The sequence below is a fragment of the Ezakiella coagulans genome, from assembly GCF_003096635.1.
Taxonomy (GTDB): Bacteria; Bacillota; Clostridia; order Tissierellales; family Peptoniphilaceae; genus Ezakiella; species Ezakiella coagulans.
The window spans coordinates 1-57671 of the sequence record NZ_QEKV01000001.1 but is presented as its reverse complement, the minus strand read 5'-3'; the positions used below and the strand labels follow the sequence as shown (position 1 = coordinate 57671).

Sequence of the window (57671 nt, the reverse complement as noted above, 5' to 3'; positions counted from 1 at the left end):
AGTAACAGAAGCAAGAAGCAAAGTTTTGGACGCAAAGACACCGGAACAAGCTGCTGAAGCAAACGCTGAACTCACAAAGGCAATCGGCGACATCAACGTTGTTGTTGAAAACTATCCGGAACTTAAAGCAAACGAAAACTTTATGGCACTTCAAGCTGAGCTTTCAAGCATTGAAAATGAGCTTTCAACAGAAAGAATGCGTTACAATGACAAGGTTAAAGTTTACAACCAAGATGTAAAGAGATTCCCGAAAAAAATTATCGCAGGAATGTTCGGTTTCTCACCTAAGGAATACTTCCAAATCAGCGAAGCTGACAAGGAAACACCGAAGGTTGATTTTAACAAATAACTAATCAAGAGCACTCGAGAAAGGAGTCATTTAGAATGAAAAAGATAATAACTATATTGACTTCGCTTTTACTTTTATTCAGTTTTACCGTCAGTGCTGACAAACTCAGCGATTTTGACTACAGCACACTTCCGGATGCGGATTATTATTTTTACGCATACGATGAAACAAACACACTGAGAGAGAGCAGCAAAAAGTTTATTATTGACCATTCAAATGAACTTTATGAAAAGACGGGCGTTCAAATTGTGGTCGCTGTTGTGAACGATTTAAACGGTATGACTATTGAAAATTATTCGACTCGTCTGTTTGAAAAATGGGAAATCGGCGACAAGAACGACCAGGGGCTTTTGATTGTTGTAAAACCGAAAACGGCGACTGAGAAAGGTCAGGTTCGAATCGAAGTGGGATATGGTTTGATGAAAGTCATTCCTGCACAAAGAGCTGACCAAATTATTAGAAATGTTATGATTCCAAGATTTAAAGAGGAAAATATGGAAGCCGGCATTATGGACGGTTACGAAATTACTCTTGGTCTTGTTGCAGATTATCTCGGAGTTGAAATTGAAGGCATCGATGCTTTCGATAATTTCGGCGACGAAAGAGAAGGAAGAATCAGTCCGCTTATGGGTCTCATAATATTTATAATATTTATGATGCTTATAAGAGGCGGCGGTCGCGGCGGATTGAACACACTGTTCTGGCTAAGCAATATGTCGGGCAGCGGCAGAAGCGGCGGATTCGGCGGAGGTTTCTCCGGCGGTGGCGGTTTCGGCGGCGGTGGCGGTCGCTCCGGTGGCGGCGGCTCAAGTGGAAGTTGGTAAGGAGGAAATATGCAAAATTTAACACTATATATAATGAACACATGTCCATTTTGTAAAAAGGTTTTGAGATTCATCGAGAAAAATTCAATTGAAGGAATCGAAGTGAAAGATATTATAGGAAACAAGGAAAATGAAAATGAGCTCATCGAAAAGGGTGGCAAAAAGCAAGTTCCTATGCTTATGATCGGCGATAAACCTATGTACGAATCTGACGACATCATTGAGTATTTAAAAGAAAATATGTAAGCAATAAAAAACCGGAGAGCGAATCTCCGGTTTTTATTTTTTTATTTTCCGAGCGGTTTGATTCCGTAAATTCCTGACCACCAAGTTGTGATTGCCTTATCCATTTCGGTTGCTGCATACAAACGGTCTTTACCCATCGGTTCTCCGTTATCGTATTTCATATCCCAGTTGTTCGGGTCATATACTTCGTAGTAGAGTTTGCCGTCAACAATTTTGTAGCCCTTGATCAAAAGGAAGTGTCCGCCGTCAAAGCCGTAAAATCTTCCAATGTTTGAAGAATTTGGTTGTTTGTTCGGTGAAATTTCACCCATTTTCAAGCATACAAGCACGATGTCCCCGTTGTTAATCATGTCTGTGATTGTTTCTGGGCTCTTGTAGAGCGTGTCATCGATGCTCATTTTATTTGATTCGAAATAGCTTTCGAAAATATTTGTGGTCCACCAATCGCCGTTGTTCGGTATTTCATCTCTCAATGATTCACCTGTTGCAGCACTGTTCGGGTCGAGCCATTTTAAAATCATTGCAAGGGATGTCGGTCCACAGTTGCCGTCGCTGTATTTTCCGGTGTGACCTTGGTCCATGTACCATTCATAGTCTCTGTTTTGTGAAACTTCCGGCTTCAAATTGTCTGCGTCTTCAAAAATCATTTCGCCGTCTTTGTATGAAAATTTCAAAAGATGTGCCATGCTCATTAAGTCGACAAGTGCATTTTTGTTGTCCTTTAAAATTACATCAGCGTCTTCAACTTTTTCATTTTTTACTTTGAGTGTGTACTTTTCAGGTTGAAGTCCTGCTCTATCGACAGGATCGCTCCATTTGTCTTTTGAAACGATTTCAAGTTTGAATCTGATTGCTTTCTTTTCTGTGTCGATTTTATATGTGTATCTGTTTTTTGAAAGTTCCATATATTTTCCGAACTCTGCCAAATCTACATATTTTTTTCCATCAACATCGACAGTTTCATATGCAACGTCGCTCATAGGAAGTTTTACACTTGTGACTCCGTTGAAGTCGATGTCTGATGTTTCTTCAGTTTTCTTTTCTTCAGTTTCTTTTTTGTCGTCTGTTTTTACTTCTTCATTTGAAACGTTTTTTGTTTCATCTGTCGGTGCGTCAGCTTTTTTGCATCCGAACATAAAGAAGCCGGCAAACACAATTGCTAAAATTACCAATAACTTTTTCATAAAAAATACCTCTTATAAATAAATTTCTCTCGCAGCCTTGTAGAATGCGTTAGATGCCTCTGAAAATTCATAAACAATATGAAATTCGTTGGTTTCTGTATGTGCTCTTATTATTTCCCCGAAATGTTGACAGATATGATTCGAAATTTTTCTCACTTCTTCTTTATATTCTTCTGCGGTCGAAATTTCCATGAGTCTGTAGCTGTAGTCCGCAAGGCTTTCACAAGTGTTTAAATCAAAACTGATGTTAACACCGCGTTCCATACAAATGATGTAAATAAGATTTTCCGTTTCATTAATCCTGTCAATAAGATTCGTGATGTTTTTGTCCTTGACCATCTTTGCAATAGAATATAAATTCATTTTACTCTTCAGCAAACACGAAAAGAACAATTGCATTTTTTCATCATAATTTACCATAATATTCTCCTTTGAATGTACTTACTTAATTATACCACAAATTTTTTTGAAGCACTAGATAATATTAATCATTTTTAAAAAAATCGTTGACATACAAATGTTTTTATGTTATACTTTTAAATGTACTAAATATGGACTGTTAGCTCAGTTGGTTAGAGCGCTACGTTGACATCGTAGAGGTCACAAGTTCGAATCTTGTACAGTCCACCAAAAAAAGCGTTCCGATGAGAACGCTTATTTTTTTATTTATTCATATCTTCAACAACTTTTATCATGTCGTCCATCGGTCTGTAGCCGACAACTCCGCCCTTTAAAATGCCGTCTTTGTCGATAAACACAGAAGTTGGAAAACCGCTGATAAAATATTTTTGTGCAATCTCGCCCGTTTCATCCACAACAACCGGAAGTGCAATTTTTTTCTTTTTCATAAATTCTTTCACAGTTTCAACCGATTCACCGACGTCGACAAGCACTACTCGAACGTCGTCACGCTTGTCTAGTTCGACAAGATCCGGCATTGCTTGAATGCAGTATCTGCATGTCGTTTGGAAAAAGTCGAGTTGTGTCAGCTCATCTTCGCTCAAAATATCGTTCAGTGTCGCTTCCTTGCCGTTTAAATCCACAACTTTTATATCGACCGCCGGCGAACCTTTTTTTAGTTCTTCGCCGAAAGTTCTTTCCTTGTGCTTTTCTGCAAGAATTGCGTCAGTCAATTTTATGTGCTCATCAAATTCCTGTGACTCAGTTTCGGTCGCGACTTCATTTTTATTGTCCTCAATTTTTTTAACGTCATTTTTGCATCCGATCATAAATGCAGCAATGAGTGCAATTAATATTAATCTCTTTTTCATATTTTCTCCTTATCTTAAATATCTAAACAAATCAAAATACATAAGTATTCCGAAAATTATCATCACAAATCCCGTGATTTTATTTATCAACTCCATCTTCAGCGTGTGTCTGTTGAAATAGTTTCTGATTGCACCGGCGAAAAATCCCGAAATGATAAACGGGATGCCGAGTCCAAGCGAATAAGAGAACAATAGCACCGCCCCTTTTAGGAGCGTGTCCTTTTGTGCCGCAATCGAAAGTATCATTCCGACAACCGGTCCGAAGCATGGGCTCCATCCGATTGAAAACGCCATTCCCATAAGGACTGAGCCGAAAAATCCGTCTTGCAGTTTCATGTAGTTTCTCTTTTTTAATTTTTTAAATTTTATAATTTTGGTCATTATAAGTCCGAAGACTATGACCATGACCGCCCCGATTTTACGCAGAGTTGCTTTATTTGTTATCAAAAATTTTCCAAGTGCCGTCGCCGAAAGTCCCAAAAGTACAAACACAATCGTAAATCCCAATACAAACGAAAGGCTTCTTGAAAAAGTTTTCCATCTCTCATCTTTGAGGCTGTCCATTTTAAACGAGCCGGTAAGATACATAAGATAGACCGGCACCATCGGCAGCACGCACGGCGTCAAAAAGGACAACAGTCCCGCCGTAAAACCGGTGAGTAAATTTACATCTTCCATATTACACCTCGTGAAGCTCTTCCCACTCTTCCATCAAGCGGTCGATCTTTTCTTTCAGCTCCGCCCTCTTTTGCCCGAGCGAGATTGCTTTGTCCGGCTCGTCGTAAATCTTAGGATCTGAAAGAAGATTGTCAATTTCTTCTATTTCAAGTTCGAGCTTATCAATATTGTCTTCTATATTTTTTATGTCACGTTTAAGTTTTTGGCTTTCGCGAATCTTTTCTCTTTCCTTCTTTTGCTCTTTTTTCTCACGCGTCTTGTTCACTTCTTCGGTCTTTTTGTCGCCGATATCTGTGACACGCGAAATATAATAATCATAGTCGCCGTCGAAAAACTTTTGCTTTCCATGCGTCAAATCGAGCACTTTCGTTGCAAGTTTTCTGATGAAAAATCTATCGTGCGAGATGAAAATTATTGTGCCCTTAAAATTGTCGAGTGCCGACTCCAACACTTCCTTTGAATCGATGTCCAAATGGTTTGTCGGTTCGTCAAGAAAAAGTACATTTGCTCCGCTTAGAATCAGCTTCAAAAGCGAAACTCTCGCTCTTTCACCGCCGGAGAGGTCGCCCATTTCCTTAAACACATCGTCGCCTCTAAACAAAAACGCACCGAGCTTTGTTCGTATTTCCGTAATCGTCATCTTCGGATAATCTTCGGAAATTTCATCGACAAGAGTATTTTCCTCGTCATTTACGATGAGCTCTTGATTAAAATAACCGATTTTTACACCCGTTCCGAAAAGAAACTCGCCTTCGCCCTCCTCTTTTCCCATAAGCATTTTAAAAAGAGTCGTCTTTCCGCTTCCGTTCGGACCCATAATCGCAAGGCGGTCGCCAAGCTTCACCTCAAAATTCAAATTTGAAAAAAGTGTTCTGTCGTCGAATCTTTTTCCGAGATCAAGCACCGTCAAAACATCGTTTCCGGTCCTTAGCGGCTCTTTAAAATTGAACGAAAACTTTTCCTCCGTTATAGGGGCCTTCTCTTCCTTTAGTCGCTTCAGCATCTTCTCTCTCGAGTCTGCAAGTCGGTGATATTTTTCTGTCGCATAACTCCTGAAACGCCTGATAATTTCCTTTTGACGTTCCTCCTCTTTTTTGTAATTCAAAAAATGCCTCATAGCTTCTTCGCGCTCGTTTTTTCGAATGCGTCTGTAGTCGTCATAAAGCATATTGTAAATGCGAAGTTCGCCGTTTTCAATTTCAAAAATCCTGTTCGCAACATTTTCCAAGAGAAGTCTGTCGTGCGAAATGAAAATGATTGAACCTCTAAAATCCTTCATAAACTTTTCGAGATACTCAATCATGAGCGTGTCCATGTGGTTTGTCGGTTCGTCGAGAATGAGGAGGTCCGCCTTTTCCATGAACGTGAGTGCAAGCTCGAGCCTTGCCTTCTCGCCGCCGCTCATAGTCATTACATCGCGATCATAAAAAGCCTCGTCGATTCCAACCATCGAAAGATAACCCTTTATCTCCGACATAAATCCGTAGCCGTTTTTCTCGTCAAACTTTTCCTGAATCTCGCCGTATTCTTTATAAATTGCGGTAAGCTTTTCTTCGTCACCCGCAAACTTCGTCATATCGCTTTCAAGCTCACGCATTCTTTTTTCCATAAAAATAACGTCGGCATACTTTTCAAGGCAAATATCCATGACGGAAATGCTCCTGTCGATCGTTATCTGTTGCTTCAAGATTGAGATTTTAACCCCGTCTCTTTTTATAACTTTACCGTTCGGAACAAGCTCCCCCGTCAAACACTTAACGAGTGTGGACTTGCCTGAACCATTGTTACCGATAAGACCGATTTTGTCTCCTTCATTTACTATAAAATTTACATCTTTAAAGACTTCATCAACATTATATGAAAAGGATAAATTCTTTGTCTCTAAAATCATACTATCACCAACTATATTTTATACTTTCTTTATATTTTCGTCAAGCAATATTGATAAAACACTTGACAATTTGTGCTGTATGTAGTAAACTTTAATTAAGAGGTGATTATATGGAAAAGAAACGTAGAAGCCCTGCAATAATAAGGAGACTTCCAAAGTATTACAGAGCAATATGCGAACTCGCTGAAATTACGATTTCGCGTGTTTCAAGTCAAGAGCTAGGCAAACTTACCGGCTTTAATCCAAGTCAAATCAGACAAGATTTAAACAGCTTTGGTGGGTTCGGTCAACAAGGTTACGGGTATAATGTAAAAAATCTAAAGGAAAATTTGGAAAAAATTCTCGGTCTTACCGAAGAAAAAACTATGATAGTTATCGGAGCCGGCAATCTCGGAAAAGCAATCATGCGTTATTCCGACTTCAGTGAAAACGGATTTCACATAATCTCTGCATTTGACAGAGATGAATCAAAAATCGGACGCGAAATCGGCGGAATTGAAGTTCGTGATATTCAAGAGCTTGAAGAATTTTTATCCGAAAATCAAGTGGATATTGCAGTCTTGACCATTCACAAAGACGTAGCACAAAAATACACAAACATTTGCGTTGAGAAAGGTGTTCAAGGCTTCTGGAACTTTGCACCGAAAAAACTCAGAGTCCCGAAAAATGTTGTCGTTGAAAATATGTGGCTGAACGAAAGTCTTTACACACTCGGCTATTTCTTAAAAGATGTTAAATCCGGATTGGAATATAGCGAAGACGAAATGGAAGACGAAGAATAAATAGTATGCCTGAATTTAAAGTCGACCGCCCGGTGCACTTCAATTTGAGTGACATCTTGGACAGCGGTCAGGCTTTTATGTACAGCGAATATGAAGATGGTTTTTTAATCATCACAAAAGGAAAGAGAGCATTTGTAAAAGAACTTCCGAGCGAAAATAAAATTCTTTTTAGAGTCCCCGATGTGGAAAGTCTTGAAATTTTTAAAAATTACTTTGACTTCTCGCACGACTATGAAGAGGACTTCAAAAGACTTTATGAACTCGGATTTCCTGAAGATGTGCTCTCTTTTTCAAATGGTATAAGAATTTTGAATCAAGATGCGGAAGAAATCATATTCACTTTCATTATAAGCCAAAATAACAACATAAAACGAATAAAGAAAATTACAAGAGCACTGACCGAACGTGTCGGAAAAAAATGCGTCGATGAATACGGCGAATACTTTGCATTTCCCGATGCAAAAGCAATAAGCACGCTTTCGATCGAAGACTTCAAAGAAATGGGTGCGGGCTACAGAGACAGCTATCTCTATCACACGTCAAACTTCTTGAGCGAGAATCAGAACTTTCTCGGAGAAGTTGCAGAGCTTGAAACGCCACTCGCCCGAAAAAAACTCCTCACGCTTAAAGGCGTGGGTCCGAAAGTTGCGGACTGCATACTCTTGTTCGGTTTTAACAAGCGTGACGTCTTTCCACTCGACACATGGATGGAAAAAGTGTTTCATGAACGATTTGATAAAAATGAAAAAAATCGCGTGCGAATGGCAACGAAAGGCGCCGAAGAATTCGGAGAACTCGCCGGCCTTGCACAACAACTGTACTTCTACCATATAAGACGAAATGAAAAATAGCGCCACCCCGCAAGGGTGGTTTTTTTGATTATTTGCGGGTTTCTTTGCGGTCTATTTTGCGATAAACGGTTGATTCCGTGTTTTTGGAGTGAGGCTTTTTTGGCAATATGCCTCACTCCAAAAACACTACATACAACCGTTTCTCATCAAAATATCCTCGCAAATTGTGGCGGGGATTGAGGTGGAGATTTGGATTTGGGGTGTGGGCTCTATATTTTATATAATCAGCGTTGTTGGTGAGGTTGTAAATTTAATTGACGACATATATGGCGTGAGGACATCGTTGTTCCTTACGTCACAACGTATGCCGTCCCGCTACGGATGCGTACACACGCATATACAATTATGTAAATATATACACGCCGTCAGTAGCGTCGGGTACACAATTGACGTCAACGACTCATTTCTCCTGCCGTCGAAATATCGTCGGACGTCTTTGCATAAGGCCTACCATCGTGTTTTTGATTTTGTCAAATCAAAAAGCACGGGTTAGGTCTATAACATCACGACGCCTGGGATATAGATACATACACGATTGTGAGTGATGACATTTAGAAATAAATAAACATTGTATTATCGACCAGTTTTTTTATCCATCGAACAGAAATCTTTGATTTCGTTGTGAGATGAGATAAAAAGGTGTATCGCCGCCAAGAGAGAAAATGAGCGAAATAGTTTTAGAGAATGCACAATGATGGATGAATTTATATATTGTAAAATTTTAAGCCATAAAAATATTGCAAGGTGAATATGAACATATAAGTCTGTTATATTTATGTATGATATGACAAAATATGTAGCGGTGCGGTTACATCCCACCGCCTAAAGTATAGCAAAATACACGTGTATGAGCGATGCCGCAATATAAATTTTTTACGCCGTCCGTAACGGCGACCAGTTTTTTTATCCATCGAACAGAAATCTTTGATTTCGTCGTGAGATGAGATAAAAAGGTGTATCGCCGCCAATATGGAAGATGGGTAGAGATATTTTTAGAACACATGATGATGGATGAAATAATAAACGGTTTTTGGCTTTATATTTCATTTGCACAGCGTTGTTGGTGATAATACATATTATATGTACGCAAAAATGGGCGGCGCAATGTGATGCGCCGTTACATTTTGGGAAGCGCACATAGCGAAAATAAGTTTTTACAAAAAAAGAACCGGATATACCGATTCTTTAAAAAACACCGTTATTTGAGAGGATATTTTGATGAGAAACGGTTAGATTGAGTGTTTTTGGAGTGAGACTTTTTTGACGGGAGGACATCGTTGTTCCTTACGTCACAACGTATGCCATCCCGCTACGTCCTGCGTTTGCAACATCATACACTCTCAATAATTTTACCGCATAAAAATCCCACAAACAACGTTATTTGCGTGGATATTTTGATGAGATGCGCCGTAAACTCAATTTTTGATTGCGCAGGTGTGTTTGCAACACCATACAATTAATGAACAAAAAAAAGAACCGGTTATGCCGATTCTTTAACAAACACCGTTATTTGCGAGGAATTTTCGATGAGAAACGCTTAGATGAAATATTTTAGGAGTGAGGCTTTTTGGGCGGGAGGACATCGTTGTTCCTTTCGTCACAACGTATGCCATCCCGCTACGCCCTGCATTTACAATACCATACACTCTCAATAATTTTACCGCATAAAAATTCCACAAACAACGTTATTTGCGTGGATATTTTGATGAGATGCGCCGTAAACTCAATTTTTGATTGCGCAGGTGTGCTCATTTGCACTCCGAGCAATCAAATAATTGAAGTTTGCAAGCAGGTCGCAAAATAGCCCGCAAATAAACCCTACTTCCCGTAGTTTAAAAACTCTCCCATCCTATTAATCCCCATAACCTGAATCGGTTTCCCAGTATAGGATTTCATGCGGTTCACCATTTCAAGATTTAGGGCTGTTTTTTTGTCGAGTGTGACAAAAAGGAGCGGCCTTATCTGGCTGATTTCCGTGAGTTTCACAACGCCTTCCTTGTTTTTCGGGATTATGACCTCGATCATGTTTTGATTCATAAGGTCTTCAACCAAATTTAATGCATCGCCTGCATCCGGATTGCCCGAAAGTTCCTCTCTTTCAAGTTCCTTGTAGGTTTCGCGCGTTATATAATATTTTTGGTCGAGATCGACCATTTCTTCTCTCGTTTTATCGATAAATTCATCTATGCCCGGAGACGTGAGCACGCTCATGTCCAAAATTACAATTTTACCACCTAATACATCTTCTATATCCATACTAACCTCCCGGCAACTTTACAAGTATCTGTTCAAAAACAGCAAATTATAATACAAACTGTCAACTCTAAGCATTAATCTTCATCCTCTTCTTCCGTGTCAATAAAAGTAATAATAACTTCTTCGATTTCTTCATTTTCCGCCCATCTTATTTCATCATCATTCATAAATATATATCTTGGAAATCCGATGTGCGCATCCCTGTCGTTAAAAACAGGCATATAAACACTATAACCGTTCAGTTCTCCAAGATATTCCGCATAGTCATAGTGCGAAGGGTCGTCCTTCATAAATTCACAAACTTTAACAAGTTTCTCCATATTCACACTCCTCTCGCAAAATAAAAACCGTCAATCGACGGTTCTATGAAAGATGGACATAAACCTCTTTCGTATCGCTTTTCCACTCGATTACGAGCGGTTCTTCACTTGTTTCTTTTATGAAATCATTGATTTTTGTGATGGAAATGTACAGTCTCCCATCCTTGTTGTCAATGAAATCTTTAATATTTTCAGCGTCTTTTCCGTCAACTTTAACATCTCCGGTATCGATGTTTACGTCAATTTCGTATTCCTCAGGTTTCACAAACTTCGCAGTTCTTGTCGAATTGTCGAAAGTCACTTCCATATCAAGCAATTCAGCAACAGTTCTCAAAGACAGCATAGTCCTGCCATTTTTTATATATGGAACAGTGTCCGACTCATATTCTGATTCCATGCCGGCTCTAACCATTTTGTATCCCGGTTCACCAATTTTAAAAATCGCAAAAACGTGAATCAGTTGATGTTCTTTAAAATCCGCAAACGGATCTTTGCCTTCCTCAGGTTTCAAATCTTCTTCTACAACATGACCGGAATGATTTTCGACGTTATGATCGGAATGGCTATCTTCATTTTTAATAGGCTCATCTGTATCATGCGCAAATACCGTAATCGGAGCCATGACTATCAAAATGAGCGTTAATAATCTAAAAAATTTCATAAATATTCCCCCTATTTACGTATATTATATAAAACTTTGAAAAAACTGTCAACATCAGTCTTCCCTCTCCGGGAGAAACTCCCAATAGCGTTTCGGCATATTTGAAATCATAAGCTTTTCATTTCTTCGTTCATCTATTGCGACAGTTTTATAGAATTTTTTCCACGCCTCTTTAAAAAATTCCTCAGAATCCGAATCTTTCAAGGAAAGTGACTCGATCTCCATAAACTCCGCTTGCCCGTCCGAATAAAATACACATTTTTTTCGTGCAGTGTCCGCAATTACAAACTTTTCTTTTGGCAGACGTCTAATAAAATGCGGTGCAAGAAACATCAATATATCATTTTCGGGTTTAAACTCCGCAAACAAAATTCCACCCTCAAGCTCGCGAAATCGAAGAAGTCCCTTGTACGAATGATTTTCGCTGCCAACCCTTTTTGAAAGTCGCCTGAACTCCGTCGGCGTCTCGTTGTCGCTGAAAAGAAAACCCTTGCCGTAAAGAAACATGCCCTTCACAGTTTTCGCAATCACATCTTCCTTAGTCTCAAAAGGCGTTGAAAAAACATACATAACACGCCTTATAAAATCCACTCCGAAGTCTTTCTTTAGTCCCCTCAAAACTCTTTCCGCTTTTTCTTCATCGGTCTTTATAAAATTTTCTGGCAGCAAAAAATTTATCTGCTCTTTTTCACACACAATATGAATATGCTCTAGCTCGCCATACTTCTCAAAAATCGCAGTCATGAGCCCCTCGAAAGTGCCGTCATACTTAAAATAAACTGAGCTGTTCATACGCGTCTTCCTTTTTATCCTCGAGAAGAAATTTCAAATACTCCGTCGAGCCGATCTTTCCACCCTTGTAGACACCGTTTACAGTAATAAAATACTTCGCACGTTTTATTGAAATCTTCATGGTCTCCAAACTGTCGAAAGTGAGTCTCGAAAAACGCCTTGCGTTAATAATTCGCTTTGCATAAACGGGGCCGAAGCCCGGAACTCGCAAAAGCTCCTCATAACTCGCACGATTTATCTCGAGCGGAAAAAGTGAAATATTATTAATCGCCCAATTCGCCTTCGGATCAATCGTCAAACTCAAATTTGGATTCGTTTCAGATAAAATCTCGTCGTCGGTAAACTTGTAAAACCGCATCAAAAAATCCGCCTGATAAAGCCGGTGCTCCCTCAGAAGCGGCGGCTTCGTAATACCCTCCGTGAACTTGCTCTTTACAACCGGCACATATCCCGAATAATACACGCGTTTAAGCCCAAACGACTTGTAGAGCCCAGTCGCGCGTTTCATAATCGTCCTGTCCGACTCATTTAACGCCCCGATAATCATCTGGGTCGTCTGCCCCGCCGGTGCAAACATAGGTGCCTTTTTAAACTTCTTTCTGTCCTCACGATTTTCAAGAATCCCGGTCTTTATATCATTCATCGGAAGATAAATCGAATGATAAGTCTTTGACGGCGCCAAAACGCTGAGTCCCTTCTCCGTCGGAAGCTCAATATTCACGCTCACGCGGTCAATCAAAAGCCCTAGACGTCTCACAAGCTCGTCCGACGCCCCCGGAATCGCCTTCATATGAATATAGCCGTTAAACTTATAATCATTTCGCAAAATCTCCGCTGTTCGAATAAGCATCTCCATCGTGTGGTCGGGACTAATCGTGACCGCCGAAGAAAGAAAAAGCCCCTCTATATAATTTCGCCTGTAAAAATTTATCGTTAAATCCGCCACTTCCTGCGGTGTAAACTCCGCACGCGGAACATCGGAGGTGCGCCTGTTGATGCAATACTCGCAGTCATAAACGCACTTGTTCGACAGAAGAATCTTCAAAAGCGAAATACATCTCCCGTCCTCGCTCCAGCTGTGACAAACACCGGCAACGGAAGCATTGCCGATACCGTCTTTTGTATTTTTTCTCCTCGAATTCGAAGACGAACACGAAACATCATACTTCGCCGAATCCGTTAAAATCTTCAGCTTCTCTATCACATCCATACGACCACCTCCTGCCTTCATTATATATAATACGAAGTTAAAAGTCAATCTAAGTGCCATGATGTGAAAAGAAAGTATAAACTCGAGAGTGATTGCGAAAATTAAAAGAAAAAATTAAAACAAAAAAAGACACGGATACGTGCCTTAATTTGTTTTGTTATTTTTTAATCTCTTTAAATTCATAATATTACCCCCGCATATGCGGGAAGGACATAAGATTGAGTGGCGGTGGCGTGGTGACGGTAGGATCACCCCCGCATGTGCGGGAAGGACTTCAAAACACTGTCCGTCTTTTCAAGCAAAACAGGATCACCCCCGCGTGTGCGGGAAGGACCTGGCAATATCACCAATCTGTGTACTCTTTTTAGGATCACCCCCGCATATGTGGGAAGGACTCCTTCGGACTTCTTTGCTGCGACTTCAAGCTTGGGATCACCCAGCTCGCGCGGGAAGGACTCAAAATTTAATGGATAATATGGTTTATCTGTAGGATCACCCCCGCATGTGCGGGAAGGACTCGTTAATTTCAACTTTTTTCTGTCTGTAATCAGGATCACCCCAGCTCGCGCGGGAAGGACATGCTCCAATACTTCATACTGTCCACCTATCCGGGATCACCCCCGCGTGTGCGGGAAGGACTTAAAAGTGTCGCCCTCAATCCTTACGGTATAGGGATCACCCCCGCGTGTGCGGGAAGGACGCAGCATGGCTATCGGGTAACGGTTATTTGATAGGATCATCCCCGCGTGTGCGGGAAGGACTCATATTTTTCGTAGGTTGTCGGCGAAACATTGGGATCACCCCCGCTCGCGCGGGAAGGACGACACAATTGTCGGAAACTGTGACACGACACTGGGATCACCCCCGCGTGTGCGGGAAGGACTAAGAGGTCTATTTCAATTCTCTCAAGTCTTTGGGATCACCCCCGCATGTGCGGGAAGGACTATACGCTTTTTGAAGAAGAGTTTTTTAAGTCAGGATCACCCCCGCGTGTGCGGGAAGGACGCATGAAGTCCACCCCAACCGAACTCAACGACGGGATCACCCCCGCGTGTGCGGGAAGGACGCTCTCAGCGTTTGTGGACTCATTCCAAGAACAGGATCACCCCCGCGTGTGCGGGAAGGACTTCGCCTTCTGTTTCTATCTTCCTGTCGCCCAAGGATCACCCCCGCGTGTGCGGGAAGTACAGAGCTCTTTTCTTTGCCATCTTTAAGACCGTAGGATCACCCCCGCATGTGCGGGAAGGATACTATGCCATCAACTTTTACGTTCATATAGTCAGGATCACCCCCGCATGTGCGGGAAGGACACAAGCTTTTGCACATCTGAAACCTCATCCATGGGATCACCCCCGCTCGCGCGGGAAGGACGCAATTGCAGCTTTATCTCCGCCGTCGTCTTTAGGATCACCCCCGCTCGCGCGGGAAGGACAGCAGCAGGATCGGTGAAAATGTTATGGACTTAGGATCACCCCCGCGTGTGCGGGAAGAACACGAAAGTACCGTCAATTGTCTTTCCGTGCCTGGGATCACACCCGCTCGCGCGGGAAGGACGTCTTTTGGATATATGAATACCTTGCCGTCGTAGGATCACCCCCGCATGTGCGGGAAGGACATATCGCACCAATCATAAATCCATTTATCGTCAGGATCACCCCCGCGTGTGCGGGAAGGACAATAAGCTTATTAGCAGTAGCTGGAATGGCTTAGGATCACCCCCGCGTATGCGGGAAGGACCTTGCGGATTGCTTGCCTATAATCTCTTTCATAGGATCGCCCCCGCTCGCGCGGGAAGAACTTGTGCCGCTTCAGCTGGGAAGTTTTCTCCGTAGGATCACCCCCGCTCGCGCGAGAAGGACGTCTTTTCAACTGTTAAATCTTGAATTTGCTTAGGATCACCCCCGCTCGCGCGGGAAGGACTTGGTTATGAACGAAAGTTGTTGTTCGGAAATAGGATCACCCCCGCTCGCACGGGAAGGACGACACAATTGTCGGAAACTGTGACACGACACTTGGATCACCCCCGCGTGTGCGGGAAGGACACGATTTCGAGAATATCGCAGAACTTGACAGCGGGATCACCCCCGCTCGCGCGGGAAGGACATCTTAACTGCTGTAGAAACAGTTAAAAGATAGGGATCACCCCCGCTCGCGCGGGAAGGACTTTACAAATTTCGGATGTGAATTGGAAATTTTAGGATCACCCCCGCTCGCGCGGGAAGGACTCCACACATCTCATGGTCCTTTTTGCTTCGATAGGATCACCCCCGCTCGCGCGGGAAGGACTAGATCGTACAACTTATTGTAAGTGAAATTGAAGGATCACCCCCGCTCGCGCGGGAAGGACTAAAAATAAATTCATTGGTCTTTTCAAGTGCAAGGATCACCCCCGCTCGCGCGGGAAGGACTCAAAGTTTACTCCGACAAAGACCAAGTGATTAGGATCACCCCCGCTCGCGCGGGAAGGACGCAATCTATAAACATGTGACATCGAGTAGTTTGGGATCACCCCCGCTCGCGCGGGAAGGACTTTATAAGCATGAACAAGGAAGTTAAGGTGATAGGATCACCCCCGCTCGCGCGGGAAGGACAAATATAACAAAATTAAAAAAGAACAAGGGATAGGATCACCCCCGCTCGCGCGGGAAGGACTTTTGTCTGCACTATCAAGCATTGCCTTTACAAGGATCACCCCCGCTCGCGCGGGAAGGACATTACGTGATGTGTTGGTATGAGCGGAAATGTAGGATCACCCCCGCTCGCGCGGGAAGGACAGCTTGGGTTATCGATGAGTTTCTTCCTCGTCAGGATCACCCCCGCTCGCGCGGGAAGGACAGTAGAAAAATTGGGACTTAGAATCGGAGAGAGGGATCACCCCCGCTCGCGCGGGAAGGACTTTAGCAAGCCTTTTCAATGTCTCGATTGACTAGGATCACCCCCGCTCGCGCGGGAAGGACACATTCAATTAGCACTCGCAGGAACCATGAGCGGGATCACCCCCGCTCGCGCGGGAAGGACATTAAAAGATCCCGTATTTTGCAATGTTTTATTTTAACAGATCCCGTAATTTCTTTACTTTCTCCAAAAGTCTCAAACAAATTTCCGCATCGCCCAATGCTCTGTGCGGCACTTTTTCGTCAATTCCATACTCTTTTATAACGGTCTGAAGTTTATAATTTTCCAAAAACAGTTTTTCCTGTTTTACATATTTCATTAAGTCATATGTTTTATTTTTTATTGGCGCAAATCCATTTCGCTGAAGCGCCTGATTTAAAAATTTTATGTCGAAGTCAATATTGTAACCGATTATAGGATACGTTCCTATAAATTTTAAGAATTCTTCGATTGCAAATTTTTCTTCTTTTCCGTTTTTTAAATCGTCTTCATTTATCCCGGTCAAATTTTTTATTGTCTCATTTAAATTCCCGTCATATTTTATTACACAGCTGTACCTTTGGGTTCCATCCGTTTTTTTGACCGCCCCGATTTCTATAATTCTGTCGTTTAAGTAATCAAGTCCGGTCGTTTCGGTGTCGATTACAACGAAGTTTTGAATTGCATCTTTCTTTTTAGCACCGCCGAATATTTTTGCTTTTCGAATTTTAGCAGCTTTACTAAAGCCGTGTTTCTTTTCTGGATCCTCTTTCTCTTTTTTCGCCGGCATTAAAACAAGCGGTATTCCGTCATAGTCTGTTGAGGTTCTGTCTGAATTGTGAGTTTCAAAGTTGTATCCGATTTCATTTCTATATGCAAATGTCATCGTTGCCTCACCTGTGCCGATGCTGTCCACAACTCTTTTCCAAAGCTCTTCTCTAACTTTTGTGTTGAAGTTTCCAACATAGACTCCCGTTGAAATTTCCTGCATCCATTTTGTAAGGTCTCCTCTAAGCGATGGCGGCGAATTTTTCAATGTTATAACTGTAAGTGGCATTTTATACCTCTTGATAACTTATTCCATATCTGACAGTTTCATTTTTGTCATCCCATAAGTTTAAAACATCAATTTCAATTTGTTCATCGTCTTCAACTTTCATGAGAAATTGCAAGTCATCCACTATTCTTTTTAAAAGTTTTCCATCCACCATTTTGTCTCGCACGGCAAGCCGAGCAAGCGTTCCCACGTCGTCGTTTTCATTCGCTTCAGATGCTATTTTAAAAGCAATCGGAATTGTTATTTCCGCCTTATATAAATCCGCTATGTCATAAACAAAAGATTTGTCATGTCCGGTGTGTACAAACCCAAGCCCCGGCGACATTCCAAGTGCCGCTATCACGCTATGGCAAACCCCATAGAGCGAAACATTTGCCGCGGAAAGAGCTTTATTCACAGGTGTTCCGTCGTCGTAGTCATCAACTTTATACTCTCTTCCGCTCCATTCGACTTTATACTCTTTAGAAAGTTCGCGGTAAACTTTTCGAATTCTAGCTCCTTCTCTTCCTCGAAGCTGCTGCATTGTAAACTTCGAAACTTCTTCGCCTTTAAATCTCATTTCATACATTTTTCTTGCAACATCGAGCCGTGTGCGATTGTTTGAAACAAGTGCCGCCTGTTTTTCCAAAAATTTTGTCGAGTGTGCAAGAGGCGTTCCGCCCGCATAAAATCTCACGCCTCTTTCGCCTACCCATATCACTGTTGTGCCCGTGTCGCCGATGAGTTCAATCGCTCTATGGCTTATATCTGTTCCCGGTCCCAAAAGTAAAACTCCAATCATCGCTGCCGGCAGTCGCACAGTTCCGCGATAGTCCAAAATCGTGATTGCGCTGTCAACTCGGTTTATCTTTGCCCTTTCTACATATATAAAACTTACTCTGTCCGAAATTTTCGGAAGCTCCGTAAGTTCCGCTTTTTTCGCGCCGCTTATTTTATTCATTGCAAGGTATTATTGTAAGAAGTCCGAAGCCGTACGCTTTTTTTCTTCCGATTCCCATCACAAGTGTTTCTCTAAATTTTCCCTCGTCAGTCACAGTCAATATGCCCTCAAATGTTGCAGACACAAGATTTACTCTTGCACCTTTCTCTTCTTCTTTTTTCCTTAAAAAAAGTTTTTTCCCTATATTTGTGATTGCTAATTCGTTTTTATTCACTGAAAAACCATTTTTTTCGGTCCTGTCAAAAAAGAATTCGCCGAGTTTTTCATGAGGAACCGGAACAACACGTCCACGTTTTCCATTTTCTGCATTTTTTGCGGTTGAATAAACTGTATTTAATTCTATTTTAAATCTTGCTCGCATGCCCGGTTTGATCGAGTCCAAAAGTCTTTCATAACTTTTGGATTCCGCAGTGTTTTTCACGCCGTACCTTTCAAGTTTTTCAAAATCCGGCTTGTTTTCACTCAAAACAATCAGATAATATTCCCCGCTCAGTTCATCAACTCTCCAAAGCTTTCTCGTGCGCTCGTTCTTCGGTTTTTCCCGCTCTTCGGGAAATGAGTCTTCCACCCATGAGTGATATGCGCCGAGATGATTTAACTCTTTTATGCTTTTTAAATTGTAGTAATCTATTTTAACTCTTGATAAATACATTTAAATCACCTACTCTTCCAAAGCTCCGTAACAGTCAAATTGCTTCGGCTCTGATTTGTTCTCATTTTCTGTGCTCATTGTTTTCGCGGTTCTTGCTTCAAATCTCGGACCGAATTTCCTTTCTTTTTGCGAAAATGAAATAACCCTGTCGTTTCTCATTGTATAGCCGCTCTCAGGGAGCAAATCTTTGTCGGCATATATATCCGCAACATAATTTTGATTTCTTTTTTTATACCAATCCGACGCCTGCCATTCCAGATTTTGAAGCGCTTCAATCGCTCCCGTTTCAACCACATTGATAATAAAGTCAGGCTGAACCGGACATGATCTTCGTCCCATAAATTGTTGGAAATAAGGATTTTTAATCGCCACATAAATCTCTTCAATCAAGTCTTCATCCTTGCTAGAAATTGCCACGACAAAAACTGCGTCTTCGAGATAATATCTGTTGGTGACATAATTTCTTTCAAAGCTTCCGTCGTTCTTGTATTTTGATGCTATATGATAATCTTTCTTCAGTAGACCTACTTGATCAACTCTAACGGCAAAATCAAGCTCATTAAGTTTCCTGATTTTTTCATCTTCATCTCGACTATATCCGAAGCTTGCCGCAATCACTCCGATTACAGCGGACTTCGAAGGATAGTAGTCGGTGTTTCTGGTTTCAAAATGTGAAGAAGTGCCCCAAGATTGCATCGGTCCACCGAATTTTAATAAAATCGTTTTCAAAATATCACCTATTCTTGCTCAATTTTATCCAAATATTGATTTATTTTTTCTCCTAAATCATTTATCAATTCCTTGGTCGAGTTTTCATTTTTACCAATTTCCTGCACGCCATAATCACCGAATGTGTAATATGCTGTGAACAACGGTTCTTCAAGCATTCCATCATATTTCGGATATTCTTCGAAAAGTCTCTTGACAGATTTTTCAACATATCCATCGTTCGACTTAATCGGCTTTTCAAATGCACTCACCATATTTACCGGTCTGTCGATTCGAAGTGTAACAACCACCGCTTGCGGAAGAGTTTGGTTGGCAAATGAATTTATTTTTCCCGTCGGCATTGAATTTATAAATGCTTCAACAAACAGTTTTGCAGCATTCACAGTTGATTCCTTGTCGCCCAATTGTTTTACAAATTCATGCAATGCAATATTTGCATATCTATAAAGGGTTGACGAGTTATATTCAATCGTTCCAAGCATTCCCGCTCCTTGATTGTCTTCCGGTGCAAGGTCATCCACCGCCGTGAAAAAGTCAAATTCGCTTTCAATGGCATGTGTTGAAATTGCGTGTGCGACTTGAGATGAAGCATCTTCATTTAAAGACGGATCGTCTGCGAGCATTCTGCCAAATAGAGCAATGTCAATTGATTGTTCGTCTTTTAGAACTTGTTGGAGTTCTTTTTTATCGTCAACCTTTTCAATTGCAAACTTCGCAAGTTTTTCCGCTTGTTTATCGCTTATGAAAAATAATGCCTTTGTTTTCTTATCTTTAGTTGATATTTTTGCTGCATTCAAAGTTTTTTCTGCAAGCTCCATCGCCGTTTCCATGGAAATACTTTCATCCATTTTCGTAATTTTTTCAGCAATGTATCTAACGATTTCCAATGAGCGTATTCCTACATTTCCAACATCTCCCTCATCGTTGAAATATCTTCTCATCGCTCTTTTCCAACTTTGTGAGCTTACCCTTGCTCTTGTTGCACCCCCATATTGTGCCGTCTTCGGACTTCCTGTGTCATCTCTGTTGATGTTTGCAGGTGGAACAGTTTGAATTGCGTGTACGTCTAAAAATAATCTACTTCTCATTTTTAATTTCTCCTTCCATTTCTTCATTTTTTCTATATTTGTAGTAAGACCTTGCCCAGCTAAGTCTAACTTCCTCTTTTCTTCCAATCATAAACCAATACAAATGTTCAGCTAGCTTTGCATAGTCTACTTTTGCATCCGACTTTGACTTCAGTATTTTAATCATCTGTCTTAAATGATAACTGAGCTTATTGAAATTGGTTGCAGTTATCATGGCATTAAATCTTTTGTCTATAGATTCACTCTCGTCACTTCTTAGAGTTGCCAATGCATCTCCTATATTTGCTTTATATTTCTTTTCTCTCGACTCATTTTCATCGTCATTTCCAAATTTTAAAACCGATTCAACATTCGATTGTTGATGAATCGCATACATTTGAATAGCAGTAAAGATTGCTTGTTCCATATAGCTGAGCTCCCCGCCTCTGTCATCTTCACCATACGAAAGGTTTGAAAACACATAAGCAAGTGCATCAACATTGTTTGATATATCTTTATCCGCCGAGTTTCTCATGTTTGCAAGGAGCGCCTTTGTTGAGGACGCGTCTCTTGTACTGTCAAGTTTTATAAGTATGCTCTTCGCTGTATTGTAAGCAATATTATTTGTTTTCCCCATTTAGTTCTCTCCTTTTGCCAAGTTTTTTATTTAATCTTGCCGAAAAAATATTAAACGCTGTCGCAATATTTTTTGTCGTTCCATCTACGCTAATTCCTATAAAGTCTCTTGAATTCGAACTCTTTGCAATTTTTTCCGCTTGATTAAAAACTAAATAACTAAGTTCATTCTTCCAATCTGTTATTTTTTTCTCTTTATCATCATTGATATCAATACTTAAAATCCAATCTCGAAATGGCTTATCAATTTCATAGTAAAGAAGCTCAACACCATTGTTCACAAAATCTTTGGATTCCAAATTTCTGATTTCATTGATGTCATTTAAAAATCCTTTATAAATAAATTCAACGACTTCTTTTGTCATGTCAACGACTTTGTTGATTCTATAAATCCATCCCTCTTTTTCCAAATCGTTAAAAACAGCTTCGTCGATATAGAGATGGTCAACAACTTCATTTGTTGGAACCCAAGATGTTGCATTACCGTCATCTTCCATGCTTATTGAATTTATTTTTATAATTTTATCATCTACGAAATCACTTATCTTATTCATCCAATCTATAATTCCCGGTTTTCTCTTTTTATTTTTCGGATCCGGATTCTCTTCCGATTCGGTTTCCGTTATAAGTCCGAATGAACGCCACATAGATTTGTTCATTTGATGTTTTCTCGGAGTAAACTTTTCTTTGTTATCCCCCGTTGTGTTGTATCTCCATATAGTCATTGGCTCCAAAAATTGGTCTTCGTGTATAACCTCAGGCAGTTTCACTATCGACATAGAGAAAGCATTTTCCGGACTATAGTCTTTTATGCAAACCGCTCTGCTCCAAACAGTGTAGAGTTCAGCAATATTATCAATCGGTTCAAACGACATTTGTTTTTGAACAACTTCCTCCGGAGAAAATTCCCAGCAAGGTTTCTGAATTTTGTTTGAAAAATTTTTTAATTGTAAATTTAACAAAAGAGTTTTAAATAAGTTGTCACTTGACAGAAACACACCGCCCAAATCAAACAGCCAACCCTTTGAAGCTTTGTATTTTTCTTTTCCAAATATTACTTTATCCGATAATCCCGAATAAGATTGAAATGTCAATAGCCATCTTGCAACTTCATCTTGACTCATCTTTTCCTTGTTTAAGTCGTTGCTATATTTCGGAGAGAATAATGCAATTTTATTTGCACTTTCCGAAATGCGTCGATTTATATTTTTCCCTAAAACCTCACTTGGTGCTGACTTATTTATTTTTGACACATCAATTTCCTTTTCAGTCACCTGATAAAATGGATATTTATCATCAAAAAGATTAAATCTATCTTTCCATTCTTCCAAATATTCATTTACAATTTTTGGAAAATTGCCCTTATTCCACAAGTCTTTCCAAGTATCCATCAATAAATCTTCGTATTCTTCGAGGTCTTCTGCCGGTTCCTCTTTCGGTTGCATTCTGTCGTTCATTTCAAGCATTTCATAGGCATTCCCATCCGCATCATATCTTGAGAACACGGTATGAAGCACGGCAAGCAAAAAACGCATGACTGCAAAGTCCTGCGTCGGAGTGTCTCCCGCAAGAGCAATGTAGTTGTGTGCGTTTTCAAAAAAATCTTTAATGCCGACAGGTTTTGTAGTTCCTTTGTAGTCGGTGACCACATTAATCCATTTCTCGTCGAGCAAATTAAATTCTCCCATCGTCTCCCTCCTTTTCCACAATCAATCCATATTTTTGATCGTATTTTAATATCTTATCAAAAATTTTAAATTCTCCGTTTTCATCAAAAATAATTCCGAGATTGTTCTTTAACCAGCTTTGATTGTCCCAATCCGACAGATTTTCGACATAATAGTCCTCCAAAAGTTTTATTACATTATCAATTCCCGCGTCGTAAAAAACTTGCCTCGGAAGCCTCAACGTGTGCTGTGCCATTTTCATTGCAGTTTTGTTGTCCGTAATGTCAAGCAGTCCCTCTTCATCGAAAAATTCATAACCGCCTTCACATTTTTTTAAAGCAATAATCTCTATGCTTTCATCGCTGTCCCGCACCTGTGCAGATGCTTTTGCATCCGACGCTTCCGCAACATTGTTTTTATTGTCGAGCCAATCGGTTATGTTTTTATCTTCTGAAATTCTAGTGATTTTCGGCTTGCCCAACACATAGTTTTCAGCCAAAGATTCTTTATTTGCCTTATTTGTTTTATATTTACGTTTATATTCATTATATATCTCAACAATTTTATTATCAAGTGTTAATTCTTTTTCGGAGTAAACCAATTGAACTAAATGTGAAATATCATTCGGCAGATTTATTTTTTGCGGAAGAAAATATTCCGTTCTAAAAAGCAAATATTCATCATAAACATAAGTGCTTCCCTTGTCGAAATCATATTCCGTAGAATTTAAAACATACACTTTCGGCGTTTCGAGATGCTCCGGTCTTTTGTTATTCTTGTGTCTGTGCTCTCTCCCCATTCTTTGCAAAATTAAGTCCATCGGCGCAAGCTCCGTTATTAAAACGTCAAAATCTATATCGAGCGACTGCTCGATTACTTGTGTTCCGATGACGATTTTAAATTTCGGTCTGTCTCCGTTTTTCCCGATAGTTTGCAGAAGTTCTTCCTCTTTTTTATATCTGTCGGTTGCAATAAACGACGAGTGGAGAAGAAAAACATTCTCCTCTCCGAAAACTTCCGAACATATTCGTGCGTATTCCTGCGCTTTTCTTACGGTGTTCACAATTACTCCCACAACGCCTTCATTCGTAATGCTTTTTATTAATCTCGCAATGTCTTCGCTCTCCGCTTTCGAAAGTTTATTAACCTCAAAATCCGTTCCTGCTTCTTTCTCAAAATCTTCGAACTGTATTATTTTTTCGCCGTCAGTGATTGTTAAAAGTGGATATGCTTCGTTTTCATCAAAATTTTCCGGTTTCGGTGCGTTTGAAAATTTATAACCCGCACCTTCCAAATAATTTTTTACAAGTTCATTTCTCTTTTCAATAGGAAGTGTCGCCGACAAGACCACCACCGGCACTCCGTACGCGCCCATCCATTTTATCGCCTGATATAAATAAACGCCCATATAAGCATCATACGCATGCACTTCGTCGATTACCACAACTTTGTTTGCAAAGCCGAGATGTCTTAACATCAAATGTTTTTGTTTCAATGCGACAAGCAAAAATTGGTCAATTGTCCCAACCGTAAAATCGTCGAGCATCGACAGCTTTCTTCCGCTGAACCAATCGTTAACCGAAACTGTGTTTTTGTCATTCGTGTCCTCTTCGTGGATATTTCTGCTCTTCGGCAAATCCGAAAATTCTTTGTTGAGTGCAGCTTTTCCATGTATAAGTCTTACACTTCGTTCACTCGAAACGTCGTCTGTCAAATTTTCGAGCCATGCGCTCACACGCGAAAAAATTCCGTTCGACGTCGCCTGTGTCGGAAGTCCGAAAAACATTCCGGTTCTTCCCGTTTTCTTTGCAAGCTGTTCAACCGCAACAAGTGCCGCCTCGGTCTTACCCATTCCCATCGGTGCTTCGAAAATTATTATACCCGGCTCCTTTGTTTTCTCTATCACTTCCGTTATTTTTCTCTGCGCATCCCTTGGAACAAATTTCGCTCCGCCGACAAGTTTAAATCGCTCTTCATATATTTTATTTACGTCAACAAAATCCGGACTCCAAATCTCCGTTCTGTCGTTTCTCCATTTTATGTAACCCTCTTCAACGCGGGTGTTTGAAACATCAAAACTTCCAATGTCGATAAGCGGAAAATATTTTTCGTTACTCGTAATCCAGTCCGCCATAATTAAAAGCGCAGAAAAAAGCACTTGCGCAGGTTGCGAGATAAGCGGAATTTCATCTACCGATTTGTATCCCGCCGCTTCAAGTGCTCTATTAAAAAGTTCGTCGTGTATGTCCATCCACGTTTTATAAATCTCGTTGTTTTTATCACTCACTTGATAAAAGAAATTTGTGTATGAATTGTCCATGTCTTTTGTTATCGGCATAGGGCGACCGTGGTGAGCACCGACGATGTCGGCGACAGTCATATTCACACCACGCTTTACGAGCATAAATTGCCCCATGGATTGGTGACTTTCTTTTAGATCCGTTGCCGTGTAAAATTTATCCAATTCTTTAAAGCCGGCACTCTTTAGATTTTCCAAAATTTGTCCGTCAAGCTCCTCATCTCTTCTAAAAGATTTCTTCAGCTGAAAATACGGAGTCGCCTTTCCAATATCGTGCACCGCGCCCAAAAATGCGCACAGACTTCTTGCGGGTTTTTCCCTGTCGTCAAAATTCGAGACTTCACCATTTGTCTTTATAGAATTTATCATAAATTCTTTCACTCCGTCCGACAACCAATGCTCCCAAATGAGTCGGCAAATCGCCATAGTGTCATTCAAGTGAACACTTAGCGGCAGCCATTCGCACATTCCGCTTGCGTTTCTGTTTTTCTTCGCCCATAATGATGAAAGTTTTCTCTCCATTTTCTCCTCCACAAAAAGCCCATACACAAGAATATGTATATAGGCGACTTATTTTTATATCATATTTAATTTAGAAATCGAAAAAATCCGGGTCCTCATGCACAAACTCGCTGTCCCAATTCTCTTCGTCCATTCCCTTGATGTTCTTGAAAAAATCAGATTGAATCGAAAAATTCCCGGCAATTTTGTAGCCCATTTTTTGAAGTTCATTCAGTTTAATGTTGCAAAGCTCCGGTCTCACATAAAGAAAGCTTGCGATTTCGTTTATGTCATAGCCCTCTTCGTAAAGCGACAAGATGTCCTCGGTTTTTATAAGAAGATGCGCCGCAAAGATGTTCGCTTCAAGCTCTTCGTTGCTTTTTTTCGACATGCTCTCCGCGGTCGAAAGGTCCGCATAGTCGTAGTGGTAGAAGTTGTGCCCAAGCTCATGCGCAAGCACCATCCGCTTCATAGTTTCGTCGAGACGTTTGTTGTAGAAAACAAATTTTTTCCCGACCACGTCGGTGTACATGCCGAGAATATTTGTGTCCATTCGAAACGGCAGCACTGTAACTTTTCTTGAAATCAAGATGTCATGAGGATCGCGGGTGCCTTCTTCTTCTATGAGAGCATTCACGTCCTCATAAATCATCCTACTTTTTTGCATCTATTTTTCTTTGCCCATTTCAGATTTTGCCATATAATATGCTTCTTCAATCGCATCGAGTGCAGCTTTTTTGTCTTCAAGAGACATCGTGCCGCCGGCAAAAAGTCCAATAACGCTTCTTATGAGTGCATTTGCCTCTTGTCTTCCTTCAGCACCGAACTCTTGTGTTGCACGCAATACAAATTCGTCTTCATCGGTCAAAAGATAGTTCACATCGACTCCGAAAATTTCGGCAAGCTTAGAATAAGTTCTTCTGTGTCTCGGTCTTTTGTTTTCTCTTTCGTAGGATGAAATTGTTCTGAGTGAACAGCCAAGCTCATCAGCAAGCTTTTGTTGTGTCCATCCCAACTCTTCTCTCAGTCTTCTTACTTTTTCGCTAAACATAAAATTCCTCCTTATGATTATATTATATAACTTATATAATAATTTTCAGCAATTCAACTACGTATATTATATCATGATTGAATTAAAAATGCAACATATTGCATAAAAGAAATTTTTAACTGCACAAATTTAATTTTCTTAAAACAAAAACCGAAGGTTTCCCTTCGGCTAAATTTTCTAAAGCATTTCGATGAATGCGGCAATTCTTGTATTAAGTTGTCCCTTGTCGCTTTGCCCGTAGTCGGTTTCAACTGCAATGTACGGAACATTCTTTTGTTCTTTGCAGAAATCTCTTATTGTCGTGCCTTCGACTTGGTACGGCGTGCAGGTTTGAAGATGCATGTCGATGACTCCGTCGACTTTGTATTCGTCGATCATTCTGTCCAAAAGATTTATACGATTTGTGTTCGGCGTGATGCATGCGCATCCTATATTCAAATATTTTCTTGCAAGCGCATCGTATGGATCCGGATTTGTTTCGTCGACGTTTTCGTCGATCGCTTTTGCACCGCCGCAGTTTTCAAATGCGACTGCAATTCCGCCGTTGTTTTCAACTGATTCGATAACTTTTTCAGTTGCACCGCCGATTGGACAGCCCGTAATCAAAATTCTCTTTCTTCCGGTTATGTGTTTGTTTTCGCTCAAAACTTTTTCCTTTAGAGCTTTTATTTCGCCCGGAATTGCCTCTTTGTCGAAGCTGAATGTGAGGCCGTGAAGCACGTGCCACATGTCGAGCCCCATCATTGGAAGCTCGTCCGCTTTCATGATTTCATAAAAATCTTTTGCTGCACTTCTTTCGGCATTTTTAACTTTGATTGCATGTCTGATTTCTTCGTCGGTAATTTTGTGGTCAAACATTTCTTCGAGCACTTCTTTACATTTTAGAATTTCTTCTTTCCACATCTTCATGCCCATTTCGGAATTTCTGTTCGGAAGTTCCATAACATGAACCGGTTTGTGGCGACCCAAAAGTTCGTACATTTTCTTTTTACCGTCGCAAGTAGTTTCACCGATTACAATGTCCGAAAAATAAAAGAATGGGCATTTATTCGTTATAGCAAAGCCGTAACTTGACTTGATTAAAGGACACAAATTCTTCGGCAAATCCCTTTCCGCATCTCCTATAGTTTCATCACTTGTCGAGCAGAGCGACACGCATGTTCCACCGACAGCAAGTGCGAGTTCTTGCGGAAAAAATGTACAGAAAACTCCAACAACCGGAATATTTTCATCTTTTATCTTCTTTACTTCCAAAAAGGCTGCCCTTCTCTTTTCGCTGAATTCTTCAAAAATTTCAGGCAAATTCTTTTTTAAATCAATCATCAAAACACCTCATATTTTTTATCATAAATATTATCTAAAGATATTATAACAATTTGTAATTTTTATATCAAGTTTAGAATCGTTTGACAATAGGAATTTCCTATACTATAATTAACATAGAGGTATATTATGTTTGGAATAGATAAAAATATTATATTAATATTGGGTCTTACTCTTCCCGGAATCATGACGGGAATCGGAGCGATTCCAATATTTCTTACAAAAAACGTTTCGCAAAAATTGCTTGACGTCATGCTTGGATTTGCAGCGGGCATAATGCTTGCAGCGACCGCATTTTCATTAATCATGCCGTCAATCGAATACGGCGGCGGGAACTTTAAAGCCGTAATGGTCACATCTTTCGGAATACTTTTCGGAGCAGTACTAATCGACCTTATCGACAAATACTCTCCGCATGAACACTTGATTGACAAAAGACGCGAAGGCGGAAGTTCAAAATCGCTGAAACAAATTTGGCTCTTCGTCATCGCAATAACCATACACAACTTCCCTGAAGGAATGGCAACCGGTGTAGGCTTCGGCACAAACAACATCGCCGACGGACTCACACTCGCACTCGGCATCGGCATCCAAAACATGCCGGAAGGCCTTGCGGTTGCACTTGCACTCGCACGCGAAAACTACTCTATAAAATACTCATTTATAGTTGCGTTCTTGACGGGCCTTGTCGAACCGGTCGGTGCACTAATGGGATACGGTCTCGTAAAAATCTTCGAACCGCTTCTCCCGTTTATACTTGCACTCGCAGGCGGTGCAATGCTCTTCGTCATAAGCGATGAAATCATCCCGACAACACACTCAAACGGATTTGAAAGAGAATCCACCTACGGAATAATCGTCGGATTTATCGTCATGATGATACTTGACGTACTTCTTGGATAGTATTTGAAAATTAAATACACATGAAACAAATATGTAACCAAAAAACCGATGAATGCCATCGGTTTTTATTATTTTGTTATTCAATTTAAAGATAAAGCCTCATAAAGACATATCCGTCCTCTTTTGTTTGAGACTTCTAAACTCAAACTTTTTACTTACTAAAACTCAATTACAACCGGTTCCTTACCGTGCTCCATAAGATTTAAAGTCGCATCTTTGAAATAAAACACAGCCGTCGACTCGTCGTCAACCTCATACTTGCCCTTGCAAAGTTCAACATTGTCGTTGTACATTTTCTCGCGTGCTTCACGGCGATCATCTTCAATAAGTTGACCGTAAATTCTGAAATAACCGTGTCCCGTCGCTCTCGCCACAGCAACATAAGGATTTTCCTTGAGCTCCTTGTAGACATTCTTTTGCTTCTTCGTCACCAAATAAACCTTGCCCTCAAAATCCGTGTGCACATCGAACGGTCTCACATTCGGCTTGCCGTCAACGCTCGTTGCAAGATAAAAAACATCTACACTACCCAAAACCTCTAAAACTTTCTTAATATTATCCATATTCACTTCCCCCTTTGAAATAATTTTGTGGAAAAACTCCAACATATTATTTGTACCCTAAAAGAGAAGGGTGTAAGCACGGAGAATTGTGGCGTGGTTTATTAAAAATGAAATTTTTGCCTTACATAATTGAATAAAATGCCATCTATCTCTTATCGCGAAACTTAAAACCCTCAACTTAATATCATCTGTACTTAAGGGTCCAATTCCTCTTTCCCGCACCCTGTTAATTATTAATAAATTCCAATAATCCTAATTTTAACTCATCAAATGCAAGCAGGATTTTAAAAAAGCCATACATTTAAAAATGCAAACTATCTTCTTCTAGTCTAACTTCTTCAGACCATCATATAATTCATTAAAAGATTTTATTTTATTCATCCTTCCATATGAAAACTCTTTATTTTCACCAAATTCTAATAAGAAACATTTCGCTAACTCCTCAACGGTAACCTCAAGTGTTTCAAAAAATGTTTGATAAGCAAAATTCTGTTCCTTGCTTCCTTCTTCAAACATATTTATTATCATCGACTCGCAAACTTGGTCCAAAGGATACATCTTTATATGCATGAGCTCGTGAACGACAGTTTCTTCAATGTTTTCATCTTTTGGATTTGATGCATTTAACATTAATATCGCCTTTTTATCAGTCGGATCAATCTTAAAATCCCCTGTCTTCTTCCAATCCTCGTCCTCTACAAATTCCAACCGAATGTCCCACTCCGGAACTATTCTGAGTTTTTTTGTATACTTATCAAATAAATCCTTTGCCTTTAACTTATCCATATTTAACCTCCAATCTTATTAAAAAGCTGTAATCTCAGTAAAAAAATCATAATTCCACTAATCAATAGAGCGATTGCCGCCCATAAAAATCCGTCTATAATTTTTTGATATGGTCGTTTTGCCTTTTCTTCAATTTTCTGAATCTCATCTAATCTTTTTCCTTCGGTGAATGCTACAATCTCCTTATATGTTTGAATATCATTATCTTTCTTAATTTTATCAACTTTAATTGCAAAAAACATAGCACAACCCACTAATACAAAATAAGGAATAAAGCCATACAAGCCAATAAATTTAAGCATCGGCATAAGCAAAATAGTCGCTACCAGCATTAAAATCGCCATCATTGTTGCATAGAAGTTCAGTTTTTTAACTTCTTCTGAATTAATCTCCTTTTTCATTTGTTCAACATCCCCTTTAATTAAATTATCGATGGATATTTCAAAAACTTCACTTAGTAATACAATGCTGTTTATATCAGGATAACTTTTATTGTTTTCCCAATTCGAAATAGTTTGTCTTGAAACATATACTCTTTCTGCAAGCTCTTCCTGAGAAAGTTCTTTTTCGCCTCTGTAATATTTTATTTTATTTCCAAGTTCCATAAAATCCATACCTCCTTTCAAAATAATTATATTTGAGATGTTATATTTTTTCTATCAAATCCTCTTTACATCAACGTCTTTTTTATGTCAAAACCTTTTTACATAGGCTAAATCACTGAATCCAGCAGCGTTTTGATCGTGAATTCAAATTCATCTAAACTTATTATATCACGTTTAAAATATTATTGAATGCACGAGATTAATTAATAATTTTTTCCACTAACCACGTATTATTTTTTTATGATTTTTATAATCACGAATTTACTATAACATTTTTGTTGTATTAAAAAAGCTCACAAACAATAAAGTTTTTATATTGCTTGTGAGTTTTTATTTTTATATTTTATATCTATTTTTTTATTTGCGAGATGCCGTAACTGTCAGCAAGATCGCAAAAGGGTGGCAAAGACCCAGTGTCTTAATTTTCAAAGTCTATATAAATATTATTATAAAAAGCATTCCTATAAACCTTAAACTAAATTTCCTCTGCAATGTTCATGATTCGTCCAGAATTATGAATAAATTGGTTGAATATAAAAGCAAAGGCCGTTTTAGTCCTATATGAAATTACATAACTCTCAAACCTTCTTTTGGTAATTTCAAAATATCTACTTTGTTTTAGTCCTATATGAAATTACATAACTCTCAAACAGACATGTGCATTGTTTCTGCATAATTTTTAGTTTTAGTCCTATATGAAATTACATAACTCTCAAACTGATTCAACAATATCAATCCACTCACTTAAGTTTTAGTCCTATATGAAATTACATAACTCTCAAACCTTTCTTGCTGTTGTATCTCCGTAAGCTTTAAGTTTTAGTCCTATATGAAATTACATAACTCTCAAACATGGCGGGTCGTGGTTGGGGTAAGAATGGGTTTTAGTCCTATATGAAATTACATAACTCTCAAACAGTTTATCGGACTTGGTATATCCTTTTCTTGTTTTAGTCCTATATGAAATTACATAACTCTCAAACCTAATCCACAAAGTTAAAGGCTTGATGATGTGTTTTAGTCCTATATGAAATTACATAACTCTCAAACCCAAGGCTTCGTTTTCTTCTAAAACTTCATCGTTTTAGTCCTATATGAAATTACATAACTCTCAAACCTAAGCACCAAATACACGTTGTCCTCGATTAGTTTTAGTCCTATATGAAATTACATAACTCTCAAACATAGCCGTGTTTGTCAACAATATCTTTTAAGTTTTAGTCCTATATGAAATTACATAACTCTCAAACAAGATAGCCCTCTTCCTTAATCTCCGTATAAGTTTTAGTCCTATATGAAATTACATAACTCTCAAACGTGTACTTAAAATCGGCGATATATTCAATCTGTTTTAGTCCTATATGAAATTACATAACTCTCAAACAGATTCAACGATCTCAATCCATTCACTTAAGTTTTAGTCCTATATGAAATTACATAACTCTCAAACGAAAGCGATGTTTTTGATTTTAGATTGAACAGTTTTAGTCCTATATGAAATTACATAACTCTCAAACTATCTACATTAATTATACCATATTAATTATAGTTTTAGTCCTATATGAAATTACATAACTCTCAAACAATCTCTTTTCTCTTTGCAGCGGCTTCTTCAAGTTTTAGTCCTATATGAAATTACATAACTCTCAAACCTCGGTGCGATTATCCACCAATGCACTTTTGTTTTAGTCCTATATGAAATTACATAACTCTCAAACAAGACAGGAACCGATGAAAACTACTTAAAGGTTTTAGTCCTATATGAAATTACATAACTCTCAAACTAAAACATTGACCAACAGCTTGTACTATAAGTTTTAGTCCTATATGAAATTACATAACTCTCAAACACACCGAAGTCCGAACCGCTTCTATATAGAAGTTTTAGTCCTATATGAAATTACATAACTCTCAAACATTGGAAAGGAGAATTTATGAGCATTAATCGTTTTAGTCCTATATGAAATTACATAACTCTCAAACCTCAAATTCATGTTTGGGAGTTATTTAGTCTTGACGATAGCTATATTTCACATAGGTCTTGGTCGACTATTCTTAAGTTTTCACAAGTTTTGACTTGTCTTGTGATTTTATTTTGTAGGGCTAAAACCTTAATTTCATTGTAGCATAAGAATTTACTTAGTTCAACTAAGTCTTCTTCAGTTAAAAAGCTATCAAGGTTTATTATTATGAATAATTTTTTATCTAATAGGTCTGCTGTGACTTTTATATATTCGATTAGTTTTTCAATTATTGAATTTTTATCATAATCAAATTCAATGGCTAGGGCTTTAAAAAAGTTTTGATAATTAATACCCCCTGCTGTTAAGGAGAATCTTGACATGTGAATCAAATCATCTGCTATATTCGCCGCCAGGCTTTCCATTTCGATTTTTTTATTGAAAATTTCCTCTGAATTTATATCTTTTTCAAGTTCTGTGTAGAGTTTTTTTAAAATGTTTGCATTGTTGGCTTCTAAACTGAAGAGGTCAAAGATTATTTCTGTGACTTTTGATAGGTCTACTTTTTTAAAATCTTCTATTAATTCAAATTCTTCGCTCCCTCTGTTGGCTGTTTCCATGAGGGCTTTTATGAATTTCGTAAAGTATTTGGTGTCTTCTATTACTAGAGTGTTTATGGTTTTGGATTTGATTTCAAATGAGTTTTCCAGGTATTCTGTTACAAGGTTCATAATATTATCAATCTCCTGTCATCTGTTATAAATTCTTCTGATATATCACCTACTAATATTTCCATTCTTGAAAATTGTTTTTCGGTTATCGTAAACATTTGGACCAGGCCTTTAGGTGGTTTGTTTTCTCAGACTCTATTTGTTATTAGATTTGCCATGCTTTGGTTCAATGCGATTTTGCTATATACTGATTCTTGCATCATCATGAATCCATTTTTGATTAAAAATTTCCTAAAGTCCCTATAACTTTTCACGTCTTCAACGGTAAGTGTTGGAAGATCAAACATTACTATTAGTCTCATATATCTATAGCTCATAGGTGGGGAACCTTATTAGGGATATGTCTCTGTTGTTTAGTGCATCAAAAACAGACCTTACATAGATGTCTATGGCTTGGTTGATTCTAGTTTCTTTGTTGTCTATGCTGACAAAGTTATTTATCAAATTTATTAGTTCGATTTTTTGTTCTTGATCAAAGATTTTTTTGACGCTGTTGTACACATGGTCATCAACTATTGCCCTCCAGGGTTCAATTAGGTCGCTAGAGAGATTGAATTGGTTAAACATATTATCATGAAATATGCCAATTTGTGTTATATATCCATTGGATACGACTTGCCTATTGATTGACGATAGTAGGATTGAGTATCCGTAATTTAAGGCCGCATTAATATTTGAATCATCACTTCTTGAAAAGCTCTTGCCAAATAGGGCGTTAAAATAAACTTTTGCTGCGTGCCCTTCTCGGTTAGTTGCATCTTTAAACTCAACTTCGTCGATATATTTTTCCAACATTTTATATTCAGGCTTCTTGCATAATTTCAATAAGTTCATTTGATTTTTTATTTTTTGCTTTACAATTAATTGCCAAACGTCCCCCTTAATGTATTCATCCCATTTTATTTGCGTGCGAATTTTTTCGCTGGTGTTATAGGATGAATAATAAGGGGCTACTTCTGCGGCTGGATTTCTTTTTTCGTCACAAAAGATTAATTTTATTTTGTTTTTTACAATTTCATTTAATAGTGCGAAAGTTATTGAGGCCTCAGTTGTATTAACAATTATATGAGATATATCCTTCAAATATATTTTGTGAATCTTGTTGCCATCTTGCCTAACGACAAGATGGCTTAATTTTAATTCAAGTTTCGCCCTATTTTCTATTACAACAACTCTCCAAGTCATAACTTCAACAGATCAATTTCATTTTCAAAAAGGCCAGTGATGGATTGATTTATGAGTTTGACCTCTTTATAATTCAATCTTTTTGATAAAAGTGTTTTTCCAGATGCTTTAATTGGCTTTTTGGTATTCTTATTAATGTTTCCTATCAAGCTTAAATCAACACCGTTATTAAGGCTTTGAAATAATAGAAGCATTTCTCTTACAACAAAAGCTTTATCTTCTATACTAATATTCATAAAAAGATTTCTTCCAGTTTCGACAACTTCTGATAAATTTTTAATTCTATTGGAAAAAATAGAATTTTTTAATTTTTCAAGTAGATGATCATATAAATCTATAAGATCTTCGGTTTTAATGTTATCTAATATAGTTATCTTAGAATCCTTATCTTTTGCTTTTCTATCAATAAATTTGTCAATTTTTCTAATTGTTTTTTGATCAGTCTTATTCAAGATAAGCTGTACAGCAGGAGCAATAAGATAGTAGTCATTTGTTTTTCCAGTTATGTTGTAATAAAATCCGTCTACTTTAATTAAGGAGTTGATTTTTATTTTATCAACCAGTATTTTAGGATTTACTAGGCCGAGTTCATTTTTCAAATAATTGCTGAGGACTGCATTACCCCTATGTTTGCATTTATTGTATATTATTATTGGTACTAATTCCAGGTTTTTTTCTCTTCCATTATTGCCATCAGCTTCTACCAAGATAAAGTACGCCGAGCTAGCCTTGTTGTATCCACCATATTTATCTATATCTGATTTTTTAGAGTTTTCTTTTTGTGGGACTTGTCCTTTTCCTTTTCTTAATAATTTCTGATCAAATAATTCTCCAGACCTTATATAGGTCATCCTAGTAACCCTATAGTTTGTCCCCTCAAGTTCTTTTTTAACTCTCTTAATGGTAGCATTTTTAACAGTGCCTTTTTCATCGTCTGCTATCCAAGCTGTATAGCCTCCACGTTTTACGTCATATTTAAACATATTTTCCAGGTTGTAGGTCCTGACTTTTTCTTTTTCTTTGTCAAAGTTCATAGGGTCTTTGGTGAATTTTGTATTATAGACATTCCCAACCACTATATTTATATAGGCGTCGTGCATGTGATGGAGGTCGTTGACTGTGCGACATTTTACAATATCAAATTCCTGTCTGAATCTGCTAGCATTTTCTGCCTTAGAGTAAACTATTTCTGAATTTTTACAAATGGTTTTTAAGAGATTAGCAGTTTCTTTAGTAGCCTGCCTGGTCTCAACTATTTGCCTTTCAATAAATTGAACTAGCTCCTCATCCTTAAATCCTGTCCTACGAGTTAATCTAGTGTATTTCTTTTGCCCAATTAGTCCCTTATCATAGAGCATTTTCCAATAAGCATAGCAATTTTTATTCAAAACCTCGTCAGGGATCGGGTATGAATTGCCTTTTTTGCTGTTTAAATCTTTCTTAACCAGAACTCTGTTTTCAATTGAGTCGTCGTAGATTTTTGACTTTGGATAAATGTGGTCCTGGTCATAGATATTTTTAGATGAAAGTTCTGAAATATCAATTGGCTCAAGGCTGTACATACACCTACCAAGTTGGGTGTAGTAGAGATAGAGATTGTCCCATCTAAATTTAGATGCATCTTCTCTTTCAATTTCACTTAACAGATAATTGTACCTTTCCTCTCCTATTTCTGCTATAAAGTCTTTTTTGCCTTTCTTGTAAAAATCTGATAGCTGATCTTTTCTAGATTCTTTTCTGACCTTGACCTCTTCTTTGCCCCTGGCCATTTCAATAAAGATTTTTTCCGGATCATTGCCCATTATATTTCTAATTTCATCAACTATTCTTAAACTTTGCCATAGCATTCTCTTAACTGAAGGTGATAGGTATAATTCATCAACCATTTCATATGACAATTTTCTTTCGTCAATTGGATTTAGCTTTTGAATTTCTTCTGTAAAGGTGAAGCGATTGCTCAAAAGTTCCATCAGATTGTGATTGTATTCACGCATAAAATGCATAATCGAGCCGCTCTCTCCAGTTTCTTTATCAGCGCCTTCCGCTTTAATCAAAAGTTTTTCGCTTAGCCTGCCCCAATCTTTATAGTTAAGGGCGGACATTTTTTTGATTTCATTATCCGTAAAATCATTCTTGTAAGCTGATTTGATTTTCTTTTGCAGGTAGAATTTGTCGTCTACATACAAGACTATTAGCTTTATAATTTCTTCAACTTTTGCCCGACAAGCATCTGAGTCAATTTTTTCTCCAAGTATATTTTTAAAATCTATATAAGAATTTAAACTTTGCTTGAAGTCTCCGTCTGTGCCGGACAACAATATTTCACCGGTTATATTGAAATCTTTTTTAAGCAAATTGGAAACGGCCTTTAAGGTTACTTTTTTCTTTTCTTTAAATAAATTTTCAAATATGCTCTTCTTTATTTCTTCGGTGATTGGCATTTCATTTAATTTTAAATTGTTGAGTTCATTTAAAACCATATACTCATTGTAGAGAATTGAGGCTTTTGGCAAAACTTTTTCATCTTTTAAATATGTGCACCTGCCAATTAAGTTATCTATAAACTCTTCCCTTGAAGAATCCAAATCAACAACATCTTTAAAGTTCCACGGCTTAATTTTGCTATCTTTGTGTTTTTTAATCCAAGCATATTTTGACTCAGGATTTAATGGACCAACATAATATGGAATCCTGAACTCCATAATCGAAGCAATTTTGTCACAAACACTTCCATACTCATCTTTTTCATTTAAAAACTCATGGTGTTTGGATTGATTTTCAAGGATCTTATTAAGCTCCATAAGTTTCAATTGATAAGGAATAACTCCGTTATCGGAAGATTTTATCTTTGGCATGAAATTTTTAAATTCCACATCCTCTAACATCTTATCCACTGTTTCGAGGTCACTTTGATTACCACCAGCTTTATTAATATTGTCTTTGAGCGTTTGCAAATGCTTCTTTATAAAATTATAAAAAGTCTCCTGGTCAGCAAATTTATCTGCCTTTACTCTCTTATTATTAGAAATACTTGACTTTGTATAAGCCACGTAGTTTTCTGTTGATTTTTCACTCCTAAATATATTTGTATAAGCAGCTTTATTATATTTCCTAATAAGGCGCTTAAATTCCTTGAGATCGACTCCATGCTTATCATATTTTTTTACAAAGGCGTTAGAAATGTATTTATTGCCATCTTGTGATTTATCAGCTTCTTTTAATAGATTTTCAAGTATAGATGAATCATAAATTTCTTTTAAAATATTTACAAGGGCAATTTTATCACCCAAGGCCAATTCAAGCTTGCTATAATTTTTATCGTAATCTGCATTAGAGAACTCCACTGATTCTATTATAGAATCATCAAAGTCTTCTGGATTTTCAAATAAATCTGCTAGATTTTGTTTACTACCAATCATAATGGCAGATATTGCCTTTAGAAATTTTGTATCTCCAATAATACTTTTTAATTCCTTCTTTTTTGTATTCTTTCCAAGAGTTTTATCAGATAAAGTCGTGACTAACTTCTTCATGTCTTCGCTATTAATTTCAATATCAGTATCATAATAATCATGCACATGTACTAAAAGTTTATTAATTGCATATTCAATAGAACCATTGTTATCAAATTTTTGTCCCTCAAAAATAAAATGTCCTCGATTTTTAAGTAAGTAATGGCAAGCTAAATAGACCAGCCTAATATCCTTTTTGCTATCATCTTCAATCAAATCCATAAGGAGGTGGTGGATGGTCGGATATTTTTTGTGGAAGTCCTTATCTTTAAAATCCTTATCGTTGAATAAAGTATACTTGGACTTTAACTTTGGATCTTTGTCTTCCATATAAAGGTCACTGTTATCTAGGCGCAAGAAGAAACTCGGATCTACTTTAGCAATTTCTTCAGCAAAAAAATCCTGCAATAAATTTATGCGTTCTTTTTTTCGGTCGAGCCTACGTCTTGCACCTCTAAAAGTTCGCCTTTTTTCAGCGGTTTTTGCTTCATCAAAAAGACGCACTCCCCACATCTTTTTTCTGTTAAATTTCAAAACATTGTAAGATTCATCTGTTACTGCCCAACCAACAGATGAAGTACCAATATCAAGCCCGACATAATAATCTTTTAACATATTTTATAAGACCTCCTTAAAAAATTTGACAAACAAGTAATTTAATGTTATAATATATATGAAATTACATGACAGAGTTCAAATAAAAATTTATTCAAACCGCCTATTTAATTATAGGCCGCAGATGTTCTGCACTATGCTTGCAAGGTTGCAAGCTTTTTTATTGCCCAAAATTTATGCAGTCATTCCCTTCTTGTATTAAAAGCTTAAATTTAAAACAACTTCTATAACACATTTTTATTTTAATACTGATTAATCACTTTATTCTATTATATCATAATCATGCTTTTATTTCACAAATAAAAAGTGTTTTAATTTAATTTTTATAAGTAAATATAAAAATATTTTTGTCCATTGTGTTAATCGGTTTGCTGGTAATTCCCTTGAGATTGTTGCAGACAATAAGGCAAAGTTTTGACCGGTTTTGTCCGCAATGAAGTCGCATCTGCAAGAGCGTCTCGAGTGCACAAAAAAAGCAAGCACTTTTCATGCTTGCTATAAAAATTTATTTCTTCCCTTCTAATTTTTAATATCACTGTCACCAAGTTTTTTAAGTGACATCAATTGTGTTCTAGCAAGATTTCTAAGTTCTATCATTCTTTCTTTTTGATCTAATCATTTTTCAATTAAAATTGCATTATAGCTTTCCATATTTGCAAGCACCAATAACTCATTTAAACTCGCATAGTCTCTCATATTACCCTTTAAATCCTGATTTTTTTCACGCCACTCTTTAGCAGTTTTATTAAATAATGCTACATTTAGCAAATCCGCTTCACTTCTAAACGTGTCGATTTACACACGGTTAAAATTTATATTATTTAAAACTCACGTAAAAAGACCGCAGCATAAAACTACGGTCTAATTTTTTGTCCAAATGCAAACCACTTGGAACTACTATTCGATTTATTCTTTTTATAAATATTCCCATTTTAATCTCAGTTGCAGTTTTTCATCTTCTATAAACGTTCAAAATACTAGGTTCTTTTTTCTAATTTCATTAAATCGTCTAAATATAATACATTTTTAAATTTTTAGTCCCATCAAAGTCCCAAAGCCTCAATCTATGTCTAGTTTCCAACCGTCTTTGATACAATTAAACTATTCCTCTTAACCTTGAAACTCTTTACATTTGGGCATAGAAAAGCACCTACTAAGTACAAGTAAATGCTTCCCTATGATTATTGATATCTATTATTTAGATACTGTTCATTTGCCTTTAGCAACTTCTTATAGTACTCATCATAGCTCTTGCTAAATTTTCTAATAAGTGGAATTGCTATTTCATAATATTGATTTTCCTTCATAAAGTTTTTAAGCTTATCCTGGATCTGTTTCATCATGCTATTTTGATACTCTTCACTATTTTTATAGCTTTCATAATGAGAAATTACATCTTCATTATCTTTCATCCACTTTTTTGGATTCTCAACAGCATCGAGTTTAGCCTGATTTATATCCTTTAAGGTTTTCATATCAAAGGGTGAGCTAATCTTCTCAATGTATTTTTTCTCTTCTTCAGTTAATTCAAACAAAGGAAGCCTATCAAGATAATCTATATATTTGTAAAAGGAATCCTTATCATCATTTTCTAATGGTTCATTCAAAAATGGTTGATAGGCAGCAAAGAACGTTTGTCCAAAATATCCAGGAAAAGCAATTTCCAGTTTTTCATAGATAGTTTCTTTCATCTCAAGTAGTGAAACTTTCTCATTGATTAGTTCATTGCTTTCGCCTTTAACAATCATTTCCAGTATTGTATTCCTTTTTTTATCAAGGTCCAATTGATGTTGTTTTTCCCTTAAAACAGAAAACAGAGTATCACCACCTGACGATATACACTGACCAATATCTGAGATACTCATTCCCAGTTTTCTAAATATAGATACCTTTTTCAGAATTTCTAAATCCTTAGTACTATAGTCTCTATAACCATTCTCAGATTTCTGAGGATAAATGAGTCCTTTATCCTCATAGTATTCGATTGCCTTTCTAGTTAAACCCGTTTCTTTTTGAATTTCACTTCTTAACATGGTTATCTACCTCCTTTGATTAAAGGATAACACGGTCCCCAACGGACAGGTCAAGCCCCATACACTATATAAAATTCCCACTTATATATAAGCCAAAACAGTGACTCAACATTTTTGTGAAGTACTTATTTTCTTTTTGATAAATCTTATTCAAACCGACACTCAAACCGACAATTTCTTGTCGCTTTTAACTGTACAATCTATCAAAAAAAGACCCTAACACTTAAGTTATGATCTAATTTTTATTCAAATGCAAACCACTTGGAACTATTCTATATTTATCCATTTTCCTAAACACGCTGTCTATTTGCGAGAAGCCGTAAGATTCACCAATCGAGCATCGCTCACACTCGCTCTCTTGGGCTAGGTCTTCGAAAACGGATACATTTTTTAAATTAAGACTTTTTAGTCCCGTCCCAGTCCCAGTACCGGATAAATATTGTTTTAATATAATATCTGTTAATCTTGTTTATCCAGTTTTCAAATTAATCTTACTTCGAATTTACTTCATTTTTACTTTTTGCTTTGTGGGTTTAAATCTAAATATATTACTTGGTAATTATCCATTCTATGGAGATAAGACAAAAGATTTAGAGAACCTTAAACAAGGAGATTTTGTTAAAATATTTGGAAAAAATATAAACATTGATAATAACGGTAAAGAATATAAAAATGTTCGTATTTTCTCTTCTAAGCTCTTAAAAGTAAAAGAACAAGTATAAAAGGGTCAAGACAAGTATAAAAAGTCCATATTAGTGCAAATAAAAAGCTTAGAGACAGACGACAAAGCTAGTTCAAATAAGAAATGCCACAGCAAATGTGTAGATAGATAAATATCGGCAGTTTTCGGACTGCCTTTATTTTTTTGCTAAGTTTAACGCAGTAAATCATATAATTGAAAGGAATCTGTATTATATGCTCTAATTAGATAGTTAATCTATACATTTAGAAAGGTAAAATATAGAATTGGAGAATGATATGGGATTTTCATATAACCAATTATGGAAGTTATTAATAGATAAAAATATGAAAAAAAACAGACTTACAATGTGCAATCGCAACAACACCCAAGACAATAGCAAAAATGGGAAGAGACGAAAATGTAAGTCTAGAAACATTATGAAAGATTTGTGAGTATTTTCAATGTGATATTGGAGATATTATTGAATATAAGTCATTGGGAATCAAGTATGATAACGGAATTTGATAGTATTCCAAATTCCAATGCTGGTAGAAGGCTACAATGCTTATTAAAAACTGAGCTTGCTTTAAATAATATTAATACAAATAAAGATAAAATAATTTTAATTGAAGAGCCAGAAAACCATTTGTCATATTCTAACATGAATAATTTAATTGATATTCTACAAGAAAATAGTAATAAGGAATCTAGTCAAATAATTATTTCAACTCATAGCAGTTTTGTTTTAAATAAATTAGGCTTAGAAAATTTAATACTTTTATCAAACAAAAAAAGCTCTAAAATTACAAATTTAAGTAGTGATACAGAAAAATATTTTAAAGCTATTTCAGGATACGACACATGTGGAGACGGGGGTGTTATTGTTAAGAAAATAGAATAACAAGTTATAAAAGTGTTGAAATAGGTACTTTTAGGATTTTAAAAGAAATCATTTTTATAATAAATTAAAAATCGTGTTGGTAGAAAAATCGTCTACTTCTACCAACACGATTTTACAAAGAGCCAGTACTTACATCTCTTTTTCTCCTGTAAAACTATTGTATCTTGATACTTTAAGGAGTTTCAATCATTCGGTCTGTTAACCGTTATTTTTTTGGATCTAAATTTAATAAAATAGCATTAATGGCGACGATGACTGTTGACACAGACATTAGGATTGCTCCTAATGCAGGGCTTAATGTGATACCAATAGGAGCCAAGATTCCTGCAGCTAGAGGGATAGCTATAAAGTTATAACCAGCTCCCCAAAAGAGATTTTGTTTCATTTTACGAGTTGTTTTGTGTGCTAATTCAATAAATGATTCAATATCTCCTGGATCAGATTGAGTCAAGATGACATCAGCTGAATCCAACGCCACTTGAGTTCCTGCACCGACAGCTATTCCAACATCTGCCAAGGCAAGAGAAGGAGCATCATTGACACCGTCACCCACCATGATAACTTTTTTTCCTTCTTCTTTAAGTGTTTTTACTAACTCATATTTGTCTTGTGGAGATTGATTTGATCTATATTCAATCCCTAAATCTTCTGCCGCGCCTTGAGCTGCTTTTTCATTATCACCTGTTGCCATAATTGGCTCTATATTGTTCTTTTTAAGAACTTTAATTAACTCTTTGCTCGTTGGTTTTAATTCATCCCCTAAAGCTACAGCGCCAATAGCAACATCATTTTCTACTAAGACACTGAGAGTTGCTCCTTTTGGAATATCCATATCCAGATTACGTCCGTAGGCTTTTTGGCTGATTAATTGGTAACTATGGCCATTGGCTTTGCCTTCTACGCCAGCACCGGAAATCACATCAATCGAATCAAAAGATGCTGGACTTATACCTTCTTGGTCGGCGAAACTTATAATTGATTGAGCAATCGGGTGACTAGACCCTCCTTCAATACCTGCCAGTAAGGCAATGATTTCCTCTTTTGTATATTTGTCATTAAGAAGTTTTACATCTAATACTTTAAACTCACCAGTTGTTAAAGTACCCGTTTTATCTAAAATCATCACATCTGCATCTTGAGCTATTTCTAAGGCTTGGCGGTCTTTCACCAGTAAGCCACGGCTAGCTCCTAAGCTTGTGCTACGGGCGGTTACCAATGGAATAGCCAGACCCAATGCGTGCGGACAAGCAATAACTAATGTAGTAATAGTAAATATAACTGCCGTTGGCACATCTTTTATAACCATCCACACTACAAAAGCTATTAGTGCGACAGTTACCGCAATATAGAAGAGCCACCCTGCAACCTTTTGCGCAATATTTTCTGCTCTGGAAGGCTGACTTTGAGCTTGGCTAATTAAAGTCTGTACTTGAGATATAAAGGACTTATCACCTGTCTCATTTACTTTAATATAAAGAACTCCTTCTCCATTTGTCGAGCCCCCGATCACTTCATCGCCAGGGCCTTTTTTTACTGCTTTTGATTCTCCAGTCAAAAGAGCTTCATTTAAACGTGATTCTCCACGCTCGATAATCCCGTCTGCTGGCACATTTTCTCCGGCTTGAACACGAATTAAATCACCTACCTTTAAGTCAGCAACTGGTCGTGTTTCTATTGAATCGTCATCTAATACTACATGAGCATCTTTCGGCACTAACTTAGCCAATTCTGCTTGTGCGTCTCCTGCTTCTCCAATAGCTTTCATCTCAATCCAGTGACCTAATAACATGATTAATAGTAATGAAGCAAATTCAAAGAAAAAGTCCATAATTTGTTCACCTGTTACGTAGCTTGCTATTACAGTATAAATACTATATAAATATGAAACACTTAAACCTAAAGAAACGAGAGCCATCATTCCAGGTTCTTTTTGTTTAAATTCGTCAACTGCCCCTTGATAGAATGGACGTCCACCATAAATAATTAATATAGTAGATAAAATAGCTACTACAATATCAGAATATCGAAAAGAAAACTGGAATGGTAGGTCAAACCCAGCCATAGGGGATAAGAGCATAATAATGATTCCTAGTGGCAATGACTTTAAGAAAAGTTCCTTAAAGTTTCCATGATGATGATGCTCATGCCCACTGTGTCCGCTGTGATCATGCCCACTGTGTCCGCTGTGATCATGCCCATTGTGCCCGCTGTGATCATGCCCAGCATGATGTTCTTGATGTTGATCCTTATGGTCTCCATGTTCTTCCGTGCTTATGTGCTCATGTTTTGAATGATCCATGTCGCCATGATTATGGTGACTATGGGACGAATATCTGTTGTCATTATTCATTTTAAATTCCTCCTTATGTTTAATGATGATGTAAATGACATTTGCATTGTCCTTCTGGACAATTGCAATCCACTTCTTCTACTGCGAAAGATTTTTTCATCTCTAATATTTTTTCTAGTCGATCTATATCATCGAAGCTTAAAACATGATCTTCAATGATGCTTCCTATTACATTTCCGACTTTCTTATTGCAAATACGGTTAAAAATATCTTCTGCATAATCCCTTACGGCTTCTGTCTCTTCAATATTGGCAGTGTAAATAAACTTTCTACCTTCTTGCTCTGTATTTAGTACGCCTTTTCCAACTAATCGACCTAAGATCGTTTTGATAGTGGATTGTGTCCAGTCCATTTTTTCTTGCAATACGGAAATCACTTTTTTACTAGTTACTCGATCATTTGCCCAAACTACACGCATGACTTCCCATTCTGCATCTGTAATATAAGTATTAAATTCTATTGTGCTCATTCTCCTTTCCTCCTAGTTGTCTACAGATGTGAACAAATATCCTCAAAATAAGTTTACCATTGTAAACGAATTATGTCAAGTCTTTTTAATAAATGTAAGCAACGCTTATAGCTTTTTATCTCTCCACTTCCTTCCCATAATAATTTTCATCGTTTTTCCTATACTGAACAAGGTCTGAAAATTGCTCTTTATTTAAAGAATACTTTTGCATAAAGGCTCATTGAATTAGGGATTTTAGAAAACTGATTTAGAGAGTCTTTAGGTGGTAAGTAGAACGGCTATGAGTTTAATGCTCATAGCCGTTTTTGCGGGTCTGTAAATAATTTTGTGTATCAACCTAAATCCTGATATAAGGGTAAGGGTTGATAATTGGGATAAGATTTGATCCCAGCCTCGTATTCTATATGTCCATATGATGATCTAACTGTTTTTTTACTAGTACCATTTCTTGTATTTAATGATAGTGGTTTTTCTCCATATTCATAGTGTAAATGCTAATCTAATTCCGCTTTTAAAAGTTCTTCCATTGTATCGCCTAGAAGGTCTTTTAGAGCTTCTTGAATATCTTGTGCGCTTTGAGGCTGATATTCTTCAATTAACATTTTTGCTTCTTTTTGTTTCTGGTCTTTTTTGGGCATAAAAATTCCTCCTGATTAGTTTTTACTTACCCTAATCAGGAGGTTTATATACACAAAATTTTACACAGTCTCCGCCATGGTCATTTTTTTCTTTATTTAGATTCTCTTTTGTTAATTGAACAACAATCTAATCTTTCATTTCCAAAAGATTTTTTATTTTCTTTTGCTAGTTTTTTCAAGAATTTTTCCCATCTATTTTTTATAGATTCAAATATTTTAATATTTTTTTACCTCCTCGGGTAATTATTTGTAAATTTTTTACAATAATATTATACCAGAAAAAAATTATTTTTTCAATTTTTTATCTCTCCACTTCCTTCCCATAATAATTTTCATAGTTTTTCCTATACTGAACAAGGTCTGAAAATTGCTCTTTATTCAAAGAATACTCTTGCATAAGGGTATTCTTTTTTGTAATTACCATACTAATAACCAGAGCTATTTTTTGATTTATTTAGAATTAGGGAATGTATATCCCATATTTCTTTTGATAATTTTTCTATCTTCTTATTCATTGATTCGATTTCATTTTTGTAAATAACACCAGTTATATTAGTTGCATTTGCAATCTGATTTATATTGTTTGTTGCATTTGAAAGAAGCCATTGGAAATGTCAAAATAAATTAATCCTCGTAATATGTAGACAAAAAGACCGTAGCTTGAAACTACGGTCTAATTTTTTGTCCAAATGTAATCCACTTGGTACTATTATTCAATTTATTCTTTTTTACAAATGTTCCCATTTTAATCCCGCAGTGCTGTCTATTTGCGAGATGCCGTAAGATTCACCAATCGAGCATCGCTCACACTCGCTCTTTTGGACTAGGGCTTCGAAAACGGATGCATTTTTTAAATTAAGATTTTTTAGTCACGTCCCAGTCCCAGTACCGGAAAAAATAATTATTTATAGTTATTCTACATAAATGCACAAATACATCTAGCCAATAATAAAAATAAAACTATGCTAAATATTTTCATTTGAATTTCTGCTTTTCATTATTCAAAAAATCTCACAAAACAATATTTTTTATAAAAGTAATTAGGTTACTAAATCTAAAACTATTTAAAAAAAATATTATACTAAACGGGTATATTTTTATTAAAAAATACTTACACGTAATGGTTCCATTTAATACGCGTTTCAAAATAAAGAACAAGTTTAATAAAGATAGCAGAGTAAAGATCGCGAGTAACCATATAAAAATATTGTTGGTAATTTTTGAAAATGTATTCATCGTTGTTCCCGCGTCCCAACCAGTGTATTGGGAGCTATTCAGAATTGCAAAACCATATAACGGTATAAAAAATAATAAAAATAAAATTATTCTATCAATATATTTTTCTGCTGTTTTATATCTCATAATCCCCTCTACTAATAAAATTTTAATAGTCAACGTTTAAAAAAACATCTTCTATTAATGCAATTATTGTATCATAAAAATTTTCACTTTTGCAAAAATATGTAATAAATTCTCTTGTAATAATTCAAATATATAAAATATCCTTAATGATCATGAACCTAATTCTATTTTTGAAATAATGCATATAATTTTTGATTATGAAAAAGACATGAAGTTGAGACCTTCAGCAGAAGATGGAGAAATCACTGGACTTTTATCAAATGATGTAGACTTCAATAATTTTCTAATAGAATGGAATGAGATGAGATGAAAAAAAAGCATTATAACGATGAGATAACAGACGAGGAATTTGAAGATTTGAAGGTAAATTATCCCGACAGTATAAAAAAAGATTATGTTCCTTTTGAAGAAAGTAATCTCAAACGCTTTCATAACTCGATGTCAGTCAAAGTTCCACCGGAAATAAAATAGGCACAGAAAAAGCACATAACTGAAAGATTCTATGATCTTAAAGTCATGTGCTTTCACGATATAATTTTTTGAATGAGCCAGACAAATTGCGATTAGTATTTTATCGCCATTCTTGGCGAAGAATCCTCATCATAATAAAGTCACTGTACTCGTTGTTATAGTAGTATCCTTGCTCTTGAATACCTTCTTGCTTAAATCCGATTTTTCTATAGAAATTCAATGCATTGGTATTCATCTCTACCACACCAATTGCCACTCGGTTCATTTCATAGTGATCAAAAGCAAGGTTCAGCATAAGTCTAATAGCTTCTGTTCCATATCCTCTATGTTGCATTTTAGGGTCAGGGATGATAATCGAAAGATCAGTACAGTTCCAGGTAGGCCACATTCGTAACAATCCCGTTTCACCTATTATATTCCCCTCTAAATCTGTAATCGTATACCATACTGAGTCTTTCTGTTTATGACCATTTTTAATCCTCTCTTTCTCAGCTTCTTCATCAGTAAATTTTGTAAAGCCACATTGGAACATGACTAATGGCTGATTGTACCAGTAGGTAAAGAATTTCACATCTTCGATTTTTTGCTCACGCAATATAATATTGTTACCCTTAATTTCATTAATCATATTATTTAATATACCTCCAAATACTTCATTACACACATAACTTCTAATTTACCTATCCCGACAGACAGGGATTTACCTCTACAAACGATATATCATCAGTCCATCGATACTACCACACTTTTGAAATCCATATTTTTCAGCTATCCGAATACTACTTTTTTGTTCAGGTAAACATTCAATCACTACCTGTTTACCTGAGTTTCTAGCTTTTGCTATCATCCCTGATGTCAAGCATGATGCAATCCCTAACCCCCAAAAGGAAGGTTCTAAAACCCATCCAATCTCGACACTCTCTGAATCATAATCATGATAAATCACATATCCGATGAAGTCGTTATCTTTTTCAACTGCGTATATCAATGGTGTCTCAGAAAGACCGGATCGAAATAGGAATTGCTCGGCCTGCTCTTTTGTATAGGGTGCTTCGAGATATTGCATTGCTTTCGAATTCGACAAAAGTTTGTAAAGCGGTTCCAAATCACTGACTGTCATTTTTCTAATTCTTATATTCATTCATACTCCACAACTTCTAATCTACCATTCTCTATTTTCCACAAAAGCCTCCCACCAAAACGATGGAAGGCTTTCTAAAATTTTTTACCTACCTTATTGCCCTTCAGTCAATAAGTATCGCTCGTAAAACTCGCTTAATTCAACAACTCCCTTTTGAATCTATTTTTCTCGCTTTTTATATCAAAACAATATCATTTAGAGAAATTCGCTATATCAAAATCGCTAAAACCTTGTGTTTTCAACGGTTTTATAACAGTAATATATTTGCTTCCGTTCTATCAAATTTCGCTAGAAAATTTGATGAGAAAGGCACACGTCGCAACGAGCAAATAATTCGAAACAAGCCTTTCTCGCAAATTTAACGCGAAATTTTTATTCCCATTCTTCTTTTCCAAACGTACGATATATACCAAACCATTCAAAATACTATATTCTATTTTTTAGAGTATCACTAAATCCATCTAATTATAGGACGTTTTCAGATTTTTAGTCCCGTCCCAGTCCCAGTACCGGAGAATAAAATATAAGAATTCCCTTTAATTTACATAATCCTTTATATCTTTAAATGTTTTTGTATTTTTAGTCAATGTAGAAACATTTTTAATCCCGTCCCAGTCCCAGTATCGGAAGATTAGTCATGATTGTGTTTCTTCGATCTTAGTTATTTTAAATTCGTAATCATTTAAATCATTATTAATTGTTGAGCCTTTATAATAATTATCAAAATCTTCAACTCGTCTAGTAATAACTTGATTTTCCATTTTTTCTTTACCATTTTTACTCTCCTGCTTGAGAATTTCATCTTTTTCATAGAAATAATCACTATTAGATTTTTTATTTGATTGCATACGTTCAAATTCTTTCCATTGATCTAAAATTTCATCTGCGATCAACTTTAATGAATCTTCAGTTCTATCAAAATATTCATCTGTTAAAAATTTAGAAATGACATTTATTATTGCATATTTCCCATATCTTAATCCTTCTCCATAAATGGTTTTATCAACTATTTCTTTTTCTCTCTTACCTAGATACTTATACACTAAATACGAATAGTAAATTCTATCATATTTTTCAGAACCAAGATTTTTATTAAAGAACCTATCATAATCGCTCATAGTGTATAGTGTATCTTCTGAACTTCTTCTCGCTACATTAGGCTTCCCATTTATTGCATATACAATTCTTATTATCGTATCTCTTTCAATAATTTGATCCTTAGTTATATAACCTTTTTCTAAGCCTTCAGAAAATTCACCTGTCTTTCTGTGATAAAAATAGCCATAATTACTAAACAAATAATTTTGAAAATCTATTTGAACTTCCGTATTTGATTTTCTATCAGCTACAGTGACCTTACTTTGATTATTTGTTGTTAATGAAAGATCATCTATTAATTTTTGTTTATTCTCTTCTTCTTTCATTTCTTCATCAAACGTAATAACTTTAACTAAAACTTCTTTATTATCAAATACGCTATTATCTATGTTTTCATCCTCAAAAATAGTTGCTAAGGTATAAGCGGTTTGACCTCCATTTATGATTTGGGGATTTAATAATCCTAATTCCCCCATTCCATCTCTTCCAGTCCTTGAAGTAAATGATGTTTTATCAGAAAGTATAGTAAGTCCATTATTAAATAATGCAAATACATTATCTGAGCGATTTATAACAGAATCTTTTATCGATGCATTTACTTCATTATTTGATGCTCCCAAATAACTTCTTGGATTATATTTTAAAATTGAATTCTTATAATTACTCATTAATTTTGCAATTTCAGCTATTGGAACGAAAAATAACTGTACAGATGTTGTAAATTCGCCTTCTTTTACTAAATAATCCATCGTATAATTATTTTTTGAACCTAAATTTAAGTTTACAGATATGTCTGTTGCCTGATGCACCGTTCCCCTCACAATTGGAAACACTAATTCTTTATATGCCTTCTCATAGTTATAAATTTCAAAAGGTAATTCTAATAATTTCTCCATTGCAGCAGCCAACCCTTTATCTACATTAGCTAAAATTATTACGTAAAAATTATATCTACTAATTTGCTCTATTTCTGACAATTCACGTATTAACCCTTTTATTTTTCCATTGTAATCTTTGCCGTTTTTGTCCGCTTTTTCTCCTTTGCTTATCCTATCTATATCCATCTTATTTATCTCGTCTAAAGATATAAACTTTGTTTTAAAATTCTCATCATTAGTTCTAAATTTTGATTGAATAAAATATATTTCTTTTTTCTCATAATCAATATAATAAGCATCTATACCACCATCTTGTGGACCATCAGTTATAAATTTTTCTCTTTCTTCAAATGTTAGCAAATTAAATTTAGCTTTAAGAAGCAAATGAATATAAGCTCTTGAGTTTGCAGCATTCACTTTGTTAATATCATTCATATCTGGATAATAGCTTTTATAAGATTTAGGAGCCTCCTTTCTCAGTGCATTTAAAGTATTAATTAATAACTCATATTTATTCATATAAATTCTCCTTGTAAAATATGTTTCTAGGAATAAATTTTCTTCCTACTTCTTCGATTTTTCTTCCAAACTCTTAAGACTTGTATTGTTCAATTTTTCAATTGACAGCAGCTGAGTTCTAGCAAGTTTTCTAAGCTCTATCATTCTCTCTTTTTGTTTGATACCTTTAGCAATTAAAATTGAGTTGTAACTTTCCATATTTGCAAGAACTAAAAGTTCATTTATATTTGCATAATCTCTCATATTTCCTTTTAAATTAGGATTTTCATTTCTCCACTCTTTTGCTCTTTTATTAAATAATGCTACATTCAACATATCCGCTTCACTAGCATACTTGAATTATAATTGTTCATTTGTCAAATCTTTAAGAAGGTATTCTTTTATTGCATCGGTATGGATTTTATAATTAATCTTTGATATTTCTCTATGCAGATTCCAAGTTAATGATAATTTTGAGTTTTCATCTTCTTTTAGTCTTTTATAATCTTAAATAATATATAGCTTAAATTCCGGAGAAAGCCAAGACGCAAATTCCATAGCTATATCATAAATGAGCATACGTTCCTCCATACCTGCCTGCTTTTGAAACTATACCTATAGCATCTGTAGATTCTATCCATTTACTCGGTGTCATCGTAAATCTATTTAAACCTGCCTCATTTCTATACGTGCCGAATTTCACACGGTTGAAATTTGGATTATTTAAAATTTCCCATAATACTATAAATTTAAGCGTGTTCATTTAAATTTATTATATCATATTTTAAAAACTAATTACATGTCTAAGATTTTTTAAATTTGCTATCTAAGCTAAAATTACAAATAATTAAAACTCACACAAAAAGACCGCAGCTTAAAACTACGGTCTAATTTTTTGTCCAAATGTAAACCACTTGGAACTATTATTCAATTTATTCTTTTTTACAAATGTTCCCATTTTAATACCACAACGCTGTCTATTTGCGAGATAAAACGGAATTATTTCGCGCTGTGCAGAATGTTTAGGAATGAGGCGTAGTCATACCTACGCCGCAGTGACTAAAAAGGCGAACACTGCAAAAAGGCGCAATTTTAGCCGCAAATTTATTCCCACTCAATGGTTCCCGGCGGTTTCGAGGTAATATCATACACCACCCTATTAACTTCAGGGACGCCGTTGATGATTCTTCGTTGTGCTTCGTCGAGGAATTCAGGGTCGAATGGGTAGGCGTCGGCGGTCATGGCGTCGGTCGTTCTGACGGCACGGATGGCGGCGAGGTAGGAGTAGGTTCTCTTGTCGCCTTGGACTCCGACGGTTTTGATGTCAGGAAGGACTGCAAATGCTTGCCAGATTTTTCCGTAGAGGTTGTATTCGTGGAGCATGTCGATGTAGATTTTGTCGACTCTTCTTAAGATGTCGAGTCTTTCTTCCGTGATTTCTCCGATGACTCTTATTGCAAGGCCCGGTCCAGGGAACGGGTGACGGTCGACCATGTGGTCAGGAAGTCCAAGGAGTCTTCCGACTTTTCTCACTTCGTCTTTAAAGAGCATTCTCAGCGGTTCGACAAGTTCGAAGTCGACGTCTTCAGGAAGTCCGCCTACGTTGTGGTGCGATTTTATTACGTCGCCTTTTTTTAGTCCGCTTTCAACAACGTCAGGGTAGATTGTTCCTTGTACGAGGAATTTTGCATCTTTTGCATCTTTTTTCGCATCTTCAAATACGCGAATAAATTCTTCACCGATGATTTTTCTCTTTCTTTCAGGCTCCGTTACGCCTTTAAGTTTTTCAAGGAATCTGTCTTTTGCATCTATTTTTTTGAATTTTACGTTGAATTTTTCTTTGAATACTTTTTCAACTTCTTCAGCTTCGTTCATTCTAAGAAGTCCGTGGTCGACAAATATGCATGTTAAGCGGTCGCCGATCGCTTTACTTACAAGTGCCGCCGCAACGGATGAGTCGACTCCTCCCGAGAGGCCCAAGATTGCGTTTCCGTCACCGATTTTTTCTCGTATTTCTTTTATGGATTTTTCGATGAAGTCTTCACTCGACCAGTTCGGGGTGATTTTTGCTATTTTAAATAGGAAGTTTTTAAATATTTCCTGTTGATGTTCCGTGTTATTTACTTCCGGATGGAATTGGGTTGCATAGAGTTTTCTCGATTCGTCGGCAATAGCCGCGGTGTTGCAGTTTTTTGTCTTTGCAATCGGTTTAAATCCTTCAGGAAGTTTGTCGATGAAGTCGGTGTGGCTCATCCAAACTGCTCCTGACTTGAGTCCGTCGAATAGAAGAGATTCTTCGTAGTTTGCAATTGCTTTTCCGTATTCAGCTTCTGACGGATCCGCTTTTTGTACATTTCCTCCAAGCATGTAGCCCATGAGTTGTGCTCCATAGCAGATTCCAAGGATTGGCACTCCGATTTCGAAAAGTTTTTCGTCAGGGTGTATTGCATCTTTTTCATAGACGCTGTCCGGACCGCCTGTTAGTATTATGGCTTCCGGTTTTTCATTTTTTATTTCATCAATTGGTGAATCGCCGGGCAATATTTTGCTGAACACGCCGAGGTCTCTAACTCTTCGTGCAATCAGTTGCGAATATTGTCCTTTGAAGTCAAGTATTATTACGCTCATTTTTCCTCCTCTGATTTTTTATTCTATTCCTATTATACATTTTTTCGCACTCCTTTTTCAAGTTTTATTTATTATTATTTTAAACAATTGAATTGTGGGTATAATATATTAATAAGGAGGAATTTTTTATGAAAATTTTATCAATTGTTATTTCAATTCTTATGGTGTTTTCATTGTTTGCAACTTTTGTAAAGGCTGAAGACTCAACGGAAAATGTGGATATATCCAAATATGTGATAAAGGCAAGGGATATTTTCGGCGTAAGTATGGATTACGACGAGGTGAACAGTAATGTCGGTGATCATTCCATATCCATAAATTGGAATATGAAAAACGATTACAGCATGAGTGAAAGAATCACTTTCGATTTTAACGGAAATGTTTTGAATTACAATAAGAATTTTGACGATTACAAGAGATTCAACAGGACTCTCGTCTCGAGGGAAGATGCAAAAAAGACGGCGGATGCTCTTGTGAAAAAGCTTTATCCAAAGAGCGAGCTCAAGTTTGAAAATTTGGAAGTTGTCGACTCAAAATATAATTTGAACTATAGACTTTATTCAAACGGTGTGCGCGTTTACGGTGCGGTCGTTCAAATTTCTTTAAACAAGGAAGACGGCAATTGCTACAGGGTTGATTCAACCGATTCGATGCAAATGTTTTTAAGATATGATGCTAAAGTTGATGTTTCGGGAATCAAGGGCGAAGGCGAAGCTTTTGAAGCGATAAAGAAATCATATCCGGCAAGACTTGATTTGCTGAAGTCTATCGACGAAAAGTATGTTCCATATTATACTTGGAACAAACGTCTTATCGTCGATGCAAAAGATTTTTCAAAAGTCAAGTATGACTATTGGAGGTCCGAATACGGTGCCAACACAAAGGATGCTAGTGACGAAGCAGCAGAAAAATCGATGAGCGAAGTCGAAATAAAAGAAAAGGATAAGATTAAAAATTTGAAGACCAAAGAAGAAGCACTCGAAAAAGCGATTTCGTTTTTTAATCTCGACAAGAAAAAACTTAAATCCGGAAATTTGTATCCGATTTATGGAACCGATTTTTACAATTACAGTTTTAACTTTAGAAACGACAACAAAGGCCGCAATTATTATTTTGCAAGTGCGACAGTCAAGGCTGATGATTTACTTCCTACTCAATTCTATACTTCCGACGGCAGAAACGACGAAAGAAAAGCCGATGCATCAAAAGTTGCACCTTGGGTAGATAAGATTAAAAATGAGTTACCGTTCTTTGATGAGTACAAGGAAATTCTTGATGATGACGAAGACGATAATGATCGGGGCTATTATATCAGAAAACATTTTATGAGAAAGCTCGGCGAGTATTTTGTGCCGGACGATTCGATTTATCTCACATTTGGTGCTGACGGTCTTTCAAATTATGGACTCACTAGAATTTGGGGCGACATCGAACACGAAGACAAGAAGATTTCAAGCGACGATGCTTTCAAAAGACTGAAAGAAAACTTCGGATGCAGACTTTATATTTTGCCTATTGTCGACGAAAACAGAGAAAACATAAAGGAAACAAAACTTGTTTATGCAATCGACACCGGTATGAGATCTCAAAAGGTTCGTGCAACCGACGGTAAAATCGGATCTGATGACGAAAAGTATTTGAATTCTCCAAAAGGCTCTGAAGATGATGCAGAAGTAAAAGATGCTGTCATTTCAGGTTTCGGCGTTATCGACAACAAGGCATACGACGACACCGCAACATACAAAGACCTTCTCTACAATCTTTCGTATCTTTTCTATGAAAATATGAACGAAAACACAGATACAATGATGAAGAGATTTAAGGATTTAAAGATTTTCGACAAGGAAACTCTCGACGCTCCTGTTTCACGCGAAACTCTTGCAAAGGCTCTCGTCCTTAAAAAGCTTTCGCTAAAACCAGAGGACATAAGGACGGATGTTTTTAACGAAGATATAAAAGCAAAAGAAAAGGCATATCCTGCTCTTATGATTATGCTTTCCGGCGATTTCAAGGATATGGACTTTGAAGAAAATGCAACTGTCCATGAAATGCTTAAGATGATTTCAAGTATAATTTTCAGATAGTTTATGAATTTTAAGACTCACATTTATGTGGGTCTTTTTTATTTTAAAGAAGTTTAATTGCATTCAATTTGACAGAGGGTAAAAAAAATGGTAGAATGTTTTTGTTGTAGGTATAAAAGTAAGGAGGAGTTATGACTCGTAAATTTTTATATGGCATTCTGGTATGCTTTATGATTTTTTTCTCCGCTGTTAAAGCAAATGCTAAAAGTTATAAAATTACCGTGAATGACAAAGAAAACAAAGTTGATTTGAAAGGAGAAGACGAACTTAAATCTTATTTTAAGAAGAATTTTCCTGATTATAGAATTACAAAAATCGACGATAAAACAGGAGTGGTAAGCACGGAGGCGCTTATCGAAATTAATCTTGTTGACGGCGAAACTAAAAAGACCGTCAAAGTACCGAACAAAAATGTCGGTGAAATCATGAAGTATCTTGGAATCAAGCTCGGCAAAGACGATTTTGTTTTGCCTGCGGAAGACCAAGTGCCTGAAGATGGAAAGATTACAGTTTTTAGAACAGTAGAAAAGATTGTTGAAACTTTGAAAGAAAAGCCTTTTGAAGTTTTGGAACAAGATTCAACCGACCCTGCACAAAAAGAAGATATTGTGCTTAGGGAAGGTGTGGACGGTTTGAACAAAGTTTTCAAAAAAGAAAGATATGTAAACGGTGTTTTAAAATCAAGCATCGTGGTTAAAGAAGAAGTTCAAAAAGAACCGATTGACAAGATTGTAAAGGTTCCGATGAAAGGCATTGAAGCGATTACAAGAAGTGCTTCAAGAAGTTATGTTATGAATGCAACCGCTTACGAAGCAGGTCCGCTCTCAACCGGAAAAAGACCGGGACAAAGAGGCTACGGCATCACCGCATCGGGCACAAGAGCAAGACGCGGCACTGTAGCTGTCGACAGAAGAGTTATTCCGCTCGGAACAAAGCTTTATGTAAAGAGTCTCGACCCGAATTATCCGGACTACGGTTACGCAATTGCCGAAGACACCGGCGGTGCAATCAAAGGAATGAGAATCGATTTATTTATGAATACTGTTTGGGAATGTTTCCAATTTGGAAGAAGAAAAGTTAAAGTTTTTATTTTACCTGCAAGCACGCCTGACAGTTTGTTCAGATAAATATTTCACAAGTTTATGACTTGAATCATAATAGAGACAAACTCGGAAAAATTATTCCGGGTTTGTTTTTTATGGCTCTTTGTCAACAATGGGGGAGGCTTGCATAAAAACAAGCCTCTCTTTCATTTAAAAATACACATTATCAGTAAAACATAACTACTAAAAATAACTCTGTTCAATTTCTCGGATTTTTTGCATGGCAAACAAAACCCCTAGGGGTTTTCGCCGCCGCTGTTACATATTCTTTTCTATTTACACATCAAAAATATTCTATTCCTAAAACTATCGAAGTTTCTAAAGCCGTAGCTTATTCTTTTTAATGTTTTTATTTTTGTATGC

At 36.8% G+C, this 57671-nt stretch carries 47 protein-coding genes, 1 tRNA gene, 10 pseudogenes and 1 CRISPR repeat array (1 of these 59 running past the window's edge); of the genes and pseudogenes, 15 read left to right on the top strand and 43 right to left on the bottom strand.

The window, feature by feature from the left end:
- The 3 genes in view from C7381_RS00265 to C7381_RS00255 are tightly spaced (at most 35 nt apart) and all read left to right on the top strand, a layout consistent with a single transcriptional unit that may run on beyond the window.
- A protein-coding gene (locus C7381_RS00265) for a LemA family protein (protein ID WP_034548301.1) crosses the window boundary here: on the top strand, window positions 1–349 show its 3' portion. It extends 209 nt beyond the left edge of the window; the window shows 349 of its 558 coding nt (coding positions 210–558); its start codon lies beyond the left edge, outside the window; it ends in the stop codon at window positions 347–349.
- Window positions 350–384: 35 nt separating this feature from the next.
- The gene (locus tag C7381_RS00260) at window positions 385–1173 is read left to right on the top strand and encodes a TPM domain-containing protein (RefSeq protein WP_116479464.1); all 789 of its coding nucleotides are present in this window, start codon (window positions 385–387) and stop codon (window positions 1171–1173) included.
- A gap of 9 nt (window positions 1174–1182) precedes the next feature.
- The gene (locus tag C7381_RS00255) at window positions 1183–1419 is read left to right on the top strand and encodes a glutaredoxin family protein (protein WP_116479463.1); all 237 of its coding nucleotides are present in this window, start codon (window positions 1183–1185) and stop codon (window positions 1417–1419) included.
- Between the two features lie 41 nt (window positions 1420–1460).
- On the opposite strand, the gene C7381_RS00250 is transcribed toward C7381_RS00255, so the two are convergent.
- On the bottom strand, window positions 1461–2603 hold the full coding sequence (locus C7381_RS00250; RefSeq protein WP_116479462.1) for a C39 family peptidase: 1143 nt from the start codon (window positions 2601–2603) through the stop codon (window positions 1461–1463).
- Between the two features lie 12 nt (window positions 2604–2615).
- On the bottom strand, window positions 2616–3023 hold the full coding sequence (locus C7381_RS00245) for a hypothetical protein (RefSeq protein ID WP_116479461.1): 408 nt from the start codon (window positions 3021–3023) through the stop codon (window positions 2616–2618).
- A 133-nt stretch (window positions 3024–3156) separates the two neighbouring features.
- Here C7381_RS00245 and C7381_RS00240 point away from each other — a divergent pair.
- Window positions 3157–3233 (top strand) — tRNA-Val (locus tag C7381_RS00240).
- A gap of 32 nt (window positions 3234–3265) precedes the next feature.
- Here the strand turns inward: C7381_RS00240 and C7381_RS00235 are convergent.
- From C7381_RS00235 to C7381_RS00225, 3 genes are read right to left on the bottom strand one after another with little or no spacing between them, the layout of a single operon-like run.
- Window positions 3266–3874: a TlpA family protein disulfide reductase gene (locus C7381_RS00235; RefSeq protein WP_116479460.1), complete on the bottom strand. Its 609-nt coding sequence runs from the start codon at window positions 3872–3874 to the stop codon at window positions 3266–3268.
- Between the two features lie 9 nt (window positions 3875–3883).
- Window positions 3884–4552: a cytochrome c biogenesis CcdA family protein gene (locus tag C7381_RS00230; protein WP_116479459.1), complete on the bottom strand. Its 669-nt coding sequence runs from the start codon at window positions 4550–4552 to the stop codon at window positions 3884–3886.
- 1 nt (window position 4553) lies between these two features.
- On the bottom strand, window positions 4554–6443 hold the full coding sequence (locus tag C7381_RS00225) for an ABC-F family ATP-binding cassette domain-containing protein (protein ID WP_116479458.1): 1890 nt from the start codon (window positions 6441–6443) through the stop codon (window positions 4554–4556).
- A gap of 110 nt (window positions 6444–6553) precedes the next feature.
- Here C7381_RS00225 and C7381_RS00220 point away from each other — a divergent pair, with 110 nt between their 5' ends.
- Together C7381_RS00220 and C7381_RS00215 are read left to right on the top strand one after the other, a co-directional pair.
- Window positions 6554–7225, top strand: a complete 672-nt coding sequence (locus tag C7381_RS00220; RefSeq protein ID WP_034548314.1) for a redox-sensing transcriptional repressor Rex — start codon at window positions 6554–6556, stop codon at window positions 7223–7225.
- Between the two features lie 5 nt (window positions 7226–7230).
- Window positions 7231–8076, top strand: a complete 846-nt coding sequence (locus C7381_RS00215; protein ID WP_116479457.1) for a DNA-3-methyladenine glycosylase family protein — start codon at window positions 7231–7233, stop codon at window positions 8074–8076.
- A 1818-nt stretch (window positions 8077–9894) separates the two neighbouring features.
- On the opposite strand, the gene C7381_RS00210 is transcribed toward C7381_RS00215, so the two are convergent.
- The 16 genes from C7381_RS00210 to C7381_RS00135 form a co-directional block, all read right to left on the bottom strand.
- Entirely contained in the window at window positions 9895–10332 is a 438-nt protein-coding gene (locus tag C7381_RS00210; RefSeq protein WP_116479456.1) for a hypothetical protein, read from the bottom strand.
- Between the two features lie 74 nt (window positions 10333–10406).
- Complete coding sequence (locus C7381_RS00205; protein ID WP_116479455.1) at window positions 10407–10652, bottom strand: hypothetical protein; 246 nt, start codon at window positions 10650–10652, stop codon at window positions 10407–10409.
- A 43-nt stretch (window positions 10653–10695) separates the two neighbouring features.
- Window positions 10696–11313, bottom strand: a complete 618-nt coding sequence (locus C7381_RS00200; protein WP_116479454.1) for a stalk domain-containing protein — start codon at window positions 11311–11313, stop codon at window positions 10696–10698.
- Window positions 11314–11367: 54 nt separating this feature from the next.
- Entirely contained in the window at window positions 11368–12105 is a 738-nt protein-coding gene (locus tag C7381_RS00195; RefSeq protein WP_116479453.1) for a TIGR03915 family putative DNA repair protein, read from the bottom strand.
- Window positions 12083–13315: a putative DNA modification/repair radical SAM protein gene (locus tag C7381_RS00190; RefSeq protein WP_116479452.1), complete on the bottom strand. Its 1233-nt coding sequence runs from the start codon at window positions 13313–13315 to the stop codon at window positions 12083–12085. Before C7381_RS00190 ends, C7381_RS00195 begins: the two co-directional genes overlap by 23 nt.
- Window positions 13316–16361: 3046 nt before the next feature.
- On the bottom strand, window positions 16362–17246 hold the full coding sequence (cas2e, locus tag C7381_RS00185; protein WP_116479451.1) for a type I-E CRISPR-associated endoribonuclease Cas2e: 885 nt from the start codon (window positions 17244–17246) through the stop codon (window positions 16362–16364).
- Window position 17247: 1 nt separating this feature from the next.
- Complete coding sequence (gene cas1e / locus C7381_RS00180; RefSeq protein WP_116479450.1) at window positions 17248–18186, bottom strand: type I-E CRISPR-associated endonuclease Cas1e; 939 nt, start codon at window positions 18184–18186, stop codon at window positions 17248–17250.
- Window positions 18179–18838: a type I-E CRISPR-associated protein Cas6/Cse3/CasE gene (gene cas6e, locus C7381_RS00175; protein ID WP_116479449.1), complete on the bottom strand. Its 660-nt coding sequence runs from the start codon at window positions 18836–18838 to the stop codon at window positions 18179–18181. Before cas6e ends, cas1e begins: the two co-directional genes overlap by 8 nt.
- Window positions 18839–18847: 9 nt before the next feature.
- Entirely contained in the window at window positions 18848–19567 is a 720-nt protein-coding gene (cas5e, locus tag C7381_RS00170; RefSeq protein ID WP_116479448.1) for a type I-E CRISPR-associated protein Cas5/CasD, read from the bottom strand.
- Between the two features lie 8 nt (window positions 19568–19575).
- Entirely contained in the window at window positions 19576–20655 is a 1080-nt protein-coding gene (gene cas7e, locus C7381_RS00165) for a type I-E CRISPR-associated protein Cas7/Cse4/CasC (RefSeq protein WP_116479447.1), read from the bottom strand.
- The gene (gene casB / locus C7381_RS00160; RefSeq protein ID WP_116479446.1) at window positions 20645–21271 is read right to left on the bottom strand and encodes a type I-E CRISPR-associated protein Cse2/CasB; all 627 of its coding nucleotides are present in this window, start codon (window positions 21269–21271) and stop codon (window positions 20645–20647) included. Before casB ends, cas7e begins: the two co-directional genes overlap by 11 nt.
- Entirely contained in the window at window positions 21255–22958 is a 1704-nt protein-coding gene (locus C7381_RS00155; protein WP_116479445.1) for a type I-E CRISPR-associated protein Cse1/CasA, read from the bottom strand. The genes casB and C7381_RS00155 overlap by 17 nt, the downstream gene beginning before the upstream one ends.
- Window positions 22945–25758, bottom strand: coding sequence for a CRISPR-associated helicase Cas3' (gene cas3 / locus C7381_RS00150; RefSeq protein ID WP_116479444.1), 2814 nt, complete (start codon window positions 25756–25758; stop codon window positions 22945–22947). The genes C7381_RS00155 and cas3 overlap by 14 nt, the downstream gene beginning before the upstream one ends.
- Before the next feature lie 70 nt (window positions 25759–25828).
- Window positions 25829–26389 carry an ImmA/IrrE family metallo-endopeptidase gene (locus tag C7381_RS00145; RefSeq protein WP_165803535.1) on the bottom strand — a complete coding sequence of 187 codons (561 nt, stop codon included), beginning with the start codon at window positions 26387–26389 and terminating at the stop codon, window positions 25829–25831.
- A gap of 15 nt (window positions 26390–26404) precedes the next feature.
- Complete coding sequence (locus C7381_RS00140) at window positions 26405–26788, bottom strand: helix-turn-helix domain-containing protein (protein ID WP_116479442.1); 384 nt, start codon at window positions 26786–26788, stop codon at window positions 26405–26407.
- Between the two features lie 177 nt (window positions 26789–26965).
- Entirely contained in the window at window positions 26966–28111 is a 1146-nt protein-coding gene (locus tag C7381_RS00135) for a double-cubane-cluster-containing anaerobic reductase (RefSeq protein WP_116479441.1), read from the bottom strand.
- 129 nt (window positions 28112–28240) lie between these two features.
- Here C7381_RS00135 and C7381_RS00130 point away from each other — a divergent pair, with 129 nt between their 5' ends.
- Complete coding sequence (locus C7381_RS00130) at window positions 28241–29014, top strand: ZIP family metal transporter (protein WP_185117037.1); 774 nt, start codon at window positions 28241–28243, stop codon at window positions 29012–29014.
- A 158-nt stretch (window positions 29015–29172) separates the two neighbouring features.
- Here the strand turns inward: C7381_RS00130 and C7381_RS00125 are convergent, their stop codons facing one another.
- From C7381_RS00125 to C7381_RS00085, 9 genes and pseudogenes are all read right to left on the bottom strand, one after another.
- Window positions 29173–29577 carry a pyridoxamine 5'-phosphate oxidase family protein gene (locus tag C7381_RS00125; RefSeq protein WP_165803534.1) on the bottom strand — a complete coding sequence of 135 codons (405 nt, stop codon included), beginning with the start codon at window positions 29575–29577 and terminating at the stop codon, window positions 29173–29175.
- Window positions 29578–29901: 324 nt separating this feature from the next.
- Window positions 29902–30363 (bottom strand): hypothetical protein, encoded by a 462-nt coding sequence (locus tag C7381_RS00120; RefSeq protein ID WP_116479438.1) that lies wholly within the window; start codon window positions 30361–30363, stop codon window positions 29902–29904.
- Between the two features lie 2 nt (window positions 30364–30365).
- Window positions 30366–30968 (bottom strand): helix-turn-helix domain-containing protein, encoded by a 603-nt coding sequence (locus C7381_RS00115; protein ID WP_116479437.1) that lies wholly within the window; start codon window positions 30966–30968, stop codon window positions 30366–30368.
- Between the two features lie 548 nt (window positions 30969–31516).
- Window positions 31517–32951: a CRISPR direct-repeat array (repeat unit 36 nt; unit sequence GTTTTAGTCCTATATGAAATTACATAACTCTCAAAC).
- A gap of 40 nt (window positions 32952–32991) precedes the next feature.
- Entirely contained in the window at window positions 32992–33660 is a 669-nt protein-coding gene (csn2, locus tag C7381_RS00110) for a type II-A CRISPR-associated protein Csn2 (RefSeq protein WP_116479436.1), read from the bottom strand.
- Window positions 33657–33977 (bottom strand): annotated as a pseudogene (gene cas2 / locus C7381_RS00105) (CRISPR-associated endonuclease Cas2). Before cas2 ends, csn2 begins: the two are co-directional and overlap by 4 nt.
- The gene (gene cas1, locus C7381_RS00100; protein ID WP_116479435.1) at window positions 33967–34845 is read right to left on the bottom strand and encodes a type II CRISPR-associated endonuclease Cas1; all 879 of its coding nucleotides are present in this window, start codon (window positions 34843–34845) and stop codon (window positions 33967–33969) included. The pseudogene cas2 and the gene cas1 overlap by 11 nt, the downstream one beginning before the upstream one ends.
- Complete coding sequence (gene cas9, locus C7381_RS00095; protein ID WP_116479434.1) at window positions 34842–38972, bottom strand: type II CRISPR RNA-guided endonuclease Cas9; 4131 nt, start codon at window positions 38970–38972, stop codon at window positions 34842–34844. Before cas9 ends, cas1 begins: the two co-directional genes overlap by 4 nt.
- A gap of 519 nt (window positions 38973–39491) precedes the next feature.
- A pseudogene (locus tag C7381_RS00090) lies at window positions 39492–39758 on the bottom strand (KilA-N domain-containing protein); the annotation flags it as partial.
- A gap of 395 nt (window positions 39759–40153) precedes the next feature.
- Window positions 40154–41005, bottom strand: a complete 852-nt coding sequence (locus C7381_RS00085) for a MerR family transcriptional regulator (RefSeq protein ID WP_116479433.1) — start codon at window positions 41003–41005, stop codon at window positions 40154–40156.
- A gap of 563 nt (window positions 41006–41568) precedes the next feature.
- Between C7381_RS00085 and C7381_RS08665 the strand changes: the two are divergent.
- The 4 genes and pseudogenes from C7381_RS08665 to C7381_RS08655 all read left to right on the top strand — a co-directional run.
- Window positions 41569–41838 (top strand): annotated as a pseudogene (locus C7381_RS08665) (hypothetical protein); the annotation flags it as partial.
- Between the two features lie 145 nt (window positions 41839–41983).
- Window positions 41984–42128, top strand: a pseudogene (locus C7381_RS08815) (helix-turn-helix domain-containing protein).
- Window positions 42129–42131: 3 nt separating this feature from the next.
- Window positions 42132–42212, top strand: a complete 81-nt coding sequence (locus C7381_RS08810) for a hypothetical protein (protein ID WP_425433149.1) — start codon at window positions 42132–42134, stop codon at window positions 42210–42212.
- Window positions 42196–42588 carry an AAA family ATPase gene (locus C7381_RS08655; RefSeq protein ID WP_245893653.1) on the top strand — a complete coding sequence of 131 codons (393 nt, stop codon included), beginning with the start codon at window positions 42196–42198 and terminating at the stop codon, window positions 42586–42588. Before C7381_RS08810 ends, C7381_RS08655 begins: the two co-directional genes overlap by 17 nt.
- Window positions 42589–42793: 205 nt before the next feature.
- Here the strand turns inward: C7381_RS08655 and C7381_RS00065 are convergent, their stop codons facing one another.
- From C7381_RS00065 to C7381_RS00055, 7 genes and pseudogenes are all read right to left on the bottom strand, one after another.
- Window positions 42794–44938, bottom strand: a complete 2145-nt coding sequence (locus C7381_RS00065; protein ID WP_116479432.1) for a heavy metal translocating P-type ATPase — start codon at window positions 44936–44938, stop codon at window positions 42794–42796.
- 19 nt (window positions 44939–44957) lie between these two features.
- Window positions 44958–45407, bottom strand: a complete 450-nt coding sequence (locus C7381_RS00060) for a CopY/TcrY family copper transport repressor (protein WP_034546793.1) — start codon at window positions 45405–45407, stop codon at window positions 44958–44960.
- Between the two features lie 115 nt (window positions 45408–45522).
- Window positions 45523–45618, bottom strand: a pseudogene (locus tag C7381_RS08640) (mobilization protein); the annotation flags it as partial.
- A gap of 181 nt (window positions 45619–45799) precedes the next feature.
- Window positions 45800–46061 (bottom strand): annotated as a pseudogene (locus C7381_RS08805) (transposase); the annotation flags it as partial.
- Window positions 46062–46137: 76 nt separating this feature from the next.
- Entirely contained in the window at window positions 46138–46266 is a 129-nt protein-coding gene (locus C7381_RS08745; RefSeq protein ID WP_281261742.1) for an LDCC motif putative metal-binding protein, read from the bottom strand.
- An 80-nt stretch (window positions 46267–46346) separates the two neighbouring features.
- A pseudogene (locus C7381_RS08635) lies at window positions 46347–46460 on the bottom strand (mobilization protein); the annotation flags it as partial.
- Window positions 46461–46470: 10 nt separating this feature from the next.
- Window positions 46471–46659 (bottom strand): annotated as a pseudogene (locus tag C7381_RS00055) (plasmid mobilization protein); the annotation flags it as partial.
- A gap of 890 nt (window positions 46660–47549) precedes the next feature.
- Here C7381_RS00055 and C7381_RS08650 point away from each other — a divergent pair.
- Together C7381_RS08650 and C7381_RS08630 are read left to right on the top strand one after the other, a co-directional pair.
- Window positions 47550–47782: pseudogene (locus tag C7381_RS08650) on the top strand (helix-turn-helix domain-containing protein); the annotation flags it as partial.
- Window positions 47765–47878 (top strand): carbamoyl-phosphate synthase large subunit, encoded by a 114-nt coding sequence (locus C7381_RS08630; RefSeq protein WP_245893681.1) that lies wholly within the window; start codon window positions 47765–47767, stop codon window positions 47876–47878. The pseudogene C7381_RS08650 and the gene C7381_RS08630, both read left to right, overlap by 18 nt.
- A 100-nt stretch (window positions 47879–47978) precedes the next feature.
- Here the strand turns inward: C7381_RS08630 and C7381_RS00040 are convergent, their stop codons facing one another.
- The 5 genes and pseudogenes from C7381_RS00040 to guaA all read right to left on the bottom strand — a co-directional run bounded on the left by C7381_RS00040 (window position 47979) and on the right by guaA (window position 54121).
- Window positions 47979–48506, bottom strand: coding sequence for a GNAT family N-acetyltransferase (locus C7381_RS00040; protein WP_116479430.1), 528 nt, complete (start codon window positions 48504–48506; stop codon window positions 47979–47981).
- A gap of 78 nt (window positions 48507–48584) precedes the next feature.
- Window positions 48585–49019, bottom strand: coding sequence for a GNAT family N-acetyltransferase (locus C7381_RS00035; RefSeq protein WP_116479429.1), 435 nt, complete (start codon window positions 49017–49019; stop codon window positions 48585–48587).
- Window positions 49020–49654: 635 nt separating this feature from the next.
- On the bottom strand, window positions 49655–51514 hold the full coding sequence (locus C7381_RS00030) for an AIPR family protein (protein WP_116479428.1): 1860 nt from the start codon (window positions 51512–51514) through the stop codon (window positions 49655–49657).
- A gap of 45 nt (window positions 51515–51559) precedes the next feature.
- Window positions 51560–52253: pseudogene (locus C7381_RS00025) on the bottom strand (KilA-N domain-containing protein); the annotation flags it as partial.
- A 344-nt stretch (window positions 52254–52597) separates the two neighbouring features.
- Window positions 52598–54121: a glutamine-hydrolyzing GMP synthase gene (guaA, locus tag C7381_RS00020; RefSeq protein WP_116479427.1), complete on the bottom strand. Its 1524-nt coding sequence runs from the start codon at window positions 54119–54121 to the stop codon at window positions 52598–52600.
- A 128-nt stretch (window positions 54122–54249) separates the two neighbouring features.
- On the opposite strand from guaA, the gene C7381_RS00015 reads away from it, so the two are divergent.
- Together C7381_RS00015 and C7381_RS00010 are read left to right on the top strand one after the other, a co-directional pair.
- Window positions 54250–56205 carry a YcdB/YcdC domain-containing protein gene (locus C7381_RS00015; protein WP_116479426.1) on the top strand — a complete coding sequence of 652 codons (1956 nt, stop codon included), beginning with the start codon at window positions 54250–54252 and terminating at the stop codon, window positions 56203–56205.
- 131 nt (window positions 56206–56336) lie between these two features.
- Window positions 56337–57332, top strand: a complete 996-nt coding sequence (locus C7381_RS00010; RefSeq protein WP_116479425.1) for a 3D domain-containing protein — start codon at window positions 56337–56339, stop codon at window positions 57330–57332.
- A gap of 248 nt (window positions 57333–57580) precedes the next feature.
- Here C7381_RS00010 and C7381_RS08800 read toward each other — a convergent pair whose 3' ends face one another.
- On the bottom strand, window positions 57581–57661 hold the full coding sequence (locus C7381_RS08800) for a hypothetical protein (protein ID WP_425433148.1): 81 nt from the start codon (window positions 57659–57661) through the stop codon (window positions 57581–57583).
- Between the last annotated feature and the right edge of the window lie 10 nt (window positions 57662–57671).

Coding starts and splice junctions, on each gene's coding strand:
- C7381_RS00260 (WP_116479464.1), top strand. CDS start 385: ATGAAAAAGATAATAACTATATTGACTTCGCTTTTACTTTTATTCAGT.
- C7381_RS00255 (WP_116479463.1), top strand. CDS start 1,183: ATGCAAAATTTAACACTATATATAATGAACACATGTCCATTTTGTAAA.
- C7381_RS00250 (WP_116479462.1), bottom strand. CDS start 2,603: ATGAAAAAGTTATTGGTAATTTTAGCAATTGTGTTTGCCGGCTTCTTT.
- C7381_RS00245 (WP_116479461.1), bottom strand. CDS start 3,023: ATGGTAAATTATGATGAAAAAATGCAATTGTTCTTTTCGTGTTTGCTG.
- C7381_RS00235 (WP_116479460.1), bottom strand. CDS start 3,874: ATGAAAAAGAGATTAATATTAATTGCACTCATTGCTGCATTTATGATC.
- C7381_RS00230 (WP_116479459.1), bottom strand. CDS start 4,552: ATGGAAGATGTAAATTTACTCACCGGTTTTACGGCGGGACTGTTGTCC.
- C7381_RS00225 (WP_116479458.1), bottom strand. CDS start 6,443: ATGATTTTAGAGACAAAGAATTTATCCTTTTCATATAATGTTGATGAA.
- C7381_RS00220 (WP_034548314.1), top strand. CDS start 6,554: ATGGAAAAGAAACGTAGAAGCCCTGCAATAATAAGGAGACTTCCAAAG.
- C7381_RS00215 (WP_116479457.1), top strand. CDS start 7,231: ATGCCTGAATTTAAAGTCGACCGCCCGGTGCACTTCAATTTGAGTGAC.
- C7381_RS00210 (WP_116479456.1), bottom strand. CDS start 10,332: ATGGATATAGAAGATGTATTAGGTGGTAAAATTGTAATTTTGGACATG.
- C7381_RS00205 (WP_116479455.1), bottom strand. CDS start 10,652: ATGGAGAAACTTGTTAAAGTTTGTGAATTTATGAAGGACGACCCTTCG.
- C7381_RS00200 (WP_116479454.1), bottom strand. CDS start 11,313: ATGAAATTTTTTAGATTATTAACGCTCATTTTGATAGTCATGGCTCCG.
- C7381_RS00195 (WP_116479453.1), bottom strand. CDS start 12,105: ATGAACAGCTCAGTTTATTTTAAGTATGACGGCACTTTCGAGGGGCTC.
- C7381_RS00190 (WP_116479452.1), bottom strand. CDS start 13,315: ATGGATGTGATAGAGAAGCTGAAGATTTTAACGGATTCGGCGAAGTAT.
- cas2e (WP_116479451.1), bottom strand. CDS start 17,246: ATGCCACTTACAGTTATAACATTGAAAAATTCGCCGCCATCGCTTAGA.
- cas1e (WP_116479450.1), bottom strand. CDS start 18,186: ATGAATAAAATAAGCGGCGCGAAAAAAGCGGAACTTACGGAGCTTCCG.
- cas6e (WP_116479449.1), bottom strand. CDS start 18,838: ATGTATTTATCAAGAGTTAAAATAGATTACTACAATTTAAAAAGCATA.
- cas7e (WP_116479447.1), bottom strand. CDS start 20,655: ATGAGAAGTAGATTATTTTTAGACGTACACGCAATTCAAACTGTTCCA.
- casB (WP_116479446.1), bottom strand. CDS start 21,271: ATGGGGAAAACAAATAATATTGCTTACAATACAGCGAAGAGCATACTT.
- C7381_RS00155 (WP_116479445.1), bottom strand. CDS start 22,958: ATGGGAGAATTTAATTTGCTCGACGAGAAATGGATTAATGTGGTCACC.
- cas3 (WP_116479444.1), bottom strand. CDS start 25,758: ATGGAGAGAAAACTTTCATCATTATGGGCGAAGAAAAACAGAAACGCA.
- C7381_RS00145 (WP_165803535.1), bottom strand. CDS start 26,389: ATGATTTATGAGGACGTGAATGCTCTCATAGAAGAAGAAGGCACCCGC.
- C7381_RS00140 (WP_116479442.1), bottom strand. CDS start 26,788: ATGTTTAGCGAAAAAGTAAGAAGACTGAGAGAAGAGTTGGGATGGACA.
- C7381_RS00135 (WP_116479441.1), bottom strand. CDS start 28,111: ATGATTGATTTAAAAAAGAATTTGCCTGAAATTTTTGAAGAATTCAGC.
- C7381_RS00130 (WP_185117037.1), top strand. CDS start 28,241: ATGTTTGGAATAGATAAAAATATTATATTAATATTGGGTCTTACTCTT.
- C7381_RS00125 (WP_165803534.1), bottom strand. CDS start 29,577: ATGGATAATATTAAGAAAGTTTTAGAGGTTTTGGGTAGTGTAGATGTT.
- C7381_RS00120 (WP_116479438.1), bottom strand. CDS start 30,363: ATGGATAAGTTAAAGGCAAAGGATTTATTTGATAAGTATACAAAAAAA.
- C7381_RS00115 (WP_116479437.1), bottom strand. CDS start 30,968: ATGGAACTTGGAAATAAAATAAAATATTACAGAGGCGAAAAAGAACTT.
- csn2 (WP_116479436.1), bottom strand. CDS start 33,660: ATGAACCTTGTAACAGAATACCTGGAAAACTCATTTGAAATCAAATCC.
- cas1 (WP_116479435.1), bottom strand. CDS start 34,845: ATGACTTGGAGAGTTGTTGTAATAGAAAATAGGGCGAAACTTGAATTA.
- cas9 (WP_116479434.1), bottom strand. CDS start 38,972: ATGTTAAAAGATTATTATGTCGGGCTTGATATTGGTACTTCATCTGTT.
- C7381_RS00085 (WP_116479433.1), bottom strand. CDS start 41,005: ATGTTAAGAAGTGAAATTCAAAAAGAAACGGGTTTAACTAGAAAGGCA.
- C7381_RS08655 (WP_245893653.1), top strand. CDS start 42,196: ATGATAACGGAATTTGATAGTATTCCAAATTCCAATGCTGGTAGAAGG.
- C7381_RS00065 (WP_116479432.1), bottom strand. CDS start 44,938: ATGAATAATGACAACAGATATTCGTCCCATAGTCACCATAATCATGGC.
- C7381_RS00060 (WP_034546793.1), bottom strand. CDS start 45,407: ATGAGCACAATAGAATTTAATACTTATATTACAGATGCAGAATGGGAA.
- C7381_RS00040 (WP_116479430.1), bottom strand. CDS start 48,506: ATGATTAATGAAATTAAGGGTAACAATATTATATTGCGTGAGCAAAAA.
- C7381_RS00035 (WP_116479429.1), bottom strand. CDS start 49,019: ATGAATATAAGAATTAGAAAAATGACAGTCAGTGATTTGGAACCGCTT.
- C7381_RS00030 (WP_116479428.1), bottom strand. CDS start 51,514: ATGAATAAATATGAGTTATTAATTAATACTTTAAATGCACTGAGAAAG.
- guaA (WP_116479427.1), bottom strand. CDS start 54,121: ATGAGCGTAATAATACTTGACTTCAAAGGACAATATTCGCAACTGATT.
- C7381_RS00015 (WP_116479426.1), top strand. CDS start 54,250: ATGAAAATTTTATCAATTGTTATTTCAATTCTTATGGTGTTTTCATTG.
- C7381_RS00010 (WP_116479425.1), top strand. CDS start 56,337: ATGACTCGTAAATTTTTATATGGCATTCTGGTATGCTTTATGATTTTT.